Source organism: Streptomyces sp. NPDC058001, from assembly GCF_042886315.1.
Taxonomy (GTDB): Bacteria; Actinomycetota; Actinomycetes; order Streptomycetales; family Streptomycetaceae; genus Streptomyces.
Genome location: NZ_JBHVQT010000019.1, coordinates 27,830 through 81,983, shown reverse-complemented (window position 1 = coordinate 81,983; position 54,154 = coordinate 27,830). Strand labels below are relative to the sequence as shown.

At 67.1% G+C, this 54,154-nt stretch carries 53 protein-coding genes and 7 pseudogenes; 34 read left to right on the top strand and 26 right to left on the bottom strand.

Annotated elements, in window-relative coordinates; genetic code table 11:
* Window positions 1-162 precede the first annotated feature (162 nt).
* The gene (locus tag ACFVT5_RS37990) at window positions 163-1,032 is read right to left on the bottom strand and encodes a MerR family transcriptional regulator (RefSeq protein ID WP_389897863.1); all 870 of its coding nucleotides are present in this window, start codon (window positions 1,030-1,032) and stop codon (window positions 163-165) included.
* On the opposite strand from ACFVT5_RS37990, the gene ACFVT5_RS37985 reads away from it, so the two are divergent.
* Entirely contained in the window at window positions 974-1,750 is a 777-nt protein-coding gene (locus tag ACFVT5_RS37985) for a zeta toxin family protein (RefSeq protein WP_389897860.1), read from the top strand. The genes ACFVT5_RS37990 and ACFVT5_RS37985 overlap by 59 nt on opposite strands.
* Before the next feature lie 115 nt (window positions 1,751-1,865).
* On the opposite strand, the gene ACFVT5_RS37980 is transcribed toward ACFVT5_RS37985, so the two are convergent.
* A complete protein-coding gene (locus tag ACFVT5_RS37980; protein WP_389897858.1) occupies window positions 1,866-2,735 on the bottom strand; it encodes an LLM class F420-dependent oxidoreductase in 870 nt (289 codons plus the stop codon).
* A gap of 251 nt (window positions 2,736-2,986) precedes the next feature.
* Here ACFVT5_RS37980 and ACFVT5_RS37975 point away from each other — a divergent pair, with 251 nt between their 5' ends.
* The 5 genes and pseudogenes from ACFVT5_RS37975 to ACFVT5_RS37955 all read left to right on the top strand — a co-directional run bounded on the left by ACFVT5_RS37975 (window position 2,987) and on the right by ACFVT5_RS37955 (window position 7,427).
* The gene (locus ACFVT5_RS37975; RefSeq protein WP_389897856.1) at window positions 2,987-4,189 is read left to right on the top strand and encodes a lipase family protein; all 1,203 of its coding nucleotides are present in this window, start codon (window positions 2,987-2,989) and stop codon (window positions 4,187-4,189) included.
* Window positions 4,190-4,974: 785 nt separating this feature from the next.
* Window positions 4,975-5,247: pseudogene (locus tag ACFVT5_RS37970) on the top strand (hypothetical protein); the annotation flags it as partial.
* Window positions 5,248-5,465: 218 nt separating this feature from the next.
* The gene (locus tag ACFVT5_RS37965; RefSeq protein ID WP_389897853.1) at window positions 5,466-5,984 is read left to right on the top strand and encodes an SLATT domain-containing protein; all 519 of its coding nucleotides are present in this window, start codon (window positions 5,466-5,468) and stop codon (window positions 5,982-5,984) included.
* Window positions 5,985-6,088: 104 nt separating this feature from the next.
* Window positions 6,089-6,433 carry a hypothetical protein gene (locus tag ACFVT5_RS37960; RefSeq protein ID WP_389897850.1) on the top strand — a complete coding sequence of 115 codons (345 nt, stop codon included), beginning with the start codon at window positions 6,089-6,091 and terminating at the stop codon, window positions 6,431-6,433.
* A 574-nt stretch (window positions 6,434-7,007) separates the two neighbouring features.
* A complete protein-coding gene (locus ACFVT5_RS37955; protein WP_389897848.1) occupies window positions 7,008-7,427 on the top strand; it encodes a hypothetical protein in 420 nt (139 codons plus the stop codon).
* A gap of 137 nt (window positions 7,428-7,564) precedes the next feature.
* Here the strand turns inward: ACFVT5_RS37955 and ACFVT5_RS37950 are convergent, their stop codons facing one another.
* Complete coding sequence (locus ACFVT5_RS37950) at window positions 7,565-8,560, bottom strand: helix-turn-helix domain-containing protein (RefSeq protein WP_389897846.1); 996 nt, start codon at window positions 8,558-8,560, stop codon at window positions 7,565-7,567.
* A gap of 532 nt (window positions 8,561-9,092) precedes the next feature.
* Between ACFVT5_RS37950 and ACFVT5_RS37945 the strand changes: the two are divergent.
* Together ACFVT5_RS37945 and ACFVT5_RS37940 are read left to right on the top strand one after the other, a co-directional pair.
* Window positions 9,093-9,347 (top strand): annotated as a pseudogene (locus ACFVT5_RS37945) (hypothetical protein); the annotation flags it as partial.
* A 46-nt stretch (window positions 9,348-9,393) separates the two neighbouring features.
* Window positions 9,394-9,642, top strand: a complete 249-nt coding sequence (locus ACFVT5_RS37940) for a hypothetical protein (protein WP_389897843.1) — start codon at window positions 9,394-9,396, stop codon at window positions 9,640-9,642.
* Window positions 9,643-9,673: 31 nt separating this feature from the next.
* Here ACFVT5_RS37940 and ACFVT5_RS37935 read toward each other — a convergent pair whose 3' ends face one another.
* A complete protein-coding gene (locus ACFVT5_RS37935; protein ID WP_389897842.1) occupies window positions 9,674-10,798 on the bottom strand; it encodes a hypothetical protein in 1,125 nt (374 codons plus the stop codon).
* Window positions 10,799-11,358: 560 nt separating this feature from the next.
* Between ACFVT5_RS37935 and ACFVT5_RS37930 the strand changes: the two genes are divergently transcribed.
* Together ACFVT5_RS37930 and ACFVT5_RS37925 are read left to right on the top strand one after the other, a co-directional pair.
* Window positions 11,359-11,604, top strand: a complete 246-nt coding sequence (locus ACFVT5_RS37930) for a hypothetical protein (protein ID WP_389897839.1) — start codon at window positions 11,359-11,361, stop codon at window positions 11,602-11,604.
* Between the two features lie 222 nt (window positions 11,605-11,826).
* Window positions 11,827-12,063, top strand: coding sequence for a hypothetical protein (locus ACFVT5_RS37925; RefSeq protein ID WP_389897837.1), 237 nt, complete (start codon window positions 11,827-11,829; stop codon window positions 12,061-12,063).
* Between the two features lie 779 nt (window positions 12,064-12,842).
* Here ACFVT5_RS37925 and ACFVT5_RS37920 read toward each other — a convergent pair.
* A complete protein-coding gene (locus tag ACFVT5_RS37920) occupies window positions 12,843-13,220 on the bottom strand; it encodes a VOC family protein (RefSeq protein ID WP_389897834.1) in 378 nt (125 codons plus the stop codon).
* A gap of 97 nt (window positions 13,221-13,317) precedes the next feature.
* Here ACFVT5_RS37920 and ACFVT5_RS37915 point away from each other — a divergent pair, with 97 nt between their 5' ends.
* The 5 genes from ACFVT5_RS37915 to ACFVT5_RS37895 all read left to right on the top strand — a co-directional run bounded on the left by ACFVT5_RS37915 (window position 13,318) and on the right by ACFVT5_RS37895 (window position 19,912).
* Complete coding sequence (locus ACFVT5_RS37915) at window positions 13,318-14,169, top strand: IS5 family transposase (RefSeq protein ID WP_389897831.1); 852 nt, start codon at window positions 13,318-13,320, stop codon at window positions 14,167-14,169.
* Between the two features lie 247 nt (window positions 14,170-14,416).
* Complete coding sequence (locus ACFVT5_RS37910; RefSeq protein ID WP_389897829.1) at window positions 14,417-18,427, top strand: DddA-like double-stranded DNA deaminase toxin; 4,011 nt, start codon at window positions 14,417-14,419, stop codon at window positions 18,425-18,427.
* A 15-nt stretch (window positions 18,428-18,442) separates the two neighbouring features.
* Window positions 18,443-18,913, top strand: coding sequence for an Imm1 family immunity protein (locus ACFVT5_RS37905; protein ID WP_389898036.1), 471 nt, complete (start codon window positions 18,443-18,445; stop codon window positions 18,911-18,913).
* 110 nt (window positions 18,914-19,023) lie between these two features.
* Window positions 19,024-19,530: an Imm1 family immunity protein gene (locus ACFVT5_RS37900; RefSeq protein WP_389897827.1), complete on the top strand. Its 507-nt coding sequence runs from the start codon at window positions 19,024-19,026 to the stop codon at window positions 19,528-19,530.
* A 115-nt stretch (window positions 19,531-19,645) separates the two neighbouring features.
* Entirely contained in the window at window positions 19,646-19,912 is a 267-nt protein-coding gene (locus ACFVT5_RS37895) for a DddA-like double-stranded DNA deaminase toxin (protein WP_389898034.1), read from the top strand.
* Here ACFVT5_RS37895 and ACFVT5_RS37890 read toward each other — a convergent pair.
* Window positions 19,854-19,973 (bottom strand): annotated as a pseudogene (locus tag ACFVT5_RS37890) (DddA-like double-stranded DNA deaminase toxin); the annotation flags it as partial. The gene ACFVT5_RS37895 and the pseudogene ACFVT5_RS37890 overlap by 59 nt on opposite strands.
* Before the next feature lie 912 nt (window positions 19,974-20,885).
* On the opposite strand from ACFVT5_RS37890, the pseudogene ACFVT5_RS37885 reads away from it, so the two are divergent.
* The 8 genes and pseudogenes from ACFVT5_RS37885 to ACFVT5_RS37850 form a co-directional block, all read left to right on the top strand.
* A pseudogene (locus ACFVT5_RS37885) lies at window positions 20,886-21,275 on the top strand (hypothetical protein); the annotation flags it as partial.
* A gap of 122 nt (window positions 21,276-21,397) precedes the next feature.
* The gene (locus ACFVT5_RS37880) at window positions 21,398-21,547 is read left to right on the top strand and encodes a helix-turn-helix domain-containing protein (protein ID WP_389898032.1); all 150 of its coding nucleotides are present in this window, start codon (window positions 21,398-21,400) and stop codon (window positions 21,545-21,547) included.
* A gap of 295 nt (window positions 21,548-21,842) precedes the next feature.
* Entirely contained in the window at window positions 21,843-22,145 is a 303-nt protein-coding gene (locus ACFVT5_RS37875) for a transposase (RefSeq protein ID WP_389897825.1), read from the top strand.
* Between the two features lie 481 nt (window positions 22,146-22,626).
* Complete coding sequence (ltrA, locus tag ACFVT5_RS37870) at window positions 22,627-23,886, top strand: group II intron reverse transcriptase/maturase (RefSeq protein ID WP_389897822.1); 1,260 nt, start codon at window positions 22,627-22,629, stop codon at window positions 23,884-23,886.
* 19 nt (window positions 23,887-23,905) lie between these two features.
* On the top strand, window positions 23,906-24,883 hold the full coding sequence (locus tag ACFVT5_RS37865; RefSeq protein WP_389897820.1) for an IS3 family transposase: 978 nt from the start codon (window positions 23,906-23,908) through the stop codon (window positions 24,881-24,883).
* A gap of 60 nt (window positions 24,884-24,943) precedes the next feature.
* Window positions 24,944-25,399 (top strand): hypothetical protein, encoded by a 456-nt coding sequence (locus ACFVT5_RS37860; RefSeq protein WP_389897818.1) that lies wholly within the window; start codon window positions 24,944-24,946, stop codon window positions 25,397-25,399.
* 24 nt (window positions 25,400-25,423) lie between these two features.
* On the top strand, window positions 25,424-25,681 hold the full coding sequence (locus ACFVT5_RS37855; RefSeq protein ID WP_389897816.1) for a helix-turn-helix domain-containing protein: 258 nt from the start codon (window positions 25,424-25,426) through the stop codon (window positions 25,679-25,681).
* A 261-nt stretch (window positions 25,682-25,942) separates the two neighbouring features.
* Complete coding sequence (locus ACFVT5_RS37850; protein ID WP_389897813.1) at window positions 25,943-26,152, top strand: hypothetical protein; 210 nt, start codon at window positions 25,943-25,945, stop codon at window positions 26,150-26,152.
* A gap of 142 nt (window positions 26,153-26,294) precedes the next feature.
* On the opposite strand, the gene ACFVT5_RS37845 is transcribed toward ACFVT5_RS37850, so the two are convergent.
* From ACFVT5_RS37845 to ACFVT5_RS37820, 6 genes are all read right to left on the bottom strand, one after another.
* A complete protein-coding gene (locus ACFVT5_RS37845; protein WP_389897810.1) occupies window positions 26,295-26,531 on the bottom strand; it encodes a helix-turn-helix domain-containing protein in 237 nt (78 codons plus the stop codon).
* A 64-nt stretch (window positions 26,532-26,595) separates the two neighbouring features.
* The gene (locus tag ACFVT5_RS37840) at window positions 26,596-27,207 is read right to left on the bottom strand and encodes a hypothetical protein (protein ID WP_389897807.1); all 612 of its coding nucleotides are present in this window, start codon (window positions 27,205-27,207) and stop codon (window positions 26,596-26,598) included.
* An 80-nt stretch (window positions 27,208-27,287) separates the two neighbouring features.
* Window positions 27,288-28,514, bottom strand: a complete 1,227-nt coding sequence (locus tag ACFVT5_RS37835; RefSeq protein ID WP_389897804.1) for a hypothetical protein — start codon at window positions 28,512-28,514, stop codon at window positions 27,288-27,290.
* On the bottom strand, window positions 28,511-29,254 hold the full coding sequence (locus ACFVT5_RS37830; protein WP_389897801.1) for an ATP-binding cassette domain-containing protein: 744 nt from the start codon (window positions 29,252-29,254) through the stop codon (window positions 28,511-28,513). Before ACFVT5_RS37830 ends, ACFVT5_RS37835 begins: the two co-directional genes overlap by 4 nt.
* A gap of 194 nt (window positions 29,255-29,448) precedes the next feature.
* On the bottom strand, window positions 29,449-29,811 hold the full coding sequence (locus ACFVT5_RS37825; RefSeq protein WP_389897798.1) for a hypothetical protein: 363 nt from the start codon (window positions 29,809-29,811) through the stop codon (window positions 29,449-29,451).
* Window positions 29,812-29,844: 33 nt separating this feature from the next.
* Window positions 29,845-29,973: a hypothetical protein gene (locus tag ACFVT5_RS37820; protein WP_389897796.1), complete on the bottom strand. Its 129-nt coding sequence runs from the start codon at window positions 29,971-29,973 to the stop codon at window positions 29,845-29,847.
* A gap of 5 nt (window positions 29,974-29,978) precedes the next feature.
* Here ACFVT5_RS37820 and ACFVT5_RS37815 point away from each other — a divergent pair, with 5 nt between their 5' ends.
* A complete protein-coding gene (locus ACFVT5_RS37815; RefSeq protein WP_389897794.1) occupies window positions 29,979-30,563 on the top strand; it encodes a DinB family protein in 585 nt (194 codons plus the stop codon).
* 45 nt (window positions 30,564-30,608) lie between these two features.
* Window positions 30,609-31,426 (top strand): IS5 family transposase gene (locus ACFVT5_RS37810; RefSeq protein WP_389897791.1). Its coding sequence is split into 2 segments (ribosomal slippage): window positions 30,609-30,951 and window positions 30,951-31,426, totalling 819 coding nucleotides; the frame shifts between segments, so codons are not numbered across the junction.
* 1,025 nt (window positions 31,427-32,451) lie between these two features.
* Here ACFVT5_RS37810 and ACFVT5_RS37805 read toward each other — a convergent pair.
* Window positions 32,452-32,859, bottom strand: a complete 408-nt coding sequence (locus ACFVT5_RS37805) for an RHS repeat-associated core domain-containing protein (protein ID WP_389897789.1) — start codon at window positions 32,857-32,859, stop codon at window positions 32,452-32,454.
* A gap of 776 nt (window positions 32,860-33,635) precedes the next feature.
* Here ACFVT5_RS37805 and ACFVT5_RS37800 point away from each other — a divergent pair.
* Together ACFVT5_RS37800 and ACFVT5_RS37795 are read left to right on the top strand one after the other, a co-directional pair.
* Window positions 33,636-33,968, top strand: a complete 333-nt coding sequence (locus ACFVT5_RS37800) for a hypothetical protein (protein ID WP_389897787.1) — start codon at window positions 33,636-33,638, stop codon at window positions 33,966-33,968.
* Between the two features lie 874 nt (window positions 33,969-34,842).
* The gene (locus tag ACFVT5_RS37795) at window positions 34,843-35,703 is read left to right on the top strand and encodes a CHAT domain-containing protein (protein ID WP_389897785.1); all 861 of its coding nucleotides are present in this window, start codon (window positions 34,843-34,845) and stop codon (window positions 35,701-35,703) included.
* On the opposite strand, the pseudogene ACFVT5_RS37790 reads toward ACFVT5_RS37795, so the two are convergent.
* Both ACFVT5_RS37790 and ACFVT5_RS37785 read right to left on the bottom strand, forming a co-directional pair.
* Window positions 35,603-35,917: pseudogene (locus ACFVT5_RS37790) on the bottom strand (hypothetical protein); the annotation flags it as partial. The gene ACFVT5_RS37795 and the pseudogene ACFVT5_RS37790 overlap by 101 nt on opposite strands.
* Window positions 35,918-36,016: 99 nt before the next feature.
* Window positions 36,017-36,277 (bottom strand): hypothetical protein, encoded by a 261-nt coding sequence (locus tag ACFVT5_RS37785; protein ID WP_389897782.1) that lies wholly within the window; start codon window positions 36,275-36,277, stop codon window positions 36,017-36,019.
* Window positions 36,278-36,293: 16 nt separating this feature from the next.
* Between ACFVT5_RS37785 and ACFVT5_RS37780 the strand changes: the two genes are divergently transcribed.
* Entirely contained in the window at window positions 36,294-36,749 is a 456-nt protein-coding gene (locus ACFVT5_RS37780) for a hypothetical protein (RefSeq protein ID WP_389897779.1), read from the top strand.
* A gap of 99 nt (window positions 36,750-36,848) precedes the next feature.
* On the opposite strand, the gene ACFVT5_RS37775 is transcribed toward ACFVT5_RS37780, so the two are convergent.
* On the bottom strand, window positions 36,849-37,034 hold the full coding sequence (locus ACFVT5_RS37775; RefSeq protein WP_389897777.1) for a hypothetical protein: 186 nt from the start codon (window positions 37,032-37,034) through the stop codon (window positions 36,849-36,851).
* Between the two features lie 732 nt (window positions 37,035-37,766).
* Here ACFVT5_RS37775 and ACFVT5_RS37770 point away from each other — a divergent pair.
* Window positions 37,767-38,120: a hypothetical protein gene (locus ACFVT5_RS37770; protein WP_389897775.1), complete on the top strand. Its 354-nt coding sequence runs from the start codon at window positions 37,767-37,769 to the stop codon at window positions 38,118-38,120.
* A 187-nt stretch (window positions 38,121-38,307) separates the two neighbouring features.
* Here the strand turns inward: ACFVT5_RS37770 and ACFVT5_RS37765 are convergent, their stop codons facing one another.
* Entirely contained in the window at window positions 38,308-38,940 is a 633-nt protein-coding gene (locus ACFVT5_RS37765) for a TetR family transcriptional regulator (RefSeq protein ID WP_389897772.1), read from the bottom strand.
* Window positions 38,941-39,057: 117 nt separating this feature from the next.
* Between ACFVT5_RS37765 and ACFVT5_RS37760 the strand changes: the two are divergent.
* Window positions 39,058-39,767 (top strand): annotated as a pseudogene (locus ACFVT5_RS37760) (NADPH-dependent F420 reductase).
* A 299-nt stretch (window positions 39,768-40,066) separates the two neighbouring features.
* Here the strand turns inward: ACFVT5_RS37760 and ACFVT5_RS37755 are convergent.
* Together ACFVT5_RS37755 and ACFVT5_RS37750 are read right to left on the bottom strand one after the other, a co-directional pair.
* Window positions 40,067-41,014, bottom strand: a complete 948-nt coding sequence (locus ACFVT5_RS37755; RefSeq protein ID WP_389897769.1) for a hypothetical protein — start codon at window positions 41,012-41,014, stop codon at window positions 40,067-40,069.
* A gap of 901 nt (window positions 41,015-41,915) precedes the next feature.
* Window positions 41,916-42,815: a hypothetical protein gene (locus tag ACFVT5_RS37750; RefSeq protein WP_389898041.1), complete on the bottom strand. Its 900-nt coding sequence runs from the start codon at window positions 42,813-42,815 to the stop codon at window positions 41,916-41,918.
* On the opposite strand from ACFVT5_RS37750, the pseudogene ACFVT5_RS37745 reads away from it, so the two are divergent.
* Window positions 42,741-43,377 (top strand): annotated as a pseudogene (locus ACFVT5_RS37745) (dienelactone hydrolase family protein); the annotation flags it as partial. The gene ACFVT5_RS37750 and the pseudogene ACFVT5_RS37745 overlap by 75 nt on opposite strands.
* Before the next feature lie 20 nt (window positions 43,378-43,397).
* On the opposite strand, the gene ACFVT5_RS37740 reads toward ACFVT5_RS37745, so the two are convergent.
* The 3 genes from ACFVT5_RS37740 to ACFVT5_RS37730 are packed head-to-tail and all read right to left on the bottom strand — an operon-like array spanning window position 43,398 to window position 46,075.
* Window positions 43,398-44,597: an NAD(P)/FAD-dependent oxidoreductase gene (locus ACFVT5_RS37740; protein ID WP_389897767.1), complete on the bottom strand. Its 1,200-nt coding sequence runs from the start codon at window positions 44,595-44,597 to the stop codon at window positions 43,398-43,400.
* Entirely contained in the window at window positions 44,594-44,791 is a 198-nt protein-coding gene (locus tag ACFVT5_RS37735) for a ferredoxin (RefSeq protein ID WP_389897765.1), read from the bottom strand. Before ACFVT5_RS37735 ends, ACFVT5_RS37740 begins: the two co-directional genes overlap by 4 nt.
* A 42-nt stretch (window positions 44,792-44,833) precedes the next feature.
* Window positions 44,834-46,075: a cytochrome P450 gene (locus tag ACFVT5_RS37730; RefSeq protein ID WP_389897762.1), complete on the bottom strand. Its 1,242-nt coding sequence runs from the start codon at window positions 46,073-46,075 to the stop codon at window positions 44,834-44,836.
* A gap of 490 nt (window positions 46,076-46,565) precedes the next feature.
* Here ACFVT5_RS37730 and ACFVT5_RS37725 point away from each other — a divergent pair, with 490 nt between their 5' ends.
* Window positions 46,566-47,609 carry a zinc-binding dehydrogenase gene (locus ACFVT5_RS37725; RefSeq protein WP_389897761.1) on the top strand — a complete coding sequence of 348 codons (1,044 nt, stop codon included), beginning with the start codon at window positions 46,566-46,568 and terminating at the stop codon, window positions 47,607-47,609.
* A gap of 234 nt (window positions 47,610-47,843) precedes the next feature.
* A complete protein-coding gene (locus ACFVT5_RS37720) occupies window positions 47,844-48,011 on the top strand; it encodes a hypothetical protein (RefSeq protein WP_389897758.1) in 168 nt (55 codons plus the stop codon).
* Between the two features lie 31 nt (window positions 48,012-48,042).
* Here the strand turns inward: ACFVT5_RS37720 and ACFVT5_RS37715 are convergent, their stop codons facing one another.
* From ACFVT5_RS37715 to ACFVT5_RS37700, 4 genes are all read right to left on the bottom strand, one after another.
* The gene (locus tag ACFVT5_RS37715) at window positions 48,043-48,687 is read right to left on the bottom strand and encodes a LuxR C-terminal-related transcriptional regulator (protein ID WP_389897755.1); all 645 of its coding nucleotides are present in this window, start codon (window positions 48,685-48,687) and stop codon (window positions 48,043-48,045) included.
* On the bottom strand, window positions 48,675-49,832 hold the full coding sequence (locus ACFVT5_RS37710; RefSeq protein ID WP_389897753.1) for a histidine kinase: 1,158 nt from the start codon (window positions 49,830-49,832) through the stop codon (window positions 48,675-48,677). Before ACFVT5_RS37710 ends, ACFVT5_RS37715 begins: the two co-directional genes overlap by 13 nt.
* A gap of 593 nt (window positions 49,833-50,425) precedes the next feature.
* On the bottom strand, window positions 50,426-50,848 hold the full coding sequence (locus ACFVT5_RS37705) for a hypothetical protein (protein WP_389897751.1): 423 nt from the start codon (window positions 50,846-50,848) through the stop codon (window positions 50,426-50,428).
* A gap of 231 nt (window positions 50,849-51,079) precedes the next feature.
* On the bottom strand, window positions 51,080-51,475 hold the full coding sequence (locus ACFVT5_RS37700) for a hypothetical protein (protein WP_389897749.1): 396 nt from the start codon (window positions 51,473-51,475) through the stop codon (window positions 51,080-51,082).
* 580 nt (window positions 51,476-52,055) lie between these two features.
* On the opposite strand from ACFVT5_RS37700, the gene ACFVT5_RS37695 reads away from it, so the two are divergent.
* On the top strand, window positions 52,056-53,534 hold the full coding sequence (locus tag ACFVT5_RS37695) for an MFS transporter (protein WP_389897746.1): 1,479 nt from the start codon (window positions 52,056-52,058) through the stop codon (window positions 53,532-53,534).
* Window positions 53,535-54,154 lie beyond the last annotated feature (620 nt).

Below are 54,154 nucleotides of genomic sequence, written 5' to 3'. Positions count from 1 at the left end.
CACCTGCGGGGTTCTCGAGGCGCTGCGGCTGCGGCAAGAAGAACCCCGCAGGCGACCTCACCGCGCGGCCTGACTGGTCATTGATGCACCAGTGGCCCCCTTTCCGTCTGTCTCCTGGGGGCGGCGCCCGCGTCGGCGGGGGAGCGGGGAGCCAGCAGCGCTCTACGAGGCGCCGGGGTCGGCGCTAAACGGGATGGCGACGTCGGCGACGTGGTCACCCGTTTCGGCGGTCGCCCACTTCGGGTAGTACACCTCGCGGTTCGAGGCGCTGCGGGTGTGCCCGTGCTCGGTGAGCCAGGCTCCGACGGCGTCGTGGGCCGCGGCCATCGCCGGGTAGCCGTCACGGCCCTTCGTCATGGCCGTGTACGCCTCGCGGTGCGCCGGCTCGATCCGTACCCCGATCCGGCCGGATGGCTCCACCGCGGTCAGCGTCGGCACGCAGACCTCGACCAGCCCGTCGGAGTCCTCGCTCACCAGGCCGTGGTAGACGGCGAAGAGAGGTCCGGACAGGCAAGCCTGCGCCTCCTCGAGGCGGGAGAACAACAGGCCGCTGGACTCCGCGAGGAAGCCGGGCAGTTCGGTGGCGGTGACGTGCTGCCGGGCGAACAGGACCTTCTGCTCGGGCACCTCGCGCTCGGCGACCTCGTATCCGGCCGGACTCCCACCCGCCAGAACCTCCCGGGCGTAGCCCACCGCGTCGCGACGGGCCGCGTGAACGGCCTCCTGCTCGCGCCAGTACGCGTGCAGCGCCCGTACCGAATCCTCGCCGCCCGCATCGAGCACCTCGGCGATCCGTGCCAGCGGCATCCCGGTGGCACGCAGCAGCCCGATCCGACGTGCCCGCTCGACCTGCGTGGGGCCGTAGCGGCGGACACCGGTACGCGGATCGACGAGGGCGGGCGGCAGCAGTCCTCTGTTTCCGTAGAGCCGCAGGGCCTTCAAGCTGAGCCTGGTCCGGGTGGCGAGCTCCCCGATGGCGATCAAGTCGTCCGGTGCGTTGTGCATGGCTGGCATGTCCTGTCCGTCTGGCATGCGGCCACTGTGCTCCCTGCCCCTGGGGGAGGGGCAACTCCCTGCTCGTGTCACGGTGTCGCTCCGGTGGGGATGGCCGGCGCCTGTTCGGCGTCGGCGGTCTGCTGCAGGAGGTGGAGCATCCGGTCAGCCCGCCCGGGAGGAACGACCGCACGCCGCCTACCGGCAGGCGGACTACCGCGTCGGGATCGTGGCCCTGGCGGTGCCCGAGGCGGTCAGCCGGCTCGGCATCCTGGACCGGTACCTGCGCCTGGCCGGGGAAGGCCGGGCCCGCTACGTCTCCTGGGACAACCACGACGCCTGCGCGGCCGCGCTGACCGGCACCCTCGCCGCGGTGGGGAACCCGCGCCTGGGGGACCGGGTCGTGGTCGTCAGACGTTCCACCGGGGCGCCGATGGACGCCGTGTACGCCAAGGAACTCGGCGACGGCCGGTGGCGCCGCCCGGCGGGCGCCGCCAGGGCGGTGCTCACCGAGCGCGCCGGCCCGTGGGGGCCCGGTGAGACGGGCCGGTTCCGCCGTCAGCTCGCCGGCGCCGACCGGCGCCTGGCCGACCCGGCGCTCCCGGAGGACTGGTCGCTGGCGGTCCGCCGCGACGCCGAACGTGCCGCGGCGTGGGGCACCGGTGTTGTCCCTTCCGGAGTACGGTCCGCGGCCGATCTCAGAACAGTACGGAGAGCCCCGTGCGTGAGGGAGGACCTCATTTCAGTGACGTCCTGAAGCGCCACTCTTGCAGAATGGGATTGTATGGCGCGTTTTTGCCGGTCAGTCGTTGTGTCCTTGGGGGCGTCTTGCGGACATGAAAATGTGCGGCTGGTGTCCCGGTCGGCCCTGGCTATTTCTCGGGGTGAATCCAGGTCTGGGCGAGTTCCGCGACCCAGGTGGCCGCCGCGTCGGGAGCGGGCGGGGGAGATGCGACGACGACGAGTTCGGTGACGCCCGCTGTCTTGAGTGCGGGGAGGTGGTCCGGGGTGCCGTCGCTCAGCGCCACGGTGACGGTGAGCTCGTCGAAAGCGCGACCGCGGCGGGCGCACTCGTCGGCGAGAACGGCGATACGCGCCGCAACGTCGGCCGCCGGGATGGCGAAGCCGTACCAGCCGTCGGCGAGCGTGACCGCCCGGCGCAGGGCGGCGTCGCTGTTGCCGCCGACCACGACCGGGAGCCGGCCGCCGCGCAGCGGCTTCGGGTTGACCCGGATCGCGTCGAAGCGGGTGAACTCCCCTGTGTAGGAGGCCGGGTCCTCGGCCCAGAGGGTGCGCATCGCGGCGAGGTAGTCTTCGGTGCGCCGCCCGCGCCCGGCGAAGGGGACTCCCAGCGCTGCGAATTCCTCGGCCGACCAGCCGACCCCGACCCCGAGGCTGAAACGCCCGGCGGAGAGCATGTCGAGTGTGGCGGCCTGTTTGGCGACCAGGACCGGGTTGTGCTCAGGCAGCAGGAGTACGCCGGTGGCGAGTTCGATCCGGCTGGTGACCGCCGCCGCAAAGGTCAGGGCAAGCAGCGGGTCCAGCCAGTCCGCGTCCGCGGGCACGGCGATCCGGCCGTCTGCGGAGTAGGGATAGCGAGACGCGGGCGCGTCCACGAGCACCACGTGCTCGCCGCACCACAGCCTCGCGAAGCCGTGCGTCTCCGCGGCTGTGGCCACCGCACGGATCACCTCGGGGCGGGCACCGTCACCGATACCGAGCGCGTGCAGTCCCACTCGCATCCTCCACCTCCGAGCCTCACCTTAAGCACGAAGCGCGGGTGGCTCGGGGGACGTGGCGCGCCGCGCGCGGGCATGCCGTCCCGACGAACGAAACCACCCGCCCCAGGCCGGTGGTGATCCAATGGGCGAGGTAGATGCCTGCCCGGGGTTCCGGGTCGGGTACTCGGCCGCTCACGGCTGCATCCCGTACCGCGATAGCTCACACCCGTATCTCAGCGTTGCCTCGCGGCTCGGAGATCGTTTCTCCACGTATGAACAAGATCATCACTGCGGCCGTCCTGGTCGCCGCTGCCGCCGCCGGTATGGCCGCGCCGGCCCACGCGCCGGCCGCCGCCGGACGGCTGAGCGCACTGCAACGAACGTCGGTCCTACCCGCGGAGAACGGCGACGTGCTGAGCTCAGAGCCGGGTGTCTTCTACCTGGATCCGCTCAAGGCGATCAAGGTGGATGCGAGCGTGCACCGGATCATGTACCGCACCACCGACCGCTCCGGGAAGGCCATCGCCGTCACCGGCACCGTACTTAACCCCAGGACCTCCCAATACGGTCAACGCCCGATTGTCGCCTTCGCTCCAGGCACACAGGGCCTCGCGGACAAATGCGCCCCCTCCCGCCAACTGGCCGAGGGCACCGAGTACGAGGCGCTGCCCATCAAGAAGCTCCTCGACCAGGGCTTTGCCGTGGTGGTGACCGACTACCAAGGGCTCGGCACACCCGGAGTCCACACGTACATGGACCGCGAGGCGCAGGGCCGCGCTGTACTGGATTCCGTTCGGGCGGCTCAGCGTCTGGATGCCGTGGATCTCCCGGACGCGGGTCCGGCCGCGCTGTACGGCTACTCCCAGGGCGGCGGCGCGACGGCGTCCGCTGCCGAACTGGCCCCTAGCTACGCCCCCGAACTGAAGATCAAGGGCGCGGTCGTCGGCGCTCCGCCTGCGGACATGAACAAGGTCGCCGACAGCATGGACGGCTCCGCCTACGGAGCATTCTTCAACTACGCCCTGACCGGCCTGGCCACCGCGTACGGCATCGACACCGCCCCGTACCTCACCGCCCACGGCAAGCGCGTGACCAACGACCTGAGGGACAACCTGTGTACGATGCAGGCCCTCGCCAAGTACCCCTTCTTGAACTCACGCTTCCTGACGGTGGACGGGCGCCCGCTGACCGAGCGCCTCAAGCGCGCTCCGTGGGACAAGATCGTGGCCGAACAGCAGCTCGGCAAGCGCAAGCCTGCGGTGCCCGTCCTGCTCTCCCACAGCGCCCTGGACGACGTCGTTCCCCAGCAGGTCGGTAAGAACCTGGCTGCCGACTGGTGTCGACAGGGTGTGACGGTGAGGTTCGCCGGCAACCACATCCCCGGGCACATCGCCGCGACCGAGGGCACCAGCTCCGAAGGCCGCCCTTGGCTCGCGGACCGCTTCGCCGACCGGACCGCGCCGAGTACCTGCTGATCTCGACAGTCCCTTCCCGGCCCGGGTGAGTTCGTAGACGCCGGGGGCGGTGCGCACGCCCTTGACGCGGAGGCCGGCGCGGAAGCGGCCGGTGCGCAGATCCTCGACGAAAGCTGACACGGTCTCACGGACCCGATGTGACGCCCGGCCTGTCAGAGGCTGTCCTCAGAGGCGATCCGTGCGACCTGAAGGTGGGTTCGGCGCGTTGGTTCTCCGGGGGTGATACGTGAGTGTGCGCTGGTTGTCTGCTGTGAGCCGTCGTGGTGCGCGAGGTGCGGGCGGCTGTCTGTCGCGCAGCATTTGCCTGGCCTCCGCAAGGGCTGCGGTGAGGGAAAACGATGCCCGTCCGGCGGGAGCGACGTCGCCGCCGGCGCCCGCCGGACGGGACCGGCCGTGAAGTTCCGGTGAACCCTCCCGTCCCACGGGATCGCGCCTTTTGTCGCTGATGACTGCGACATGGAGGGTGTCGGTGTGGGAGTCGACGCCTCCGAACACCTTCTGGTCAGTGCCAGCGGTGTCTTCCGGGGCCTGTGCTGCCATGCTGGTGAACGCCTTCCTAGCTGGAGGTGGCGTCGGCCGGGTGGCTCAGACAGGACATTGAAGGGGCTTCTGACCAAGCTCCTATCAGGTCATGGTCCGCCTGGCCGGAGCCATGAGAACCAGTTCCGGCGATCGGGCAGAACAACGCAAAGACAGCCCAGCAGGGCGTCAGTCAGTGGCAGAGCCACGACCGCCGGAACCGCTTACGAGTATCAATGTCGGTGGCGGCTGGAAGGCTGAACGCCATGAACGGTGACGACGAGCAGCTGCTCCGAGGCCGGGTCTACGGTCGCGACCACGACGACCCCGACCCGGGACCGTGCCCGGGCCAGATCTACGTCGAACTGACCGGCGGCCCGCTCGACGGGCTGCTGCTCGACATCACCGGCTGGACACAGGACGAGATCGGCACCGGTGTCGCCCTGATGACGGAACTCGGGCGTTCCGTCTCGGCGGCCGGGTGGGCACTGTACGACCCGCGTCCCGGAGACCCGGACCGCTTCGACTGGTCGGGCGACATGACCCCGGCGCCCGGGGAGCGTCCACGTCGCCGGGCGCGGTCCGGGTGCGCTGCGGGCCCGTCGCTGCGGGAACGGCTTGTTCGTGTCTCTTCCGGGCCTGTTCACCGGGGTAGGAACCTCTGGTTGCTGTGCTGCGAGGCGACCAAACTGACGTGTGTCTTCGAGCGGGCAAAGGCGGCGGGGAGGGCGTTCGCGGGTCGGGGGAGGGCACAGCCGTGAGCCGCTTGCAGATGATCAGTGAATGGGCAGAGGGATTACGGGTCCTGCATGTCGCTCACAACATCGCAGCGGAACGGTTCGAACGCTGGGACCGCGTGACTGCCATTTCGACAGCGGCACTCTCCACCGTTGTCGGCACGGCAATCTTCGCGACGCTGGCGGGCTCCTCACAGACCGCGGTGCGCGTTATCACCGGCACGCTGAGTCTTGCCGCGGCAGCTCTCAGCACCGCCCAGCTGATCTGGAACTACCCTCAACTCGCCGCACAGCACCGCGCGGCCGCCGTGCGCTACGCCACCGTCCGGCGCCAGGTCGACATGATGCTCGCCGACCCCGGCCACCTCACCGACGACAGGGTCGACGCCGTCTCCACGACATGGGAAGACATCGAAAGAACCGCCCCCGCTCTGTCCCACTCCATCCGGCGCCGGGCCAGACGGGCGATCGCCGACCGCATGGCACGTCGCACCGCCCCGCCCATCACTCCAGCCGGTCCACCGCAGACTGGTGCATGAGAGGCCCTGCGCTTGGACATGCGTTCCGCCGGTCCCAACGCGGCCGTACGTGGGCGGAGGCGTTCCGGCCCGGGGTCGTCAACCCCACCGAGCAGGGTCCGGCCATGAAGTCCGAGCCGCCCCCGGAAGAATGGAGCCGGGCCCTGACTCGGGCTGGGCATATCGCCGCTGCGGACCAGCCGCTTGTCCTGTGTTCCGACAGGAACTGGGACTTCGTCGGCATCCGCGCCATCATCGCCGTCGTCCTCCACGCGCTCGCCGACCGCACAGGCTGCAGCCCCGACGACGTGCCGCTCCTGGAGCTGTTGGAGCACTGTGAGCGGGGCGCCCGGCATGTGCGCGAGCTGGCCGTGCCCCTGGTCGGCGAGCAGTTGGCGGTCAGCGTCGCCGTCGACCTCCCGCCCGGTTGGGCGGCCCGCGCAGTCGCAGCTGCCATGAGCGCCGCATAACCACCTGGCTATTGGTGCCGTTCGTCGTGTGCGGCCTGCGCCGCGCCCTGGACGAACGCCACCAGCATCTCAAGCAGCAAGCCGCCCCGCACGACGGGCATGCCAACTCACCAGCCCGCAGCCGGCGTTCCACCCGGACGACGTTGGTGTCGACGATGAGCACTCGCTACCTCCGCCTCGTGCACACCGTGTCGTCGTGCACGAAGCAAGATCAGACTGCCCACCAAGATCAGCACTCATGTCCACCGTGACTGTCGCGAACCCCCGCCTACGTGCTCATACAGAGAGTCGTCCAACAGCCGTGTCGGCGGGCCTGGGGTCTCGCAGGGCTGAGGTTGTCCTGGTAGCTCTCCCGCTCGGAGGAGGCCCGAACCGCTTGATGGACGAGCAGGTGCAGTTCCCGCCGCGCCACGGAAACTGGCACACACAGCTAGGACTCTGGCGCTCGGTGCTAAGGCGCCGTACGTAAATTCTCGCGAAGATTTCCTTGCGTGCATGACATGCCCGCAGGCATCCGCCTTCGGCGGGCACCTTCGTCAGAGACACTTCACACACAGGGGGAAGCTCCGTGCGAATGCGCACTCGTATCGCTCCGTTCACGATGACAGCTGTACTGCTCGCGGGGGGAACGGCCGCTGCGACGACCGGCTCGGCGAGCGCTACGGAACCGAAGACGAACGCAGCGATCCAGGCGGCCTGCCTCGACACCGCGAGGGGCTACACCAGCGCGGCCGGTAGCGGCAGCAGGAACGCATTCTGGCCGGAAGTTACCGGCACTTGGGCGTACACCACAAGCAGTTGCCTGGACATCAACGTAAAGCCCAACGACACCGGCCGGATCAAGGCATGCTTCAAGGCCACCAACAGGTGTAACGGTTGGACGCAGGCGTACAAGGGACAGTGGGCGCTGGCCGCCACAGATGTGTATAACTCAACCGCCTTCTACATCCAGTTCGAGGGCACGGCCCGGAGCACCGGCCTGATCGCCTACTGAGGCGCCGAAGCGGGGGAACCATGCGGGGCGTTCGGACCTTCTGGCCCGACGCCCCGCTTGGCATGCTCGGGCACACCCTTTGAACCAGATAACTCCCGAACGCTACTGATGAGTGGATAGCGATACGTGTCAAATGTTCAGCGATGGATGCCCGGATGTGCGCGCAAGATGTGACGGCGGTATTCGGTTGGGGTGGTGCCGTAGGTGGTGCGGAAAGCGCGGGTGAAGTCGGCGGGACGGAAGAAGCCCCAGCGGGCGGCTATCGCGTGGACAGGTCGTGTGGCCAGGCGCGGGTCGGTGAGGTCGCGTCGGGCGCAGGTGAGGCGCTGGCGGCGGATGTGCGAGGCGGCTGTAGCGCCGTGGGCGTGGTCGTGGAAGAGGCGGTGCAAGGTCCGCAGCGAGATGTGGTGAGCAGCGGCGATGGTGGCAGGGGAGAGTTCGGTGTCGCCCAGGTTCCGACGGATGAAGTCCTGGATCTCCAGGAACTGCACGTGCTGGCGGGTTTCGGTGGGTGTCTGCTCTTCGGTATCGATGTGGTGGGCCAGCCATGCGGTGACCAGTTCGGTGAGGACACTGCCCAGCCGTTGGCCGTCGGCGGACCGGGAAGGGCTGGTGTCGGTGGCCAGGTGAGTGAGGAAACAGGCGAGCAGACGTCCGACCCCTTCCCGTCCTGACATCCGGGCAGCCAGCACGCGGTCCACACGGTTCGATGACAGCTGCACCATGGCCCTGGGGAGTTGCACCACCACGGAGGCTGCTGTGCCCTGTCGGGCATCCACCACGCTTTCATAGGGCTGGGAGGTGGAGTACACGACCAGGTCGCCCGCTCCGAGCGCTGCTTCGCGCCGCTTGTGGATGATGCCCTGTCGCCCGTGCAGGATGAGCCCTACTGCGTACATGTCGGGGTCGGACCGTCGGATCAGCTGCGGTGTGCGTCGCGACCTCATGGACGCGTAGGTCATTGCGGTCACCTGCGCCGCACCCATGTCCACGGTGCGCAGCGAAGCTCGGAAGTCAACTGGACGGTCGATGCTGAACTCATTGGGTATCAGCGCGAGTGCCGTGATGTCACGCCAGGCATCTACCCGGTCGGACACCGGCAGGTCCTGACTGTCGAACACCTTCTCCAGCATCGAGCCACCCCTTCTCCTCGTTTCACCGTCCCTGATGAAGACCTGCCAGAAAAGGGCAGCGTCGGACAAGAACTGAGCCGATCAGGGTGTGCGAGGAAGAGCTCTCGTAGACGGGCCGGTAGCAGCCGGGGCACAGGCGGCAGTCCTCGAGTTCGTCCGCTGGCGGCGCGTCCGGTCCGAGCAGCGGCACGATCCGCAAGAGGTTCTCCCCGGCTTCGGCCCACAGCCCCATCGGTCGTTCCACGCTCCGCTCGAAGACGACGTCGCCGTCCGGGCCTTCGCTGGTGCGGATCCGGGCCAGCGTGCCGACGCTGGCCGGCCTCGACGAGCTGCTCGACGACCTCGCGGATCTGGACTGTGGTCACCGCGGCGACGTCGGCGCCGGGCTCCAGGCGGACCGCGTCCAGCACCGCCGTTGACCGGGCCCGGGAGATCGTGGACAGCTACGAAGTCCTTGGGCAGCTGGTTCGCGCGGCGCCGGACGTCGGTAGCGACCGCGCGGGCGTGGCCGGTCAGCTGGAGGCCGATCTACAGACTCACCCCCGCCCGCGTCCGACGGGGGTTCAGGAACCTGCACACGAAGACCGGCTCTCCGGCCAGCGCACCGAAACGCACAACACCCGGACCAGGAAGGCCACTTGGTTCGAAGAACCGCCGTCCAGCCACCCGACACGACGTGGGCCGCGTCCTCGCGACCGGAGAGGCATGCAACCGCCCCGCCCACCACAAAGTCGGCACCAAACCCCGTCGTGGGAGCGGCACTGACACCGTTGGCGCAGCCTCGTAGCCTGCTTTGACGCAGAGCGGCGTGATTCTTTTGGCGGGAGACCCTGATGACAGGCGACAGCAGGTCCAGCACGGATATCAGAGGCGGCCACATCGGACTGGTCGTCACGATCATTGCCCTGGTCGTCATTGCCAGTTTTTCCGGCCCTCGCTGGACTTTGATCGTCGCGGCGTGCTTCACCGCCTGGTTCATCCTCGCGCTGACCGTCATCCGCATCAGGGGCGGACGCGGCGGAGAAGCCCTTCGACGGGCCTACGTCGCCACTTTCGGATGGGGCGACTACATCACCCCCTGACGGGGTTAAACGGCAAGGTAAGTGCCTGTTTTCAAACCGGCCTTCTGGGAGGCTGATCCGTCTCACCACGGATGCGCCATGTGCCGCTCGGCTGATGCCAGACAAGACGGACCCGTCCTGCATCGGGCCTGCGTGCCGTCAACTCGCTGAGGTCGAACGCCGCAAGAGCCCGGAGTGCTTCGTCGGACACGTCCGAAGACAGGTACAGGGTGATATCTGCATCCGAGTCGTCGACGATGACGTACTGTGCCTCCGCCTGCCTGGAAGGGCTGGCCGCGCCACTGGCGTTGCGGGTTTCCCGGTGCCGGAGGGGCAGGCGACGGATCAGTTGGCGGGCCTGTGCGTATGCGTCCTCGGCGGTTTTGGACACCAGGGTCTGGATGAAGGGGAGCACGGTTGTGGTGACCAGGGCCGTGATTACGGTCGCCTCCCAGGCGGGCGCGGAAGCGATGTTGTCGAATGGTGGGATCGGACGGTTTTGGATCTCCGTGGCGCGCCGACGCCAGTGGTCTGCCTCGTCCTCGCGTCCTTGGTCCCTTAGAAGGCGCGCGAGCTCCTGCGCAGCCTGAATCGATGCCCACTTCTGGGCGTTGCCGGCGGCCGTCCGGAACCAGTGCTCTGCCTCATCGAGGTGCCCCTGCTCGAGGAGTCTTTGGGCGAGTCTCAGCTGTTCACTGCCCTCTCCGTCTTCAGCTGCCGCCCGTTGCCATGGCTCAGCCTCCTCGAACCGCCGCTGTTCTCGCAGGAGGCTGAGGAGCTCATCTCTGATGTGTCGATCACCTATGGCGGCGCCAAGTCGGAGCCACCGCTCGCGCTCCTCGGCGCTCTTCGACAAGCTGACCATCGACGATACGGCGGATGAATGACCGGCTTCGGCCGCCTTCACTATCCAGCGGGCAGCCTCGTCCGACCACCTCTTCGACTGCCTCTCGAAGTCCGGATCCCCGCGGAGTTCCTCCTGCTGCTTGAGATCAATGTAATACCTCCCGCCGTGCGCCATGGTGGTGCAAATACGGGACAAGCGGACCATTCCTGAGGGATCACCCATCTCGGCAGCCGCGCGTGCCCACGTCTCGGCCCGCTCAGCCTGATCACTCCGGTGGAAATGCTCGGCGAGGAGCACCATCGCGTGTGGGTCGCCATCCTCGGCGGCCACACGGAGGTGGTGCAGGTGAGGATCCTGCATACCCGACTTCTGCATCATGCCTCTCCCGGCCGCGATCTGAAGGAATCATTGTCCCTGGAGTTTCAACAGCTGCTCCCGTGAAGGGACGATGCCACAGGGCACTGTGGTTGCCGGAAGATCAGACCGCCCAGGGGTCGGCTCGTCGCCAGAGCGGTTCGTCAGCGCGTGGGGCTCAGGCTTCCCTGACGGGGCAAATCCTGAGCGAACACCTCGCCGAACTGATCGAGCAACAGCGCCCGTTCGTGGACGCGGAGCTATGGGCGGACAAGATCGCCCGCGTGACAGACGCGCACCCCGTCGGGATCAGCGCTGAAGATCTGGCCGACATGACCGGACCCGGTTCGGGAAACGACGCTGACCAGCCGTGGTCGGGACTGGACGCGGCACGGCCGGACCGTGGTCGGGGCCATGGTCTGGTTCCAGTGGTCGGGGAGACCACGCCGCGAAATCCCGGTTATCCACAGGCCCGAACGGGATCGGCCGTTCCTCCGTACGCTGCTGCCCGAATCGGTCACACGGGGGTGTGCGGGATGCGGTACGGCGTGGTGGTGGTGGAACTCGCGGTAGAGGTCATGGCGCAGCTGCCCGACGGCCGGGCCCGGCAGGGGGTGATGGCGCTCGTGGAGGTCGCGCGGTTGGATCCGCGGGCCTGGCCCGATGTCCGTGACCCGGGCTCCGTGGAGGAGATCCGGGAGGCGTTCGGACGGCGGTGCTGGATCCAGTACATGCCGCACGCCGGGGCGATCGAGGTCCGTGACATCGGTTGGGCGGGCTGATCTCCGGCCTGGCGCTGACGTCGCCGCCGTCTGCGACGCGCTCTGACACCGGAGTCGGCTGCCCGGCAGGGGACTAACTGTGTTGCCAGGCAAGCTGGTTGGAGAGCCAGTGGTTGACATGCAGGAACCAGGAGGAAGCCTTTTACGCCTAGAAGGGGCGTAGATCCTGCGACGGGAGAGTCCGAAGTGACACGGAATTCGAACAAGCGATCTAATGCCGGTATGGACGTGACCGACTTCCCCGACGACCTGGTGCAGACGCAAGCCGCCTGGAACGCCACCTACAACGCGCTCGCCGCACCCCGCCCCCGCGACACCACCGCCCTGCGCCGCCGCCTGCTGCTCCTGTCCGTACGGCTGTGGTGGCACCCCTACTGGGAGACCGCCCCCTCGGTGCCGGCGGCCCGGTCCGAGCTGCGCCAGCTGGCCCGCGCCCGGGGAGCCGTCCGGGCCGCGTGACCCGCGTGACCCGCGCGTCTCGGACGACCAGGAGCACGGGGTTGCGGCAAGGGTTGCGCCTCGCTGTTGCGCTGGAGGTTGCGACAGGGGTTGCGCCTACTGTTGCGCGACCCCACGGGCCGTCTCCGTGTTCGCGCAGGTCACCACGCGGTTTCGCCGTGGTCGGGGTGCTGACATCCCCGTTGCGACCCCCTTCGCCCATGCCCTGGCTGGAGTTGAGGGAAAGGAAGAGGCGGGATGGGCGGCGCGGACGCAGCCGGGGATCGGGGCGCGCTCGCCGGTGTCGCGCGTCGGCGCCGCCGCGCGCCGGGCCGCTGACGATACGGCGGCCGGCTCTCCGACCACCCCGGTGGCCCGGTCGTGCTACGGGCCACCCACCTGTCGCTGGTCGCCCAGCGCCACGACCGCCGGCACATCGCCTGGAAGCAGATCGCCGTTGTCCCTCTGGCTCACGCCGCGACCGTGACGGCGGCGGCCTGAGCCAGAGGACAGGCCCGCCCCGTGGGACTGCGAGCCAGGCGAAGGCGACGCGCCCGCCGAACGCCCTGCCCGCTCACCGGCGTTGGTGAGAAACTCCAGCGGAGAACCCACGACTGGCTATGGAGGTCTGAACGGGAGTCGTTTCGAGGTGTGTGGGGGAGTCACTGGTTGGCTCTCGACATGATCAATCGCGATGACTTTTGATATCACTCGCTTGCCCGTTGGCCCCATCCCTTCGCCGTCTGCTCGCAGTTCGGCGGGCCAGGCCAGAGGTGGGGGGCCTCGGCCTGGCCTCGCAACTACTGTGCAGTGTCAGTGCTGTTCGGGGGATCGAATACGCAGAACTCGTTGCCCTCCGGGTCGGCAACGACGATCCAGCGAAAGCCGTGTTCGCTGAGTTCTTCAGAGAGTCTCGTAGCGCCCAACTGTTCGAGGCGATTGACCTCGGGCATCAGGTCTGCGGTGCCAAAGTCGAGATCAAGGTGCATGCGGTTCTTGCCCTGTTTTGGTTCTGGGACGTGTTGCAGGAGAAGGGTCGGTGCAGGAGTGGGCCCGACCAGGCTCAGGTAGGGAGGTCCGTGGAAGCCTCGCTGGTAGTCCAGCGGAGCGAGCGCGGCAAGCCAGAAGTCGGCTTGCGCTTCGGCGTCGACACAGTCCAGCGTCACAACGATCTGCATGGCGGAACGGTAGGAGGCTTAGAGAGCATCTGATCTATGTAACTGATGATTAGGGATGATTCTGTGACTGTCGGTGTTGGTGGTCGTTGGGTGAGGCGTGAGTGCTCGTCGTCCGTACCGAAGTGATGTCTCCGACGCCCGCTGGGCCTTGATCGAACCGGTCTTCACAGCCTGGCGAGCCGACCGGTCCGGCCCTGGCGCAGCGGCCCGGGTCCACGACCTACGGGAGATCGTCAACGCGATCCTCTACGTGAATCGCACCGGCATTCCGTGGGAGTACCTGCCGCACGACTTCCCGCCGTACAAGACCGTCTACGACTACTACGCGAAGTGGGAAGCAGACGGCACGACCCAGCAGGTCCACGACCTGTTACGTGACAAGACCCGCCGTTCCCATGGCCGTCACGCGGAGCCGACCGCGGCCGTGATCGACGCGCAGAGCGTAAAGACCTCGGCAAACGTGGCCGAGACCAGCCAGGGAATCGACGCCGGCAAGAAGATCAAAGGACGCAAGCGGCACCTGATCACGGACACGCTCGGCCTGGTCCTGGCTGTGCTCATCACCGCGGCGAACGTGCACGACACCGTCGGCGGCAAGCTCCTACTCGACGACCTCGCCGACGCCCATCCCGGCGTGTCCAAGGTCTGGGCCGACGGCGGTTACCAAAGCAGCATTCTCAACCACGGTGCCTCGCTCGGCATCGACGTCGAGGTGGTGCAGCGGTCACGCGCGAAAGGGTTCGAGCCCCTGCCGAAACGGTGGGTGATCGAGCGCAGCTTCGGCTGGCTGATGCAGAACCGCCGCCTCGCACGGGACTACGAAGCCCTCCCGCAGAGATCCCGCACGATGATCCACTGGGCAATGGCTAACAAAATGTCCCGCGAACTGACGGGAGAATCCACACCAACCTGGCGAACTGAAACAGACATCCCGCACTCATCGGCCTGAACACACATCAGATGCTCTCTAAGTTCCCCCTGTTGGGGCGTTTCTGGGACAGGTGATGATCCAGGTCGATTGGCTGTCAATCAGCTACCTGACCTGGTGGTTTCGCCTCTGGCGAGAAGGCAATGGATGCACCGGCTGGTCATTTCTTCGAGCAAGATGGGGTCACCGAGTGAGACGACGCATACCCTCCCGATCTCCTGGTGCGGGGGCGATATGAAAGTTTTCGGCAGCACGACGGGCGCTGCAGATGTTGCTGTGCGCGGGTCTGCTGTCGGGTCTGCTGGGCACGCCGGCCGCCGCGGCCGAGGAGCCAGCCACGCTGCCCGCGGATGTGCGCGCCCACATCGTCGGCTACTGGGAGACCGGCGGAGCCGGTCTGAAAGTGGCCGCAGAGCAGGCGCTGCTCGGCGGTGACGAGGCGATCCGCACGTTCCTCGACGAAGCGGAGTCCATCCAGCTCGACGACAACCGCGTTGACACCGCGCGACTGGTGATGACCGGCGGTCCAGGCATGCGGCTGGCCGCCAAAGAAGCGATGCTGAAGTCGCCGGCCGAGCTGGAGGCATTCCTCCTGTACGGCTACGAGGAGCCGCTGGACGAGGACCGCAAGGTCGAGATCGCCCGTCTGGTCACACTCGGCGGCCCGGGTGTGCAGGCGGCAGGCAAGGCCGCCCTCCAGGGCACCTTCGACGACCGTGAACTCTTCCTGACGACAGGCCAGTACACGGAACGTCAGGACGACAACCGCGTCGAGGTCGCCCGCCTCGCAGGCATCGGCGGTCCCAACGTGCAGGCCGCGGCCAGGGTTGCGCTGAGGGGCACGCCCGAGGACATGGTCGAGTTCCTGGAGATCGGGCAGTTCACCGCCCGGGACCGCGACCAAGAACACTCCACGATCGCCCAGCTGATCGAACAGGCAAAGCAGGCCGGCAAGCTGGCCGAGGACGCCCGCAAGACGGCGGAAGAGTCGTCGAAGAAGGCAGCAGCGGCCTCCCAGATGGCCAAGGAGGCCGCGCAGAAGGCGGCCGAGGAGACCGCTGCCGCCAAGGACGACTCCAAGAAGGCCGCGGTCAAGGCCAAGCAGGCCGCGGACGCCGCGCGAGGCGCTGCCGAAGCCGCACAGGAAGCCATCGGCGCGGCCAACGCCGCCAACCGCGCCGCACGACGGGCCGCACTGGCCGCAGCGCAGACAGCCTCGGCGGCAGCCGCAGCCGCTGAAGCAGCGAACAAGGCATACAAGGCAGCCATCGCCGCCGCCGGCGACAAGGCCAACGCCGCCGCCACAGCTGCCGCGAAGGAGGCACGTGCCGCGGCCACGGCCGCCAGCACCTCGGCCGAGGCCGCCCTGAACGCCGGAGCTGCCTCCGAGGCCGCCGCACTCGCCGCCGGTTCGGCCAAGGGAGCGTCCACCAACGCAAGAGCGGCGGCGACCGCCGCCGAGGAGGCTAACGGCTACGCGGACGCGGCCGGTGTGCACTCCGATGCGGCCCGTCAGGCCGCGATCGAGGCACGTCGCAATGCCGATGCCGCCGATCGTGCCGCCGACCGCTCCGCTGCCCTGGCCCGCCGCTCAGCAACTGCCGCCTATGGAGCCCGGGACGCGGCCAACTCCGCCGCCGCCCACGCCAACAAGTCCGCCGACTACGCGGACGATGCCGCCGCACATGCCGGAGACTCGGCCACCTACGCCTCCGTGGCACAGAAGAACGCCGACGGGGCCAAGCAGGCGGCAGCAACCGCAACGACCGCGGTGGCAAAGGCCAAGGACACGTTCGACCTGGCCCGCGAGACCGAAACCGCCGACCTGCAGACCCGCACCGAGGCAGCCATCGAGCGGGCACGCTCGATGAAGTCCGCCTCTGGGGACGGGATTTCTGCCGCCGCCGCCTCGCAGGTCCAGGCCCGGTCGTTGAATGCCACCGCCACCGAGCTGGCCCAGGAGGCCAATCGGCCCGACGTCGACATCCAGGCCACCGCGGCCAAGGGCCGCGAACTCGCCATACCGGCCCTGGAACTGCTCGGCCCCTGGCACCAGGAGGCCGCCGCTCGCGCCCTGTCGGGCACCGACCAGGATGTCCTGGACTACCTGCGCACCCGTTGGAAAGAGGCCGGCGACAACGACACCCGCCAGCGCGTCGTCAACCTCAGCACACAAAGCCCCTACGCCGGCGTACGCACCGCAGCCACCACGGCCCTGGCCGACACACCCGAGCAGATCAATACCTTCTACGCCACCGGGCAGTACGAAGCCGGCCTGGACGACATGAAGGTCGACGTCGCCAAGCTGGCCACCACCGGGGGTCCCAGCGTCAATGACAAGGCCAAGGCGGCCCTCGCCGACGGCACCGGCATCGCACTCGCGACATTCCTGCAGATCGGCCAGTACGGCGAGCGCCTCACCGACGAAAACGTCATCACCGCACGCCTGGCCGAGACCGGCGAACCCGAACTCAGCTCCGCCGCGAAGATCGCACTCGCCGGGCCGCCCCAACTGGTGCACGAATTCATAACCATCGGCCAATACCAGGCGCAACGCGAGGACGACCTCGCCACCACCCACATCCACCAGGTCGACCGGCTCCTGGCCGAAGGCTCTTTGATCGCGGCCAAGGCCGGCACGGACGCCTGGCGCGCCGCAGAAGCCGCCGCCTCGGCCAAGGGCGCCGCCGACGCAGCAGCAGCCTCCACAGAGGCCCGGAACTCCGAAAAGGATGCCGCGCAGTACGCGGCGAACGCCGGCGCCTCCGCCGCCGCCGACGCCGCCGCCGCCACCACAGCCCGCAACGCGGCCAACCGGGCCGACACGGCCGCCGAGAACTCCGCCGCAAACGCCGAGTTCTCCGCCTCCTACGCCCGCGAGTCGGCCCGCAAGGCCGACACGGCAGCGAATGACGCCCGTGCTTCCGCCATCGCCGCGGGCAAGAGCCGCACCGAAGCCGAGGCCGCGGCCAGCGAAGCCTGGAAGGCAACCCGTGCCCTCGCCGAAAAGGAACTAGAAGAGGCACTCCGGCAAGCGGAACTGGCGCGCCAGGAGGAACAGCGGCCCACCAGGATCTGCGGCTACCGCCCCTGGGGAACCCCGAAATACGTCCCGATCCTCCCCTGCCACCCGATGATCGACGAGGCCCTGGACCTGCTGGAGGACCTCCACAAGGCAGGAAGCGTCGGACGCGACGCCTTCGTGGAACTGTCCGGACTCGGCGACATCGAGAAGTGCATCACGAACCCCACCGCCTTCGACTGCACGATGGCCGCCGTCGGCGTCATGCCCTGGGGCAAGCTCAAACTCCTCGCCAAGATTGACAAGGGTCTTGACGCCATCAAGGGGACGCGCGCGGCCCGCCGGACCGTCGCCTGCCTGGCCGGAACAGGGCACAGCTTCCCCGCCGGCACCAAGGTCCTCATGGCCGACGGCACCGGCCGCCCGATCGAGCAGATCGAAACCGGCGACCTCGTCACAGCCACCGACCCCACCACCGGCGAAACCGGTCCCCGACGCGTCACCCGCACCATCCACACCCCCGACGACCGGAACTTCACCGACGTCACCCTCACCGACAACTCAACCCTCACCTCGACCAGCCACCACCCCTACTGGTCCGAAAACGACCAGGCGTGGAAGAACGCAAGCGACCTCCAGACCGGCGACACCCTGCGTACCCCGCAGAACCACACCGCCGCCATCGCCCACACCCGGAACTGGCAGGGCCTCCAGGACGCCTACGACCTCACCGTCGACGACCTCCACACCTACTACGCCTTCACTGGCACTACTTACCTACTCGTCCACAACACCGAGGGGATTGATTGCCCTGGATGGGTAAAGAATCTCTTCGACAAGCTTCCCGTAGACACAGGTCTGCGTGGTAAGACCTATGGCAACATTCGGGACAGCAATGGAAATGTAATTCCGGCTGCGGATACAAAAGAGCTGCGCGAGTTGATGAGTGGCGAGCATGACAGCTTGTTTGACGAGGCGGATGCACTGCTCCAATCCTCGGGGCATCACCTGTACCCCCAGCTAAAGAATGAAGGAAAATACAGAATATCATCCCACGTAGAGGCAAAGTATGCAGCCTGGATGAAGAATAATGGCATCGCGCATGCGACGGTGGTCATCAACAAAAATTCCGGCGTATGCGCCAAAAAATTGAACTGCGAAAATGCCGTAGAGGCCATCCTCCCCGCAGGTCATACCATGAAAGTATACTACCCAGGAGACGGTAGCCCGGGTGACACTAGTGGGGAAGAGGGTTAATCCGTGAGACTAGCAATGCATTTGCGCGGCGAATCTCGAAATCTGCGAGACAATGAGGAAGTGTCGACAGTTCTCGACGAGCTCTTTCGATACGGGCAGGACGTAGAACCAGACGTGGAAGTAACCTGGCTAACGCTGGACGACAAAGGTGAAGACCCGGTTTCCATGCTTGATGTTAGTGCCAATTTGAAGACCGGGTTTGGCGGCGTCGTCTGGCAGGCGGGAGGGCGCGAAGCCGAGCGAATCGAACGAGAGACCGGCAGTGACATCGGGTACTACTTTTGGGTTTCCGACATCCAGGAACCACCCGACTTCGACCCCGATGTCCTGTCCGACTCCCACGTCCCTTCATTTTTCGACCCTAGAGGGGTGTTTCCTGTGACTGAGGTGCGAAGGGTGATCGAAGAGTACTGCCAACTGCTGGGTAGTCGACCCACGAGAATCCAATGGGTCGCAGGCAATCAGAACGGCACTCGCCTGGACTGACAGAACATCATCCCGCGGTGCCTCCTGCTCGGCTTCTCCGATCAGGTGATGAACATATGTTATCCGGGAAGCAGCACCGGTTTCCCCATTAGAGGGAAGAGAGTGAGGTAATGTTGAAGCTGGCAGTACATCTCGGCGGAATGCTGCTTCCCCGTGATTCCGAAGAAGTGGTCGGGGTGATCAATGACATCTTCACCGAATTTCCCCCTGCCCTACGTCACGGGGATTACGGGCACGCCGAATTCCACTTCGTTTCCGTGACGGATGGCCGACTCTACAGTTCAATCGACAGCAGTCTGGTACTCGTTGCAGATTTCGCCAAAGGATTCGGAGTGCTCACCTGGGCCTGCGGGCCCGAGGTAGCAGATCGACTTTCCATTTCCAGGCAAAAGGAAGTCGGGGCCAGCGCCTGGGTTTCGCTTGCTACCGACAAAATTTACCGCGAGGGAGTCTTCTTGCTGGACTCTCACGATTCCTCGGCTGTCGCAGACCCGAGTACCGTATTGCCGATCGACCAAATAAGAGAAGCCGTCGAAGAGTACTGCCTCACCGAAACGGGCTTTCGTCCAGAAGCGATCCGTTGGGCGCAAAGCACCCACACGGGGCAGCTCCTTTAACGGGTAGAGCATAGGACCTCGACGGTCCTGCAGTGGCCAGCTATGAAATACCTTGAAGGTCCGTCGGCATAGTCGGCGGACCTTCAAGTGTGCTGGAGATAAGAAATTGATTCGCATGTGGAGTAGAATATGCCATCTGTCGCCCCGACTGAGAAATGCAGCATCGCATTCCCACGTAGAGGCAAAGCATGCAGCCTGGATGAAGGATAATGGCATCGCGCATGCGACGGTGGTCATCAACAAAAATTCCGGCGTATGCGCCAAAAAATTGAACTGCGAAAATGCCGTGGAGGCCATCCTCCCCGCGGGTCCTCGGGGAGGATCAGAGCAACTGCCATCTTGCAGTTCTGAGCTTTATTACACACGTCCTCATTGTTATTGATGACAACGGTAGCTTCTTTGATTTTATTCTCATCCATCCATACGGCATACTTGGTTTCCACGTGGGATGATGCACTAGTATGTCAGCCACTCCCTATGAGGGATCAATGTTTCAATGCATTCTTGGCCTTGCATGGCCCACTGAGGCGACAGAAACAAAGGACGGCTGCGGGCGTAGTCCCCATTCTGCTGGCAGCGCAGGACCACCCCCAAGCTGAGGAGATAAGGCTCCCCCCGTTGTCCGGTCCGTAGACCATCGACGTACTCGGGCAAATCCAGACCCTCAAGGTTTGACGCGGTCTCCTCAATCCAGGGATCGAGTTCCGACGGCAGCCGGCCAACCAGAGGGACGCCATTATGGTGGACCTGTGGGCCCCTGCAGGCGTCAATAGCGGCCGCAGTCAGTGTTTGTGTCCCCTGGTCGTAGTAGGTATCAATACCAACCCTGTTGAACGGGTACCATTGCGCGTACATTCTGGTGTCCCAGGCTGTGATCGGCTCTTCCAGAGCAGCGGATACTTCCTCCCTGCTCTGACCGAACCGCAGGGGTCCCACGGAGTCCAATGGAGTCCATGCCCAGTGAGGACGCTCCGCGTCCGGGACGAACTTATCTGCCCACCAGCCCAACGATCCCACCCCTGATCCAAACGTGCGTGTGAGAGTCACTTTTGCATGGTCGGCGGCGATGGGAGTACCCGCGCGTCCATCGGACAGTTCACCGGTCCAGTGATCGGTGTCATCCACTTCTCCGCGGACTGGGGGCCCACCTTCACCCATATGTGCGGTACCAGTGTCCCCTGGGAAACCGTCGGCGACGTGGACGGTTTCCCCTGGGCGAACCTGTGCACCAGTCTCATCCGCGGGCTGCACCCAGCCTTCGAACAACTGGTCGCATGTGAGGAAGAAGCCGATTGGCACTGCGGCTGATGCCGCCTTGGGCCTAGCGGGTCGCTTCCGGACTCGGTCCGTTCGAGATGTCAGTAAGAGGATCCCCCCAACGAACAAGCGCGATCTTGGGGCTGAGCGATCGGCGACCTGCGGTGACGGCGTCCCATTTAGGGTGTCCGGTGATCTGTACGGTGAGCGGGGGCTATCCATACGCTTGGGTCTGTGAACGAGTCCATCGGGTACGCCAGGTGTTCGCTCGACGAACAAGACCTCACCGCCAGCGCGGCATCCTGCTCGGCCTCGGCGTCGCCGAGGCCCGCATCTATCTCGACCGCTCGGTCCCCGACGCCCGCAACGTCGGCGACTCACTCACCGCTCGCGGAGTCAAGCTGTCCCTTGGTGGCATGCTCTACGACCCGGCCGATCCGATAGGCAAGACGTTCTTCAACATCCTCGCCACCTTCGCCGAGTTCGAGGTCGACCTGCTGCGGATGCGGAGGCGCGAGGGAATGGCCGTGGCGAAGGCCCAAGGGAAGCTGCGCGGCAAGCAGCCCAAACTGACGGCCTCGTCAAAGAGCACCGCAGTGGTGAGCACACCATCGCCGACCTCGCCGAACTCTTCTCTGTCAGCCGGGCGACGGTCTATCGCGTCCTTGAACGCTCCGCTCACACTGACCATGTACGTCCTTCGCCAGGACGCAGGTCAAAGATCTGCACCGCTCGTCGCGTTCCATGGAGAGTCCCGTGAGAAGCCCGTACGGCTCCGCCTTCAACCTGTTCGCCACCACTTTCGGGTCATGCTCGGAATGCCTCAACAGTCATCCGCTGTGGCCGGAGCGGAAGCACCACGTGGACTGGGATGCCTCGGCAATCGAGCATGACCCCGACGCGATCCGCAGCGCCCTTGAGGTCTTGGCCGCAGCTGCGGATGGATCACCTGCATGCAATGAACCGTTCGTGCGCACTCTGGTTACCTTGAGGGGCCTCGGAGTTTCCGGACAGGCACCCAATAGGGTTGTCCTGAACAAGGAAACGAGGAAGAAGTGGCGCCACCCAGTAAGTACTCGCCGGAGTTCCGCGAGGAAGCCGTCCAGATCGCTCTGAGGTCAAGCAAGACGATCTCCGAAGTCGCCCGGGAGCTTGAGCTGAACTCGGAGACGCTACGCGGCTGGGTGAAGAAGTACCAGAAGCAGCAGGAACCAGCCCCCGATGCGGAACTAACGGTGAACGAGCGGGCGCGCCTAAGGGAACTCGAACGACGCAACCGCGAGCTGGAGATGGAAAATTCTTTCCTGAAAAAAGCCGCAGCGTACGTGTGTCCTGAACAGAGAGGACTGCCGGTGTAGGTCGGTAGTAACTCGATGATGCTGCACAGATGATGAGGGTTTTGGCCCCTCGGAGTCGCCCACGGGGAGGGAGGCTCCAAACCGCCTCCTGCTGCGTTGGCTGAAGACCGTCGTGGTGAGCGTCGGAGGAAAAGGCGCCCTTGAAAGGGCGTCAGGTAGGGATCGGGAAGGCGAGCGTAAGCGAACCACTGCTGATGCGTCGAAATGCTTGGACGACATCGAAACCGGGGCTTGTATGCTCCCTGGGATAAGTCTGGCGGGTGTCCGCTTCCTGGCCAGGCGGTGTCCGGCGTGAAGGTGGCGCGAGCCCGGTCTGCGGGATCTGTGCGGAACAGGAGAAGGCGCGCGTCCATGACGGACGTGTGCCGGCGGACCGGTTCGTAGTAGCGGGGAAGCCTCTGTAATGGAGGTGGAGCGAAGGGGCCGGGTCGTTCGTGGCTTGTTCATTCGATCAACCGGAAGTTCTCCGGGAGGAATTGGCGTGGATGAGTTGAAAGCAACGGTCAAGCCGTTCGGAATTCCGAAGCTGCTGGTGATGGAGGCTTGGGAGAAGGTCAGGGCGAACAAAGGCGCCCCGGGTGTGGACTCGGTGGCCATCGAGGAGTTCGAAGAGGATCTACGGGGAAACTTGTATAAGATCTGGAATCGGATGTCCTCGGGCTGCTATTTCCCGCCGCCGGTGCGCATGGTGGAGATTCCGAAGCCGCAGGGCGGCATCAGGGTTCTCGGAGTGCCGACCGTGGCCGACCGTGTCGCGCAGACGGTGGTGGCGATGGTGCTGGAGAAGAGGGTCGAGCCGATCTTCCATCCGGATTCCTATGGTTACCGCCCGGGGCGCGGAGCGATTGACGCCGTGGGCATGTGCCGGGAGCGGTGCTGGAAGTACGACTGGGTGGTCGATCTGGACATCAAGGCGTTCTTCGACTCGGTGCCGTGGGACTTGATGCTCAAAGCGGTTAGCTCGATATGTGATCTCTCCTGGGTCCTGCTGTATGTCCGGCGGTGGCTTGCTGCCCCGCTACAACATGCGGATGGGACGCTGGTCGAGCGTTCCAGGGGTACCCCGCAGGGCTCAGCGGTATCTCCCGTTCTGGCGAACCTGTTCATGCACTACGCGTTCGATATATGGCTGCACCGGGAGTTCCCGGACGTCCGTTTCGAACGGTATGCCGATGACGCGGTCATCCACTGCCGCAGTCTCGCCGAGGCGAGAGCGGTACTGACCGCGCTGGAAGCGCGCATGGACTCGGTCGGACTTCAACTGCACCCCGACAAGACGCAGGTTGTTTACTGTCGGGACGCGAACCGCAAGAGCTCGTTCGAGCACACGCGGTTCACGTTCCTTGGCTACGACTTTCGTGAGCGCACCGTGGACGGGCCACACGGGCTGTTTCGGAGTTTCTCTCCGGCGGTCTCGGAAAAGGCCCTGAAACGGATGGGTGAGGTGGTGCGTTCCTGGCGCCTGCACCGGTGGGTGCAGGGCGAGGCCCGGGACCTCGCGGACTGGATCAATCCAGTCGTGCGGGGATGGATGCAGTACTACGGGGCCTTCAACAGGTCGGCCCTCTATCCCCTCCTGAAACGGATCAACGCCTACGTGGTCCGGTGGTTGCGTGGGAAATACCGAAGGCTGCGGCGAAGCTGGGCAGCGACCTTCCGCGCGTGGCGGTCCGGGGTTGACAGATATCCCCGGCTCTTCGCGCACTGGGTCTGGATAACCGAGCCCGCCCGGGTCTGGTGACCAGGACGACAAGAGCCGTATGACCGGAGACGGTCACGTACGGATCTGTGGGAGCCCGGGGGCGAAATTCCCCCGGGCTACCCGACTTCGCGAAGGATCCCCGGTAGCAAGCAAGTACGAGTTCATCGACGAGATGAGGCTCGACACCGAGGAGTACGCATACAGCGTCGATTTCATGTGCGGTCGGCTCGGCGTATCCAGATCCGGCTACTACGAATGGCGCTCCCGCCCGGAATCCGCGACAGCCCAGCGGCGCGAAGAACTGAAATTGCTTGTCGACAAGGTCTTTGACATGTCCGACAGCACTTATGGGCACCGGCGCATCCAGGCCCAGCTGCACCGCTGGGGTGTCGCCGCCGGCGTGGAGCTGGTCCGCAGACTCATGCGCGAACTGGGCCTGGTGCCCTGCCAGCCACGACCGAAGAGGTTCAACCTCACTCAAGCTGCGGCCAGCCAGGTGCCGGACCTCGTCGGCCGCGACTTCACAGCAGATGCACCCGGCGAAAAACTCGTCGGCGACATTACCTATATCGCGACCGGGGAAGGCTGGCTGTACCTCGCGACGGTCATCGACTGCTGCACGAAAGAAGTGATCGGCTACGCGATGGACGACCACTATCAAACTCCGCTGATATCCAGGGCGATCCGCAACGCGGCACGGAACAGGAACCTCTCGGTCGGTGCGATATTTCACTCCGACCGCGGCAGCAACTACATGTCAGCCCAGTTCGGGAAGACGCTCGATCGGTTCGGGCTCCGAAGATCTTCCGGCCGCACCGGGATCTGTTTCGACAACGCCATGGCCGAATCATTCTTCGGCGCCCTGAAGAACGAGCGCGTATCAAGGGTTACTTACCTGACCCGCGAGGCCGCCCGGCAGGACATCACTCGCTACATCGAATTCTGGTACAATCGCAAACTCCTCCACTCGGCGGTGGGTTACCGCCCTCCGCACGAAGTCCACGCCGAGTACGAGAAGTTGCGAATCGCCGCGTGAAATAGACGGTCAGAAGCCTGTCCGGAAAACGCGAGGCCCCTCACCTCGACCTATGAGGCTATGGCCCAGATGCGCATGGGGGGATGGGCGCAGCGTCAGTATCGCAAGCGGCGCCAGAGCGGGCAGGACTCGATGCTCGTTCAGGAGACAGTGTTGTATGTCTTCCTCTCGATGACGTTGATGTGGTCTTCGATCTACGCTGCGACGTCCGGGCAGGGCGTGGACAAAGTGCTTGAGTCGGTCACAGATCATGCAAATGCTGCCGCGACGTCCCTACCTGAAGAGCAGCGACAGGCAGCTGAATCTCTGCTGGTGGCTGCGGTACAACAGGCGCCAGAGCAAGGCGAAGAACTCGAAGGACCGTTCTCGGCGTTGCAGCTCAGCTGTCGAATGCTTGAGAAGCTGTCCCTGCGCCTCCGGGGCAACAGGATCGACAATCAGGTCGGCATCCTGCTCGCCGCGGGAAACTACGCCCTCTGCGCTGGGGTGTTGGTGGCCAGATTGGACACCGAGTAGAGGACTTCGGATATTTTCGCCGCGATGGCCGAGGTCGAGCGGGAGTTCATCCACGAACGGACCCTCGTCGGCTTGGACACCGCCGTGGCGAACGGCAAGCACGGCGGCCGCCCGCCGGCCGTCGACGGCGACATGCTCACCGTCACCCTGAGGCGCCGCGACACGCAGGAGTCGGTCACCGCCATCCGCGCGCACCTCGGCATCGGCCGGTCCACCCTCTACCGGACCCTCGCCGCATACGAGAAGCCAGCGCCACCACGTCCGAAGCACGTCGGCCAATGAGCAATGAGCCCATGAGCGACCAAGCCGCCAGCATCTGCCCCGCCTGTGAGGACAAGTCGTGGGCGTGGACCGGGCGGCAGCCTGGCTACGACCACATCCACCGGGTGACACCTCTCCCGGACGACGCCAGGGACATCGACACCCACCTCATGATGCGCGGCTTCGCCGTAGGGTTCGCGCGGGCAGGCGGCGGGCTGCCGCAGACCTGGGTCTTCTTCGAGCACCTGGAAGCCCGCGCTCGTCTTCGGCCGGGCCGGACGGATGTCCATCCACGACATCTCTGGTTACGGCGTCTACCAGGCAGCCCACGAGACCCGCTTCGGCTTCGAAACGGAAGAACAGGTCACCACGCTCTACGTCAGTGGCCGTGCACTGGAACGTGAAGCCGGGGAGGACAAGCGCTTCGCCCAGTGGGTGCGCGGCGTCCAGCTCGACTCCGCGTACTACGAGCCTCCAGCGTCATGCCGCTGACCGCACGCCGTCCCGATCGCGGGGTGCTCGCGCGACTTGCAGTCGACTGGGCAGGGCGCGGCCCTTGCACAACAAGGCCGCCTTATTGCACGGGCGTTTGCGCCACATACCGTCGAGTAGCCACGCCACGGAGCCCTGAAAGTCACACCCGGGCCCCGCCGGGCCGGTTGCCTTCCAGACCGGCCGGCCCATGCTCGGCATAACGGGCCTTCCAGCGGTCCAGCGCCGGCAGCGACACCCCGAGCAGCCCGGCAATGTCCTTGCGCCGACGCCCCTCGCCCGACCACCGAACGATCCAGCCGCGTGGCCATGTCCGCGGGCACATCCCGACTTTGGCCAACTCCCGTAACCCGGCGGCCTGTTCCGCAGAGAGCTCCATACCAACAGAGCGATCCGAGCGGGATCAAGTAATGCTGACGGAATCACGAGACACCAGGGGGAGGTCAGGGCGTGGGATCCCGGGTCGGGAGAATGGCCGGAGCAAGGGTAGTTGCTGCCGACGCGGTAAGGCCGACGGCAAACAGGATGCCGGCCTGTGTCAGGGCCGACAGGGAAGAGGGCTCGTGCAAAGGCCACGCCCAGACACTTGGCGTGCCGTATCTGATACCGAAGGCAGCGCACAGAATCGGAAACAGCGACACAACCGCAGAGGCGACCCGGGCACCCGCGAGAACTTGGAGGAGAAGAGCGATGCCAAGGTAGCCAAGGAAGTTGCGTGCCATGCCGATGCCCAGTGCCTGGTCCGTGGCTACGGCTTCGACCAGGCCGACGAGAAGGGCCGCTACCGCACACAGGGTCGTGAAAGCGGCGTCCCAGATCCTTACGGCGCGCACGGCCGTGCTGTCGAGTCCTGTGTCTGCTCGGGACTGGCCCTGCAGGAGGATGCAGACGGGCACGAGAGGGAGCAGGAACGGAAGAGGCAGCGGGAAGGAGATACCGCCGACCACCACGGGGACGGGGACCGTGATCGAGTCGGCGGCAGCTCCGAGCGCCATGCACAGGACCAGGCCCGCGCAGACCGCTGGAACCAGCCGGATACGCAGCCACCAACCCATCGGTGTGTCTCTCTTCTTACTCAGTCCGGGCGCGGTTCTGTACACCTGGATTCTGGACGCGGCTATCTGCGGGGCTCTCGTCAGGTGTAGTGGGACGGGTCGAGGTCCGGCTCCTTGTCGCATCGGGTGAGCGTCTGCGCGTTGCGCTGGAACCAGGCGAGCTGAGCCTCCTGCGGAAGGCGGCGTACCTGCTCGGCGATGCGCACCTCGTCGGGGGCGAAGCTGGCTGACACGACGCCGGGGTCGGCTCCTGCCGTGAGTGAAAGCCAGATGCTGATCGGCCCCAAGGCGAAGCCGCCGGGCCACGACCCCTTCTCTGCGCACCTGGGGATGTCGTTGGGGACCGCGCTGGAGGCGACAAGTGACAGCACCTGGTTTCGGGTCGGTGCAGCTGACTTGACGGACACGTCCCGGCCGGTTCGGACACCTGCCGCCGACAGACGATCCACCGCCTGGGTTGCCCAGGCGGTGATGTCGACGGCTGCGGCGCGCTGCTCGGGCCACAGACATACACGGGGTGCTGTGCCGGTGCAACTGCGCAGCGCGGCAGGGCGTGGTTCGGCCGCGCGGTAGCCGAGCGGGTGGACGGCCAAGGCGCTTACGGTGACGGCGGCGGCCAGCACGGCGGGAGCCAGGTGGCGGTACGGCCGGCGCTGTGCAGCCCAGAGCCAGGAGGCGGCGATCATGCCTGCTGCGACCAGCGCGGGCGCCAGGATGCTGCGGGGGGCAGCCACTTGGTCGAGTGCACAGCACTCGGTGAGGTTTCTCCCGTTGAGCTGGCGGACCCAGAAGGCTGACATCGCCGCCGGGTACGCCATCCACACCCAACTGCCGAGCATCGCCACCGGGACTGCCAGCATGCGGGGAAGGCTGAGGCCGAGGGCGTAGCCGCCGACCGCGTGCGCCGTTGCGACCAGGATCGTCAGACCGAGGATTCCGACGGAGGGCCGCCCCGGGTAGCCCGCGGCCTGGGGCGCGATGAGGGCGAAGGCCAGGGCGACGGCCACTATGCCCAGTGCGAGGGTCGGGGCGAGCGCGGACAGCGCAACCCTCGACTGGGAACGGACCGGCGTCCCTCGCAGCACCTCCGACTGGCGTACCCGCAGCCCCTCCCAGGCCCCGCACGCAGCGAGCGCCGGCGCGATCCAGACGAGCTGGAAGGTGGTCTGGGCGGTGACCGACTCCCAGTATCCGTCGGTGACCAGTTCACTGACGTTGCCGCTGTATGCCAGCAGCCAGAGCAGCAGAAGTACGCCGATTCGCGGGGCGATCGAGACCCGCAGAACAATCCGCCAGGGCATGCTCACGCCTCCACCGTCACCAGGCCGGCATAGGCGGCCTCGGCGCGCCGCTCCGGCGCTGTCTGCCGCGGGGCCAGGTCCAGGAAGGAGGCGATCGGCCCCTGATAGCGGACTTGCCCTTGGTCGAGCAGGACGACAGCGTCGTAGATGTCGGCGAGATCCTCCGTCTGGTGGGTGGAGACCACGAAGCTCGCGGCCGGCCTCAGCTCTGCGATGAGATCGCGGAAGACACCCCGCTGCACGGGGTCGAGACCGGCTGTCGGCTCGTCCATCAGGACAACTTCCGCCGAGTGCACCAGGGTTTGGGCGATGCCGAGCCGACGCAGCTGGCCACCCGACAGCTGCGCACTGTTTCGGTCAGCCACCTTTGCAAGCCCGACCCGCCTGATGGCTTCCTGCGAGCGGTCCCAAGCCTCGCGGCGTGACAGTCCCTTCAACCAGCCTGCGTACGCAGCCTGTTCCCGTACACGCAGGCCAGGAACGGGCTTTACCTGCTGGGGCAGCCATCCCACCTTCCTGCGGTAAGACCTCAGGTGCCTCGGCTTGCGCGTATCGAGATCGCCAAGAGTAATACGCCCTGTAGCCGGCCGGAGTGCGGAAGCGATGAGACCCATCAGGGTGGACTTTCCGGCCCCGTTCGGCCCCAGCAGTACAGAACATCCAGAATCCAGACGCAGGCTGAAATCATTCAGGACGCTGATTCCGCGGCGGTACCTGAAGGAGCACTCCGTGATACTGATGGGCATTATATCGATCAACTTCCTTGGCATTTCAGCAAGAAGACTTCAGCGGTGCGCGTCAAGGATAGACGGTGGCGGAACCAGAGGCGGCGACAAGAGGGGGCGTGCGGGCCAGCAGAGAGAAGGATGCAGTACCGCCTGCGAGAGACGCCTTGGAACGGCGGCCCACGCTCATCCGGGGGCCGCCGTCCGATACCAGGTCAGTAGCGGGTGATGACATCCGATACGTCAAGACTGTGGGTACTCAGGTAGGTGAAGTAGTAACGGCCACTGGTCTTGACTTCACCCCACGAGACGGTGTTGCAGGTGTTGTTCTTCGTTCCGTAGCTCACGTCGGGAAGCAAGTCCTGCACTCTCGCGAGATCCAGCGCGACAACGCTGCCGCCATGGAAATTACAGCCCGAGAACTGAACAGTCGTGCTCGCCGAGTCGTTGTGGGAATCCTGCCACCGGCGCGACTCCTCACCCCCGCTCCAGCCGGATATGTAGCTGCTCCAGCTCCCTTCAGCCGATGCTGGAGTCGCCATGGCGATGGTGGCACCCAGTGTCAGGGCCCCGACCAAAGCTGCCAGGTTTTTGCGCTTAAAGAAGTTGTCTCACGTGGCGAGTTTCGCGAGCTTCTTGTAGCAGGTCAGGGCGGCGGCCATGGCCAGGTCTCGGCTCTGCCAGTCGTTGCGGACCATGTACGGGATCTTGAGACCACGAGCGGCCCATGGCAGGCTCATGCCGCATGATCGATGATTTCGCGAAAGACAACCTGCACGGGAGACTGCGGCGGGACCGCAAGGCGCTGCTCTGGAAACTCGACGGCTTGTCCGAATACGACGCCCGCCGACCTTTGACGGCGACCGGGACCAACCTCCTCGGCCTGGTCAAACACGTGGCCAACATCGAGGCCAGGTACTTCGGCGAGGTCTTCGACCGCCCTTCCCCGGAACCGCTGCCCCGGTGGCAGGACCACAACGGCAGCGATCTGTGGGCGACCGACGACGAGACCCGCGATCAGATCATCGGGTTCTACCGGCACACGTGGGAACACTCGGACGCGACGATCAACGAGCTTCCCCTCGACGCCCCCGGCCACGTGCCGTGGTGGCCGGAGCCCTATCCCAACACGAACCTGTTCGCCGTCATGGTCCACGTCCTCGGCGAGTCCAACCGGCATGCCGGGCACGCCGATATCCTGCGCGAGAGCCTCGACGGCCGGACCGGGATGCGCCCCGAACACGAGAAGCAGATCGACGAGGAAGCCCGTGCAGCCTACTGCGCGAAGATCGAGCAGGCCGCCAGGTCGGCCGCACCAATCAAGGCTTAGAGGTTGTCTCACGTGACGTGATGTTCGTGCGGCACGATGCCGGTCGTGGGTGCTGATCTATCGAAGCGTCTGGTTCCTGATGAGCTCCGGGAGCTGGCCACCCCGTTGCTGCCGTCATTCGCTGCTCGTCCGCAAGGTGGTGGGACCGCTCCGTGTGACGAGCGGGCCGTGTTCACGGCAGTGGTGTACGCGCTGACCAGCGGCTGTGCCTGGCGGCATCTGCCGCCGACATTCGGCACGTCGCCCGCCACCACGCATCGCCGCTTCACGGTATGGACCAAGGCCGGCCCGTGGCGTCGGCTGCACCGAGCGGTGCTGGACGAACTCGGGGCCCGGGGCGAGGTGGACTGGACCTCGGCGATCGTCGACGCGGCCTCCGTTCGCGCCAAAAGGGGGGATCGCTGATCGGGCCGAACCCGGTCGATCGCGGCAAGAAGGGCAGCAAGCTGCACGTACTGTCCGATGCCCAGGGCATCCCGCTCGCCGTCGCCGTGTCCGGCGCGAACATGCACGACAGCCTCGCCCTCAAGCCGCTCATCCGCGGCATACCCGCCGTCCGGTCCCGCCGGGGACCACGGCGACGCCGACCCGTCAAACTCCGCGCGGACAAGGCGTACTTCTCCGCCGAACACCTGGCCTGGCTGCGCGAGCGCGGGCCCGTCGCGCGCATCGCGCGGCCCGGCATCGAGTCCGGCGAACGCCTCGGTCGGCACCGCTGGAAGATCGAACGGTCGATCGCCTGGCTCTTCGGCTACCGCCGCCTCACCGTCCGATACGAACGAAAGGGCTCACACTTCCTCGCCTTCCTCGGCCTGGCCGCCGCCCTGACCTGCTACAAGAAGCTCGCGAAACTCGCCACGTGAGACACCCTCTGAATGGACCAGTCACACCGTACGGACCGAGGGCCGTCAGCCTTTACGACTCCACGAGTTCAACCTCGGTAATTCCTCATGGCGACTCGAAAGAGACGGACTGCACCCATAATCAGCAGGCGAGTTCAGGGTCACCGCCGCCGGGCGCGAGTGAAGTTATCGAGCCATCAGACTGGCCGTCGGTGCGGCAATCAAAGGTCAAGATTCCGTGCATGAGAAGCAGCGGGAAAATGTCATTTCCACGCCCCGCGAACTGGTGCAGTAGTTGATATCCATGGCACAGGACGACCTCGTTCCCCGCGTACGACTCCAGATTTATGACGGCGACTTCAAGAATCCCGACCTCGCGAGTAAGCAGAGGGAAAATGCCGCAATGTCGACTTAAGGCCAATCCGGCCCTGGAATAAAGTGACGGTATTAGAGTTACGCCACTGGCGCTCCTGATCGTTTCTTGGTCGGCATCACTCAATCTCGCCAATTGGGCATGAGCATGCTCAAGCACTCTGACGAGAGTGACTAGTTCGAGGGCGCTGATCGGGATTGCGTCCTCTCGCGTCGGCGAGACAGATGGATCTTCGGATTGATTTCGGCGGTGCCGTCGCATGAGTACATTCTCTGAAACGTAGGTCGTCCCGATCTCTCCTGACCCTGCCGGTCCACTGTGAGCCCACATGCCGGGCATCGGCGGAGCCGGAGTAGCGCCATCGACTGCAGGCAGTCGACTGGATCACCGGGTTCTACCTTTAATGATTGTGACTTGAGGGGAAATGGGCCCGGGAATTTATTAACTGGGGCCCATTTTCGGTTATGCTCGTGACCGCTTTCTGGCCCTACGCGTGATGTCGAGAATGTAGGTCAGACTTCCGAACGCGAACACTATGGAGAATATGATGTGTCCAGCCGTTGCCAGCCATATGGCCATGCCGCACAGGGCTATCGCCATGATGGCTTCTCCTGCCACCTGATACGCCGCGAGTTTGACTTTCACTTACTCTCCTTCGGTTTCGCTGTCCACCTCAGCATTTAACGGCATACGCGTTCCATACGCCCAACCAGGTAGCAGTCCTAGTGGCTCCGGCGAACACCTTCGTGCATTTTCCCCGCAACGTCGCGTACCACGAGACCCTGGCTATGTACCAGGCGACAAATCTGAGGAGAGCGATGACGTGTTTGAACGGCACTGCCTTGAGAGGGCCGTAGTCCTTGATGAGTGACAACAGACCCGATGCACTTGAGGAGCTCCCCGCCATCCACAGCGTCTCCCTTTTGTTGAACTTTATGGAGGCGTAGTAGAACGGTGACCACAGATCGGTGCAGCCGACGGGTTCTGCTCCGCAGTAGTCGTAGGCGTTGGCGTTTCCGCCCGCAACGGGGTCGGTGGAGAGGAAGCGTCCGGTGCTGGTGTCGTAGAGACGTATGCCCATAAGGAGGGCGCCGGTCGGAGCCTTCGCCGACGTTGACGGACGGGTCGATAGTGACCGGGAACTGGGTCGCCGTGTCGGCCAGGAACGCGGCGTCCGGGGTCAGGGCGATCGTGATGGCGTCGCCGTCCTGGGCGACCGTCACCTTCACCTTCGCGGTATGGGTGTGCTCGCCCGAGTTCTTGTCCGTGCGTGAGTCCCACATCACGGGTGAGGGCAGGACCCCCGCGGTCTTGCCCTTGCCATCGGTGAAGGTGACCGATCCGTCGGCATGCGCCTTCGCCGTCAGCCCCTTGGCTGTCAGGCTGTAGGTCACCTGGCCGTTGGCGTCGACGGCGGAACGCTCCTTGAGTTCAAGGAACTGCTCACAGCCAGTGCGCGTGGACTCAATCAGCAGATCGGTCTCCGGCAGAGCGTCCTTGTACCGGGCGACCGTGTCCTCGGTCCCCTCGATACTCGGCTCGGCCAGCGCGCCGTACCAACCCAGCTCGATCCGGCGGCCCGCACGGTCCTTCACCGTCACCAGTGGAACGGCAGCCGCTGCGCTCTTCGTGCCGGCGGCCTTCAGGCCCTTGGGAGCGGCATGTTTGCCCGCCAGAGTCAGCCCGTTGGGATGTCCCTTGGCCCTGATCGAACCGTCATCGGCCTGCTCCAGCGAAGGATCGACACTGTGCCACTCGCCGTCGTCACCCCTGAACCGGATCGGGCCGGCGTACGCCTGCGCGGTGACCGTGCCATCAGGGTTGAGGTAGGTCGTCGACGTCTCCGTGCTTACGTCCGTGGCCTCGATCCGGCGCTTCTGGATTTTCGCCTTCAGCCGGGCGGCTGCTATCGAATCCGCCGTGGCGGGGCCCAAGTCCTTGGGCCTGCTACTTGAAGCCTGGGTGTCACGTGACAGCGCGACCGCACCGCCCGTTGCATCGATGACCAAGGCAGCCTCGATGACCATCAGCAGCGTGAGCGTCGCAGCAGGCGACGCGTGGATGATTGCGCCAGAAACGGCTGCTCACTGCCTGCGGGTCTGTGCCGCGTGGATCTTCGAAAAAGAAATGACACGTGTTTCCTCGCTGTTCTGTTGCGACTCCGCAACAGCCAGTGATCTTCCCGCGTAGACCCCAACATTACATGGGCTTCGCCGTCACGGGGATATAACGATCCCACCGTCATGACGCAGCCAATTTCAGCAGTATGCCCGAATTTAGGTTATTCGCGAGCCTTGGAGGATTTCAACGTGCCCGCTTTGTAACTCTTGTCGGACTTTCGACGCTAGTGAAATGTTTGCTTATCCTTTAATGAAGCTCTTGGTTGGCGTTGCGTTGCGGAGATTCTGCCATGAAATATATTGGCTGAATATCTACTTGCTGCTCGCCCGCCATGAAGGTCGAGTAAGATACTCGGTTCGTCCGTTATGGAACGACATCAGCAGCATCTGGCCCGACAGCGCCGGGCGCCACGGCTGACCTCCACCGGGACGGTTGTCCCCAGCCACCGTCACCCGCAGCAAGCCGTTGAACTGCCACATCCCCAGCCCTGTGAATCGTGATGCGCCTTTCCTGGTTCTTTCGCAGACACGTCGGCACGGGCACTACGTCGCGTCACCGATGCGAGACCATAGACAAACCCGACGGGTTTCGACGTGTTCAAGCGCCGCTCTTACGATCTGCTATAGAGAGCGTTTCATCTGTACCTGGCTGAGCAATTCGCACTTCCGTCGCGGTCAAACAAATGCCGTCTTTTCATGAGGTACCGAATCAGCAAGACCCAGGCAAATCCCAGAAAGAAGGATGAGGTTTCCAGGAACGCTGGGCTACGAATACCATCTTCAATCCACAAGGCTATATAGAACCCAATGGGAATCAACCCGAGAAGGAAGAACGTGATCGAGCTGCGTACCAGAACAGGCATTCTATTCATCGGAGGTTACTCCCGTTATCTATCGCATCGTGCGGGATTATCCAGGTCTTCATCGCCCGGCCGAACGGTGCATTGCGAGCTACGCGTCGGCCGGGGCCGGGTTCGGGCGGCGATGTCTCCCGCAAGGCCGGTTTGGGCGCTCCTGGTTCCGTCTGGGGGCCTCGATCTTCCCGCCTCGTCTCCGGGAAGGGAAGATCGTCCCCATCGCCGGGGCCTCAAAGCGGGTCTCCGCGGCAGAGCAGACCTGCCGTCCGCAGTCGAGGAGGCCGAGCTGCTGCGGGAGACCTGGGGCAGCAACTTCACCGTTCTCGACACCAGTTTCGCCGCCAGGAGAGAGTACTTGCGAGACTCGCCGACCGATGGGATCTGATCCACTTCGCAGGCCATGGCACATTCGACAGACAGGATTCCTGGAACTCAGCGCTCCACCTCACGGCGGACCCGCAGATCGACAGCCAACGCGTGACGGCCTCCGATCTGCTGGAGGTACGGCTGCCGCAGTCAACCGTGGTCGTACTCTCCGCATGTTCCTCCGCACCGACAGGGGGCGGTCCGCTCAGCGACGCCGCAGGGCTGGTGGGCGCGCTCCTGCGGATCGGCGCACGGGGCATCGCCGCGTCACGCCGGCCCGTGTACGACCGGACGGTGCTCGCCTTCATGAAGCTGTTCCACTCAGCTGTCCGTCAGGGAACGCCGGCACAGACCGCGGCGCGCGAGCCCAGAACGGGCTGCGGTCTGAACGAGGTGTGGAGGACTGGGCCGCCTTCAGCTACATCGGCGCGCCATGACAGGGGGAAGCATGCAGTGACCGATCGCAGAGAAGTCGAACTGGTCATCTACACATCCGACGACGACGGCTTGATGCGGTCGTCGACAGGCTCAAAGCCCTGGACGCCGAACGACTTGACCGGGGCCGTGTTGCGGACCCCGTGAGTATGGTCCTCGTCGCAGGCGCGGTCCTCACCTTGGTGAACAGCCTTCTCGAACTGAAGCAGCACAGCGCGCCAGCGGCCGGGGGAAGCCATTCGGCGGGGTCCTGGTCGGCTTTTGACCGGTTGGACCGGGCGGTGACAGCGACCAGGCTGGACGCTTGGCCGAGGTCGTTGGCGTAGGCATCGCGACGGGCCGCGGTCCAGGCGGAGGCGCCGACTGGCGGGGAGCGTCATTCCAACTGTGCTGTATTCGAAACCGCCGGTGGTGTCGGCAACGTGTCAGGGGCAAGCGCTATGGTGCGTGGCCGTGGACGCTACTGATCTTGACTACCGGGCCCGGACACGGTCCGGCTGCATCCCGCGTGTCGGCCGTGGGGGGAGAGGTTCGTGATCGCCGTCTCCAACTCGGCCGGATCTCCGCCGGGCAGGGTGAAGCGCGCGCGCTGCGCGTTGCCCAGGGCTCCGCGTATCGCGGCGTTCTGCTCCGCGTTCCGGGACGCTGTGAGTGCCTCGGTCAGCACCTGGACGGCCTCATCCAGGTCGTCCGCCCGGCCGGTGTGCTGCCCTCTGAGCACAAACGCTAGGCCAAGGTTGAGCGCCGCGGTCGGCACCGGCATACTCGCCCGCCGCGTGGACGCCCGGATCCTGCTGGGCACCGGCTCCGCGTTCACGGTCCTCGGGTGCGGCATCGGCACGCAACTCCACCACAGCGTCGCGCAGATCACCGAGATGGGCCTGGGCGCGGGCATGGTCCTCGCCGTCATACCCATCATGGTCATCGAGGTGGTCACCCCCGAGGAACAGGCCCTGGCCAACGGTGCGCAGACCCTCGCGCAGGGCGTCGCCCAGATCGCCGTCTCCCAACTGGCGTTCGTCGTCATGGCCCAGAACGGGAAGATCCTGCACGGCACCCAGTTCTACCTGGACGCCGGCTTCACGAACGGGCTCTGGCTGGTCGTCGGATGTCGCGCCGTCGGCGCGGTGCTCGTCTTCCTGATCCCGAAGAGCAAGCGCCTCGACGAGGTCGCGGTGGGTCAGGCGGTCTGACCCACCGCGGGGGTGAGGGGGCGTCCGACGGGCCGCCCCCTCACCCCCGTGACCAACGGCCTGCCCCGTAGGTGACGAGTGCCGCGCTCCAGGGAACGGTCAATAGAGCGGGTACGTCACACTTCGCTGAGTGTCTGGGGGTGTGCCGTCGGTGTAGACGAGGTGCACCCGGGTGTAGCGCTGCTGCTCGGGGTGCTTGTTCCAGCGCTCGGGGCGATCCAGCTTCACGTTGACGGGGTAGGAGCGGAACTTGCCCAGGGCGCAGGAGGGCTGACAGTCGTTCACCTCGTTTACCCCCCGCCCGACTGCGGACGCCGGGCCCCATTGGGTCCATCGCAGCGAGGTCAGACGGTTGTTCGCGTTTCCGCAGGCCAGGATGGTCTGCGGACGTACTTGTGGCTGTGAGGAGCAGTCGACTACCAGGACGTGGGTGGGCGGCTGCCACACTGCGGAGGCAGAGGCTGACCCAACAGTTCCGACAGTTACGAGCAGTGCGGTGGCGCCGAACCACGACTGTCGTCCTGAGGTTTTTGCGCATGGTTGCTCCCCGGTCGCCGGATCTTCGGACCCGGTGGGCTCTCACGTGTACGTTGAGCCCGCCTCGCACCGACAACAGCGTTCCGGAAGACAGATACCGACGGCATAGCCCGCTTTGCCGCGATACTCCTGGGTTGATGCTACGGCCCCGTCCGGCGATGCACCGTCGCAGGGGCCGCTGCCATGCACAGCGCGACAGCATTGACGGGACCCGCGACCGGCACCCCACGGCAGGCCAGTCGGCAGCGTCGGGCCCTGCGGCCCATGCAGGACCTTCCGACCGGGCCGCGTTTCGATGACGGCGAGTCGGCGGTCGCTGTGGTCCGCAGATGGTGTACAGGACTACACCACGCATTCGGGAGCTCAATCCCTCGTCGCGGCAAGCGTGGCACGCGATCGTGGATGACAGATCGCACCTGAAGTTCCACACCCACTGGAACCCACCCGACACCCGCGCAGGACCAGCAAGGAGATAAGATCATGTCCCAGAAGATTGCGCGCCGAGTTTCCCTCGCAGTTACCACCGCGGCCATCGCAGCGGCCGGACTCTTCGCCGCCGGGGGCTTCGCCTCAGCAGCGACGGTCGAACACAGCACGGCCTCCGCACCCGTCTCCCGCTCCGTTCAGTCTGCGGACCGTCACCACCAGGACCGCACCTTCCAGAACGTGAACTGGGACAGCTGCAACACCGACCGAGGCCCCTGGGCCCGCGACCTTCACGAGCACCGCACATGGACTCGGGAGCACAACCACCTCAACCACCAGGCACGCGAGGACGACGCCCGCAACCGTTGGGTCCAGGACCAGATCTCCTGGATGTCTGGGGGATGCTGACAGGCATCCGTCGAAGGGCCTGAGCCTTCGCTGAAAGTCGGAGTTCGGGCACGAGATGGTCTCTGAGGGGGCGGTCAAGAGGGCGCCCCGCCCGGCAAGGACAGGAGCATGTTCCAGGCCACCGCCGAGCTATGTGGGCCACGTTGGTGAGCCCCGGCGGGTCGAGCGCGTTGCCGCCCCTTCGCGGTCAGTGCGGTGTGAGCGCGGCGAAGGCTTCGTCGAGCAGGGCGACGAGGTCGAGCCGACCGTCGGAGGCGGTCCAGTGGTCGACGGCGACGTTGAGGCAGTCCAGCGCCGCGGCGGCCCGTACCCACTGGGCGAGCGTCGGGGCCTCGGCGGAGCCGGTACCCCCCCAGCCTTCGGCCGGGGGGACCCCCATCCCGCTTCGCCCGGCGAGGGCGTGTGCCAGGAGGGGGCGCCAGCCGTGCTGCTTCTCCAACTGCCGTGCGCACAGGGCGGGGGTATCACGGACGAGGCGGGTCAGCGCCAGGGCGTCGGTCGGGTCCTGGCGGTACGTCTCGATGGCGGTGTCCAGCGCGCGTCTCAGGGCCGTCCAGTCGTCCTCGCCGGCCGGGCGGGCACGCAGGGCGGCGGTGACGCGGTCGCCCTTGGCGTCGAAGGCGCTGAGGACGACATCCTCCTTGGTGCCGAAGTAGCGCAGGAAGGTGCTGCGGGACACCCCGGCGGCTGCGGCCAGGTCGTCGAGAGTGACCCTGTCGAAGCCCTCGTGGCGGAACAGCTCGAAGGCCACCTGGGCCAGTTCGGCCCGTACGGCGGCTCGCGCGATGCCCCTCGTGTTCGTACGTGCTGCTCCACTCACCCCGCGATCCTACCGCCCGATCGACCCTGACTTGCAAGAGTGGATCTCAATAGCTAGTCTGACACTCAGTTTCAGATCGGATATTGGGATTCAGCTTCGCTCGCCAAGGCTAGGGGCATGACACCGGGGGCCACCCGGACCCTCGGACTCATCGGCAGCGGCATGATCGGCGGTGCACTGGCCCGCCTGGCCGTCGCCGCCGGCCTGGACGTCGTCCTGAGCAACTCCCGCGGCCCCGAGACCCTCGCCGACCTTGTCGCCGAACTCGGTCCCCGCGCCCGCGCGGCCGCTCCTGAAGAGGCCGCGCGGGCGGGCGACCTGGTGGTGGCCACCATCCCGCTGAACGCCTACGGCCGGCTCCCCGCCGCGGCCCTGGCGGGCAGGACCGTCATCGACACGATGAACTATGCGAGCTGGTGCGGCGGCACCTGGCCGACTCCCGGGTGGTGAAGGCGTTCAACAACATCGACTTCCGCCGCCTGTCGACCAGCGCCCGCCCCGCCGGCGCCCCCGACCGCAGCGCCCTTCCCCTCGCCGGTGACGACCCGACCGCCAAGGCGGACGTCACCCGGCTGCTGGACGTGCTCGGCTACGACGCGGTCGACATCGGCACCCTCACCGATAGCTGGCGCGGCGAGCCGGGCACCCCGGTGTACGTCCTGCCGTACATGGCGCGGCGGCCCGAGGGAATGGGCGAGGAGGAGGCGCGGCGCTGGTTCTTCGAGGCCCCCGGCGTTCCGGTCCCCGCCGCCCGGGTCAGGGAACTGACCGACACGGCCGTCCGGGGTCCCGCGGGCGGCTCTCGCACGGCCATCTCCAACGGCTGAGCCGACGAAGAAGGACCCATGACCGTCGTCGTGCACGGATCGTCCCTCGACATCCCCACCCCCGAAGGCGCGCGGGTTCCAAGAATCCTGGAACCCAGGGGGCGGGAACCCGCACGGGAGTCCGTGACTCCTAAGGGCCTTGCGTACGGGTTGGGGGGGTGAATCATGCGTCACCGGGGGCACTGAACATGGTGCGGGCGCGTTCCAGGGAACGCAGTGCCGCATCTATGTCGCTCGCCTCCTCCCGTCGGCGGTGACGGGCCTCGTGCCGTCCTCGCCCTCGGCGAAGTCGGACGTGCTCATGGCGCCGTCCACGTCCCGTGGGTACCGCGGGGCAGCGGCTTGGCGCGCTGGCACGGCGGTTTGCCGTCCCAGGCGACCTCACCCACCACGAAGCCGTCGTCGCCACCCAGCGCCTCGTGCACTCGCTCCAGCAGTGCCTCGGTGGTGTCGCACACCGTCTCGTCCCGGTGGTCGTACAGGGAGACGTCCGGCTCGCCCTCCACGTAGTAGACGAGGATGAGTGTGCCGTCGTCCTCGGTGGCGACCGTCGTCTCGCACGTCGCCCCGGTCGGCCGCGTGAAGTGCAGCCGGAAACTGCCACCCTGGTCCTCACCGCCCTCGAAGGCGAACCCCTCCCCGGTTATGGCGTCCCGGAGCGCCTCCACCAGGTCCAGGCGCCGCTGGTAGGCCAACTCCAACTCGTCCAGCCGACGTTCGGCATCGGGCAGCCGGCCTTCCAGGACGGCGACCGCTTCGATCGCCCCGGTCGCCGAGCGCGCGGTCAGTGCCTCGGTGGCGGCGCGCAGGACGTCCTTGGTCTCGTCGGCGAGGCCCGGGTCGCCGAGATCGGCGGCGGTGGCCACCACGTCCTCGGCCGCCGGGCGTACGACGTCAAGCCGTTCGGCAGCCTCGGCGAGAGCCGACTCCAGGACCGCCTGCTCGGCCTCGGCGATCAGCTCCCGCACCTCTTCGAGACCGCGCGCGTCGGCGCGGGACTGCTCCGCCCCCGCCTGGTCTAGGCGGGCACCGCGCTCGGCCGACCTACGGGCCGCCAACTCGGCTTCCCTGCGGGCGACTTCGGCACGGGCGCGCTCCCGGCGGGCGTCCGCCTCCCGGGCCAGCCGGGCCCGCTCGGCGCCCCGCCGGAGCTCCCGAGCACGGCGCTCCTCGGCCCGCTGTCTGCGCTCGGCCGCCTCCCGCTGCGCGTACCGCGCGCCAACGCGGACGTTGCCACGCCACCGCATGAAGGGACTCTCCGGGGGGTCGACTTGAAGGGTCTCTGTGTCGGGGGCGTCAACGATGGCAGTGGGGGGAAGGGGGTCTCGCCTCTCGTCGGCTACCGCAGCTGGTTCTGATGGAGGTTTCGGCAACTCATCCCGCTCTGGCCCAGAAGCAGAGCCCAACGGCCGAAGGGGGACGTCGAGGAGGGAAGCAATGTAGCGGCGCCACAACGGATGCCCCCGCCAAGCCCGTGGCACGGGCGCTCGCTCGCCACGCTTGACACTGCCAGCTTCGGTCAGGGAGTTCCAATAGCGACCAGCGACACCTCCCTTCATGCGCTGTCTTCCTCCCCGTGTGACCCATCAGTTGGGAGTTGCTCCGTTCCGCGGATCTGGTTTCCGATTGAAGTATCCCCCGTGACAACCGCCCGCAGAGCGCGAGCAGTCGCCAACTGACGTGGGAGCGCGGGTGCTGCAGCTCCAACGGCGACGGCGGCCGCAGCTCCTGTGACCTGGCTGTGGAAGACCCAACCGGCGAGACCGCCCAGGAAGATCCGGGTCGCCGCCACCAAGGAGTCGGCTACTGGATCCATGTACTCCGTTAGGGCAGGCGTCCGGCGCCTACGACGAGCGCGCCGTACGCGACGCCGGGCCTCTTGCCAGTCCACCAGGCATCCGAAGATCACAACGATCTCGACAAGACCGCCGCCCACGGCACCATATGCAACGGCAAGTTGCCATCCCACGTCCCCCGCTCCGTCCTGTCGAACCGGCGCACCTAGTGTTCCAGGAGCCATTACCCCGCGTGCAGCGAACACGCAACTCACATCCGGGAGGTCCGCCGGCGGAAGAAAAACGGTGCTTTCCGGAGTTCGAGGAGCTCGAACCCGAGGACGAAACTTGAGCCCCTGCACCGTTGCTCGCCTCATCGCGGGAGCTTCGCAGTGCGTTCGGGGTGGGCTGCGGTGATGTACCACATCGCGGTGTGAGAGGAGATGCCGAACAGGCGCATCAGGTGAAGCGGGTCGTCGACCTCGAACGCCTCGTCGCGGATCCGGTCCTGCCGCAGCGTCGGCATCGTGAGTCCGGTGGGCCGGAAGATGGCGGTGAACGTGGTGCCGATGGGCGAGCGAGTGGTGTCTACAGCAGTCCATCGGTTGATCAGCAGATGCGGGTTGGTGGTCACCGGCCAGCGGCGGTGACGTTCACGGAGCCACGCGGAGGCGCAACGGTAGGTGAGTTCGTCCAGGTAGATGATGTGGCGTTTGCCGGGGCGCCGGACGATGAGGCGCTCACGGGACAGGTCGAGGTCGGCGAGTAGTAGGTGGCGCATGTCTGTGCCGCTGAGCGCGTGGACGCAGACCAGCAACATCACGAAGCGCTGGAAGTCGTTCCGCGCGTGACTGAGGACGCCAGCCAGTCGATCCGAGGGCACGGAAGGCGGGGTCTTGTTGATTCCCGCGAAGACGAGGCCGCGGGTGGGATCACGGAAGATCACGCCTTCCTGCCGAAGGGCCCGAAAGACGTTCCGCAAGACGATGTGGATCGATCGGGCCGGCGTCCCCTTGCGAGTGGCGATGGCCCGCTTGACGTCGTCCTGAGTGATCTCGCGCAGGCTCTCGATGCCGTCCGCGAGCCACCCCTTGACGATCGGGTCCACGACATGCCAGTAGCGGGCGATGCTCCGGTAGGTGCGGCCAGCGTGCCCCCACTTGCCCTCTCCACGCACGACGGAACCGCCGCCGCCTACCTGTCCCACCCCGACGACGGCGTCCCGCGCCCCGGCGTCCTGCTCTACACGGACGCCTTGGGACTGTGCCCGCACCTGAAGTCGATGGCGGACCGTCTAGCTAGGCGTCGGCCGGTTACACGATCCTGGTCCCCAACGTCTCCCACCGTTACGGCCGCGCCCCCGTCGTCGTCGCTGCCCGAGTTCATCAACCCCGCCGAGTGCCCAGAGATCATCCGGAGCCTGGGTCCGGCGGCGCGGACCCTCGCCCCCACGGGGGCGATGTGGGACGCAGTCGCCTACCTGGACTGGCCGGCCGCTTCCGCGCTCACCACCGACGGTCCCGTGGGCGTCACCGGCTACTGCATGGGTGCCGGCCTCGCGCTGCGCACCGCCGGCGCCCACCCGGAGCGCGTCGCCGTCCTGGCCGGCTTCCACGGGGCGTACCTCGCGACCGACGCCCCGGACAGCCCCCACCTGCTGGCCGACCGCATCGCCGCCGAGTTCTACATCGGCCACGCCGACCAGGACGCCACCAACCGCCCGAGCAGATCGCCCGTCTCGACAGGCCCTCACCGCCGCGGGCGTCCGTCACCGCACCGAGGTCTACGCCGGCGCCCAGCACGGCTTCACCCAGGCCTACACTGTCATGCACAACGCCGACGATTGCCGACCGGGTCAGGCCACCTTGGTGGTGTCGGCGGCCGGTGTCCCTGCCGGTACTGCCTCGTCCCAGGCCGCACCGCCCGCGATGGCCTGCCGCCAGGCGCGGATGGCCTTGGGCGGCATGCCGACCGAGAGGGCGCCGGTCAGCGTCTCGCCGGTGCGGTAGGCGGCCACGAACCGACGCTCGGCGAGGCCGCCGTCCACGACCCTCACCTCGTCGTGGCCGCGCAGGTAGCCGTATGCCTGGATCTTCATGTCGTACTGGTCGGACCAGAAGTACGGCACCGGCGCGAACGGTTTGCGCGCCTCGGGAGCGGCGAGCAGGTTGCGGGCGGCGGCTATGCCCTGTTCGGCGGCGTTCGTGCGGTGCTCGATCCGCATCGACGTCCCGAACAGCGGGTTGTACCAGCGGGCGACGTCGCCGGCCGCGTACACGCCCTCGGCGGCTTCGCAGTACTGGTCGCAGACCACTCCGTCACCGACGGTCAGCCCGCTGTCCGCCAGCCACTCGATGTTGGGCAGCGAGCCGATGGCGATGAGGACCTCGTCGGCGACGACCACCTCGCCGCCCGCGAGCCGCACCCCGTCCTGGGTCACCTCGGTCACGGTGACGCCGGTGCGCAGCTCCACCCCGCGATCGAGGTGGGCCTGGGAGAGCACCCGGCCGACCTCGGTGCCGACCGCGTGGGCCAGTGGGACAGGGGCGGGTTCGAGTAGCGTGACGTGGGCACCCAGGCGCCAGGCAACGGCGGCGGCCTCGGCGCCGAGGAACCCGGCGCCCACCACGACCAGACGGCTGCCCGGACCGAGCCGGTCGCGCAGGGCGAGGGCGTCGTCCAGGGTGCGCAGGACGTGCGCGCCCTCGCCGGGCAGCCGCCGGGGTCGTACCCCGGCGGCCACGATCAGTCCGTCGTACGGCAGGCGCGACCCGTCGGCCAGACGCACCGTACGGTCCGTCAAGTCCAACCCCGTAGCCGCCGCTCCGAGCCGCAGGTCGAGGTCCAGGGCGTCGAGGTCGGCGTACGGGCGCAGCGGTAGCTGTTTGGTGCTCCACTCGCCCGAGAGGATCTGCTTGGACAGCGGGGGACGGTCGTACGGGGCGTGCGGCTCGTCGCCGACCAGGGTGAGGGTGCCGTCGTAGGCATCCCGGCGCAGGGTCTCGGCCGCCGCGAGCCCGGCGGCGGACGCGCCGACGACCACGATGCGCTTCACTGCTCCACCAGCCGGATCGCCGCAGCCGGGCAGATGGCCACGGCCTCGCGCACTCCGTCCAGGATGTCGTCGGCGGGGTGCTCCTCCAGCAGGATCGCGACGCCGTCGTCGTCCCGCTGGGCGAAGACGTCAGGGGCTGCCATCACGCACTGCCCCGAGGCCACGCACTTCGGTACGTCCAGTTCCACAAGCATGGTTGTCACCTTCGTCCTTCTCGGTTCTCGTGGGGGATGAGGTCACCAGGCCACCGGCAGGCTGTGCACGCCGTAGGTGGTCCCGGTGTGGTCGAATTCCAGGTCCGCGATGTCGGCGGCCAGCCGCAGCGTGGGGACGCGGCGATAGAGGGTGCTGTAGACGACCCGGAGCTCCAGACGGGCCAGGTTCTGGCCCAGGCACTGGTGGGGGCCGTAGCCGAACGCCTGGTGGATACGGGCCGGGCGGGTGATGTCCAGCCGCTCGGCCTCTGGGAACACCTCCGGGTCCCAGTTCGCCGTGTGCAGGTCGAAGATGATGCCTTCGCCCTTGCGGATGACGACGTCGCCGATCTCGATGTCGTCCTTGGCGACCCTGCGCACACCGGTCTGGACGATGGTCAGGTAGCGCAGTACCTCGTCCACCGCGTTCGCGATCAGCTTCGGGTCGTCGGTCTCCCGCACCAGGGCGAGCTGGTCGGGGTGCTGAAGCAGGGCGAGGGTGCCGAGGCTGATCATCGTCGCGGTGGTCTCGTGACCGGCGATCAGCATCGCCACGCCCATGTGGACGGCCTCGGTGTGCGTCATCTCGCCGGCCTTGACCCGGCCGGCCATCTCCGACAGCACGTCCTCGCCCGGGTCGGTCGTCTTCCGCGTGAGCAGGTTGTCCAGATACGCGGTCAGCTCACCGCTGACCCTCCGGGCGTCCTCCGGCGCCACCGAACTGTCCAGCACCAGGCTGCTGCTGCGCTGGAAGAAGTCGTGGTCCTTGTACGGCACCCCGAGCAGCTCGGCGATCACCAGGGACGGCACCGGCAGTGCGAACGCCGTGAGCAGGTCGGCGGGGTTCGGGCCCGCCAGCATGTCGTCGATCAGGTCGTCGACGATCTTCTGGATCGGCGCCCGCATCGTCTCGATCCGCTTGACCATGAAGGGACCGTTGACGGTCCGCCGCAGCCGGGTGTGGACCGGCGCGTCCGTGTTCGTGACCAGGCGCGGGGTCACCTGTGCGATCTCCGCGCGGTGCGCGTTCACGTAGGGGAAGCCGGGGTCGAGGTCGTCGTCACTGACGCGGGGGTCGGGCAGCAGGGCCCGCTGGTCGGCATCCCGGGTGACCAGCCAGGGCGTGGTGCCGTTCCAGATCCGTACCTTCGCGAGCGGCTTCTCGGCCTGCAGCCGCTGTGCGGCCGGGGCGGGAGCCAGCGGGCACTGGGCCGCGCGCGGCAGCGGATACTCCGGCAGCGGCTCGGTCGCGCCGGTGACGGGGCAGGACAGGACATCGGTCATGGCATCTCCTCAGTACGTGGGGGGCTCCGGCCGAAACGGAGTGCTGGGATCCGGATTTGAAGCGGTCGAAGGGCTCGGCCTGCCGTCAACGATCCCCGCACCGGTCGGCCGTCACGAGGGAGCACGCTCCCGAACCCGTGGTGTAGTCCCCTCCACCACGGGTTGAGCGGGCTTCTCGTCCGCCCGCGTTCCCCTGGTCAATCGACCCAGGAATCAGCGCTGTTGGCCGGAACAGGACCCCATGAACCCGCTGATCCCACCGCGACGCCGGGCCCCGGCCGACAGGGCGCCCGCCCGACCGACGAGCGGTGGGCACTCCACGGAGGGCAGGGGCATGGTGTAGCCCGCTACACCACTGATTCGGGGGCTCGGTACCTCGCGGCGCCAGGGGAAGGTCGCGACCGTGGAAGCACGTCGCGGCAGCGGGGCCGGAGCAGTTCGGCACCGGCCTCGTCCCTATGCCGCCCACCACCGGAAAGTGAGCGTTCCCATGCCCTTGATGAAGTCCGTCCGTACCGGCGCCGTGAACGAAGTCGATGTCGTGGAGACCGAGCGCCCCGCACCCGGTCCTCGTGACGCGCTGGTGCGGATCCGGGCCTGCGGAATCTGCGGCACCGACGTGACCTTCCTGCACATGGGCGGCATGCCCGCCCAGGCGCATCTGGGCGGGGAGATGCTCCCGGTGCCGCTGGGCCACGAGCCGGCCGGTGAGGTCGTCGAGGTCGGTGCCGAGGTCAGCGGCCTCAAGGTCGGTGACCGGGTGGTGGTCAACCCGCAGGACGCCCCGACCGGCATCATCGGCTGCGGTGGCGAGTACGGCGGGATGAGTGAGTACCTGCTCATAGAGAACGCCGAGGTCGGCCAGAGCGTGGCCGTCTTCCCCGACACCGTGCCCTTCGACGTCGCCTCGCTGAACGAGCCCATGGCCGTCGCCCGGCACTGCGTCAACCGCACCGAGGCCGGGCCGACCGACAAGGTCGTCGTCTTCGGCGCCGGCCCGATCGGGCTCGGCGCGGCTATCTGGCTCAAGCTGCGCGCCGTGCGGCACGTGGTCGTCGCCGACGTCATCCCCTCCCGGTTGGAGAAGGCACTGGCCGTCGGGGCGGACGCCGTCATCAACTCTGCCGAGGAGGACGTGACTTCGCGCCTGACCGAACTGCACGGGCAGAGTGCCAACGCGCTCGGCCAGCCCCGGCCGGGCACCGACATCTACATCGACGCGGCCGGTGCCGCGGCCGTCTTCAACACCGTCGTCGCCTCCGCCAAGTGGGGCGCGAAGCTGGTCATGGTGGCAATGCAGAAGAAGGGCTCCGAGATCGACCTGGGCGGCATGCTGCGCAGCGAGCTCACCCTGGTCGCCTCCCAGGGCTACCCGACCGAGATCTTCGAGGTCACCCCCGAACTCGTGGAGCACCAGGAGCGGTTCGCCAGACTGATCAGCCACCGCGTCCCGCTCTCAGACGTCGAACGGGCCTTCGAGCTCGCACTGACGCCGGGCGCGGCCGAGAAGGTCGTCGTCACCCTCGACGAGTAGCGGAGCGGCGCAGCAGCCGTAGGGCTTCCGGGACGGCAGTGGGCGCCACCGCCGTCCCTTCCCAGGGAACCGACCTGTGCCCAGAAGTACGAGCAAGGGCCCTTTGGCCCGGTGCGGATCACCACTACGCACCGTCGATCGAAGGGCACCCGGCGACGTGGCCTTCCCGCGCGAATAGGAGCACCAGCTCAACGCCATGCTCCGGCACGCGCGAGGGCCGCCGGAGTCGGCTACGTGGAAACGTACGCCCCCTCCGAGGGCCACGACGCCTGCTCGGCCGAGGCCACCCGCTGGATCGAGCCTCTCGTCCCGCGCGGCCCGGCGGCCCCGGTCCACCCCAACGAACGGGGCGAAGGCGGAATGGCGGATGCCGTACTGCGTACCCTCGACGCGTCGCTGTGAGCGGTGGTCGGGCAGCCGGGGGTCCCGACGCCTACCGGCTGTTCAGATAGGCGAGCACGGCAAGCACCCGGCGATGTCCGCTATCGCTGGGCGGCAGGCCGAGCTTCAGGAACACGTTGCCGATGTGTTTGCTGACCGACCGTTCCGTGACGACGAGCGTCTTGGCGATGGTCGTGTTGTCATGGCCCTCGGCCATCAGCTCCAGCACCTCGCGTTCGCGCGGGGTGAGTGAGTCCAGGGGCGAGTCGCGGCGGCGGGTGAGGAGTTCGCCGACGACCTCGGGGTCGAGGGCGGTACCGCCGGAGGCGACCCGGTCGAGGGCGTCGAGGAACTCGTCGACCCGCCCGACCCGGTCCTTGAGCAGGTAGCCGACGCCGCTCGCGCCGCCGCCCAGCAGCTCGGCGGCGTACGACTCCTCGACGTACTGCGAGAGGACGAGGACCGGCAGGCCGGGGATCTCCTTGCGGGCCTCCAGCGCCGCGCGCAGGCCCTCGTCGCGGAAGTGCGGGGGCATCCGCACGTCCAGTACGGCCGCGTCCGGGCGGTGGTCGAGGAGCGAGGGCAGAATCTCCGGGCCGGTGCCGACGACGGCTGCCACCTCGTGCCCGGCAGACGTCAGCAGCAGCACGAGCCCCTCTCTGAGCAGGGCGTTGTCCTCGGCGATCACCACACGCACGGCAGCTCCACTTCGATCACGGTCGGTCCCCCCACAGGGCTGGACACGGTCACCGTCCCGTCCAGCGCGGCGACCCGGCGGCAGATGCCCAGCAGCCCGGAACCGTGGCCGGAGTCGTCCGCACCCCCCTTGCCCTCGTCGCGCACAACCGCCCGCATTCCGGTGCGGCGCCGTTCCAGAGTGACGGACGCCTGCCTGCTCCCGCTGTGCTTGGCGGCGTTGGTGAGTGCCTCGGCCACCGCGAAGTAGGCGGCGGCCTCGACCGACGCGGGAGCGCGCACCCCGTCGGCCTCCAGGCCGTCCACGCGCACGCTCACCTCCAGCCCGCTGCTCGCGCCCAGCGCCCGTACGGCCCCCACGAGCCCGCGGTCGGTGAGGATCGGCGGGTGGATGCCGCGTACCACGTGCCGCAGCTCGGTCAGCGCCTGCTCGGCCTGGTCCTGCGCGTCGGCCAGCAGCCTGCGCACGGCATCCGGGTCGTGGTCGAGCGCCCGCCCCGCGAGCCCGATCCGCATGGACAGCGCCACCAGCCGTGCCTGTGCCCCGTCGTGCAGGTCCCGCTCGATGCGGCGCAGCTCGGCGCCGTGCGCGGCGATCGCGTCCGCCCGGGTGGCGGCCAGCTCCTTGACGCGGGCGGCCAGCAGCGCCTGGGGGGAGGGCCTAAGCAGGGCCTGGGACCAGTCGGCCTCCACGTCGGCGAGGCGGGTGATCAGCGGCAGGACGACCGCCCCGCGGCGCAGCACACCGCACCACACGCTGTCGACGACCAGGCCCAACGGCCACAGCGGCAGCGCCAGGAACACCATGGTGCCGTAGACGTAGGAGGCGGCCATCCAGCGAAGGTCTGTGAGAGTGCCCGGGTCGCGGACGGCTGTACGCAGGCGCTCGCGCAGAGTGCCGGTGATCGGCTGGTACGCCTCGGGGATCCGCCGACCGGTCCAGGCGGCCGTGAGACCGCGTTTCGCGCCGGCGATCCGACGGATCAACTGCACCGTCTCGGGCAGCATCCACGCCCCGACCACCGCGAGCGTGCCGATGACCGTGATCAGCAGCACGGTGACGAACAGGTACAGGCCGAAGGTCAGCGCCGCGGCCATGACCAGATGAAGCGTGGCCCGCGCTGCCTGCCGGATCGTCCTGCCCATGGTGACAAGGCTACGGGCTGGGTGAAGGGACGTGATCGTGTGGGAGAGGACGGGCCGACGGCGCACCGGGATTCATGTTGTGGTGGTCTCCTTTGCCGAAGACTCTTCGCGGGGAAACGGGCACAGCGGCAGTACCGTGACGACACGATCCGGTACGCCGTGAGGTCCGCCGCGGTGGGGAGCAGCCGTGGTCCTCCCTGGAGGTGAGGGTGACGGTGAGTCCGCCGGGCCGGAACGGGGCGGCCAGGCCAGCCGGGGGTGGGGAACAGGCGAAGACCGCGGCGGCGACGGCCGCGCTGGCGGTGCGGGGGTGGCTGCGGAAACGCCCCTGCAAGCTGCCGATCACCGTGGGGGTCCTGTCCATGGGCGGAGGGCGGTGCCGCGACGAACGCCCAGCCCCTTCACGGGTTCCGTGTCCGGGGCACTGCCACAGCGGGTGGAAGCGGCGCTGGACGATGCCCATCGCCGTTCGCGTCCACCATCGCACCGAGGTGGCCCCGCTGACGGGGCTTGTGCCCGGGTCGTACGAGGCCACCGCCCCTGGGTCGTCCAGGCTGACAGAAACGCCATCCGTACCGGGGTTCGCCCCGGTGTCAATGCGGCGTGCAGACGTCCCTCAGCGCGTCGGCCGCGGCGTCGATCTCGCTGGAGTCCGGGTCGGTGTCGCCGTTCAGGATGGCCTTGTTGTAGTCCGCGATCGCGGCCTTGAGGTCGGCGATGGCCTTTCGGACCTTGTCGTCGTCCGTCCCGTCATCGATCTTGTCGAGGTTCTTCTCGATGGTGCCGATGGACTCCTCGGTCCGCGTGGGGTCGTTCGCCGCGTCCAGGCCGGCCTCATGGATCGTCTTGAGGCTGTCGGCGGTCGTGCCTGCGTTGTGGAGGCAGTCCAGCGATCTGTTAACTTCCGAGCCGTTTACTTCGTCGCAGCCGGTGGTGAGTCCGGCGGTCAGTACGACGGCGGCAACGGCGGTGGCGACGGCGGTGTTACGACGGCCGGGGCGGCGGTTCGCGGGCATGGAGGGGGCCTTTCCTGGGGCCGGTTCGGGAGAGAGGGGGACAGCCGAGTCGCATGCCGTACTTCCTCGGACCGTCGGCTGGGCGGGGCACTGCGGGTTCGCGACTCGGGCACGCAGTGACCAGGAGGGAAATCCGGAGCCGACCGGATGGGCGGTGCTCGGAACGCACACGCGACACGAGCGCGGCGGGTCCGGGCCGGCCCGTGTCCCGGCAAGCCGCTGCCCGGAGGGTCAGGCCCAGTGCTGCTCCACTGCGGCGGCCCGCTTCCGGCGGTTCGCGACGAGGCCGCCCGCCGCACCCAGTGAGACCAGGCCCATCCCGACGGCGGCCATGATCCCCTTCGCTCCGTCCATCGTGAAGTAACAGACCACGGCCACACCGCCGTTGAACAGGAACAGGAACCACAACACCGACGGCGTCGACAGGAAAGCGTTGATCCTCGGCTTCTTCGCGATGCGCGAGCCCGCCACGAGCGAGACGGCGATACCGGCGTAGGTGGCCACGTCCTTCGCCGTGCCGTCGAGGACGGCGCCGGACGCGGAACTCGCGGCGAGCCCACCCACGAAGAACGACCAGAGCAGCAGGTTGGCGACGAATGACTTCAGGGGGGCGAGCGGCGACTTCATAGAGCTGTCCTTCGGGTGGCGAGGCGGGGCGCACTGCGATGTGCGATCTGTTGCGATCTCTGAGGACCACGATTCCGTCGCCCGCCCATCGCCACGAGGGACCGGCCTCCCAAACCCATGGTGTAGCCGGCTACACCATCAGGCCCCAGCCAGGCGACGCCACCTTGGCCGCTGCCTGTGCCACCGCGTCAACTCTGGGCTCTGGCTCGACCCCGCCCAGAACACCGACGCGTTCCGTGCCGGCGCCTCCTTCACGGCCTCGCACCTGTACCTGATCCGCCGACCGGTCACCGCCGACAGAGGCGAATGCGGTGGACCGACGTCCGGTGCGCCGTGAAGGCCGTCTGTACGAACCCGCTGGGCACGGGCGTGCTGTCTGCAGCGACGAGCCGGGCCGCGTACTCGCAGGGGGCGCCCGCCGGTGGGAGCCGTCGGGGCGAGGTGGGCGCGCCCAGCGGCAGACCGCCCGCCCCTCGTTCGGGCGGCTGGTTACCAGATTTTAACTTGCTTAAGTCAATCAATCTGCCTACCGTTGAGTGAGTCAAGCACATTGCACGCTCGTTCCGACGGAGGCCCCTCCATGTCCGACGCCCTTCCCCGATCCGCCGTCGCGGGGGGATCAGCCCCGCCGCGGCCGAACGCCGTGGTGGCGGTGCTGGCCCTCGCCGGAATCGTCGTCTCGCTGATGCAGACCCTGGTCATCCCGATCGTCCCCGAGCTGCCGAAGTACCTCGACGCCTCCGCGTCGAACGCGGCCTGGGCGGTCACCGCCACACTGCTCGCCGCCGCCGTGGCCACACCGGTCGCCGGTCGCCTCGGTGACATGTTCGGCAAGCGCCGTGTGCTGCTGATCAGCTTGATGCTGCTGGTGGCCGGTTCGCTCGTCTGCGCCCTGAGTGAGGCGCTGGTCCCGATGATCGTCGGCCGTGCCCTCCAGGGCCTGGCGGCCGCCGTCGTCCCGATCGGCATCAGCATCATGCGCGACGAACTGCCTCCCGAGCGGCTCGCCGGCTCCACCGCCCTGATGAGCGCATCGCTCGGCGTCGGCGGCGCCCTGGGCCTGCCCTCCGCCGCCTTCATCGCCGACCACTTCGACTGGCACGTCCTGTTCTGGACCTCGGCCGCGCTCGGCGTCGGCGCCCTCGCGCTCGTCCTGACGAACGTGCCGGAGTCGAAGACGCGCACAGGCGGTCGCTTCGACCTCCTCGGTTCGCTCGGCCTGTCGGTCGCGCTGGTCTCCCTGCTGCTCGCCATCTCCAAGGGCGCCGACTGGGGCTGGACGAGCGGTCCGACCCTCGGCCTGCTCGCCACCGCCGCCCTCGTCCTGCTGGTGTGGGGCGTGTACGAGCTGCGCACCACACAGCCTCTGGTCGATCTGCGCACCACCGCACGCCGTCAGGTGCTGTTCACGAACCTCGCGTCGGTGGCGTTCGGCTTCTCGATGTTCGCGATGTCACTGGTGCTGCCGCAGCTGCTCCAACTGCCCGAGCAAACCGGCTACGGCCTCGGCAGGTCCATGCTGACCGTCGGCCTGGTCATGGCTCCGCAAGGTCTGGTGATGATGGCGATGGCCCCGCTGTCCGCCGCCATCTCCAAGACCCGGGGCCCCAAGATCACCCTGATGCTGGGCGCCGTCATCGTCGCCGCAGGCTACGCCCTGAACATCGTCCTGATGTCCGAGATCTGGCACCTCGTCCTGGTCTCCTGTGTCATCGGCGCCGGTGTCGGCTTCGCCTACGGTGCCATGCCCGCCCTCATCATGGGCGCCGTGCCCCCGTCCGAGACGGCCGCCGCCAACAGCCTCAACACCCTGATGCGTTCGATCGGTACGTCGATCGCCAGCGCCGTCGCCGGCGTCGTTCTCGCCCAGATGACCACCAGCTTCGGCTCGGCCGCCCTGCCGTCCGAGAACGGCTTCAAGGTCGTCATGGCGATCGGCGCCGGAGCGGCCGTCCTGGCCTTCCTCCTCGCCGCCTTCCTGCCCGGCCGACGCGCCACCCCGGCCGGCCACTCGCCGGTCGAACAAGCCCGGCCCGCGGAGACGGCGGTCAAGGCGTAAGCCCCACAGCGCGGCACGTCGGACACCGTCGCGACCAGTTGGCTGGGCCCGGAACTCGCTCCGGGCCCAGCCGCCTGTCGGGCGCCGGACACGAGGCGACGACGTATCCGGCGACCACCCGCCGTCCACGGTGAGCGTCGTCCCGGTGACGAAACGGGAGGCTTCCGAGGCGAGGAACACCGCGGGAGGCACCCAGTTCCTCCGGGTCTCCCACCCGGCCCACCGGGGTGCCGCTGACGATCCGCTCGTCCCAGCGGCCAGCCAGCAGCCCGGAGCTGAGGTCCGTAGGGAAGTAGCCCGGCGCGAGGGCGTTGCCGCGCACCTGGCGGTCTGCTCATTCGACGGCGAGAGCCCTGGTCAGTGCCGCTGGCCATCGGTCTGCACGCCGTGAACCGGGCGGGAGTGCGGCCGGGCGACAAAGTCCTGGCGGTCGGGGCGGCTCGATCGGCGTCGCCGTCGCCCCCGCGGCCCGCCTGGCGGGAGCGACCGGACTCTACGTCAGCGAACCGCTGGCCGCAGGCTGGCACCGGCGCCAGGGGGACAGCGAGTGGCGGGGGGGGGGGGGCGGGGGGCCCCCCCCCCCCCCCCGGAGTGGGGGGCGGCCCCGCCCCCGGCCGGGG

What these genes read in the sequence shown, in the direction of transcription:
- ACFVT5_RS37955 (WP_389897848.1), top strand. Translation starts at nt 7,008, where the DNA reads ATGCGCACTCGTATCGCTCCGTTCACGATGACAGCTGTACTGCTCGCG.
- ACFVT5_RS37940 (WP_389897843.1), top strand. Translation starts at nt 9,394, where the DNA reads ATGACAGGCGACAGCAGGTCCAGCACGGATATCAGAGGCGGCCACATC.
- ACFVT5_RS37920 (WP_389897834.1), bottom strand. Translation starts at nt 13,220, where the DNA reads ATGCAGATCGTTGTGACGCTGGACTGTGTCGACGCCGAAGCGCAAGCC.
- ACFVT5_RS37695 (WP_389897746.1), top strand. Translation starts at nt 52,056, where the DNA reads ATGTCCGACGCCCTTCCCCGATCCGCCGTCGCGGGGGGATCAGCCCCG.
- ACFVT5_RS37975 (WP_389897856.1), top strand. Translation starts at nt 2,987, where the DNA reads ATGAACAAGATCATCACTGCGGCCGTCCTGGTCGCCGCTGCCGCCGCC.
- ACFVT5_RS37830 (WP_389897801.1), bottom strand. Translation starts at nt 29,254, where the DNA reads ATGCCCATCAGTATCACGGAGTGCTCCTTCAGGTACCGCCGCGGAATC.
- ACFVT5_RS37930 (WP_389897839.1), top strand. Translation starts at nt 11,359, where the DNA reads ATGCGGTACGGCGTGGTGGTGGTGGAACTCGCGGTAGAGGTCATGGCG.
- ACFVT5_RS37820 (WP_389897796.1), bottom strand. Translation starts at nt 29,973, where the DNA reads ATGAGCCTGCCATGGGCCGCTCGTGGTCTCAAGATCCCGTACATGGTC.
- ACFVT5_RS37990 (WP_389897863.1), bottom strand. Translation starts at nt 1,032, where the DNA reads ATGCCAGACGGACAGGACATGCCAGCCATGCACAACGCACCGGACGAC.
- ACFVT5_RS37725 (WP_389897761.1), top strand. Translation starts at nt 46,566, where the DNA reads ATGCCCTTGATGAAGTCCGTCCGTACCGGCGCCGTGAACGAAGTCGAT.
- ACFVT5_RS37850 (WP_389897813.1), top strand. Translation starts at nt 25,943, where the DNA reads ATGTCCATCCACGACATCTCTGGTTACGGCGTCTACCAGGCAGCCCAC.
- ACFVT5_RS37770 (WP_389897775.1), top strand. Translation starts at nt 37,767, where the DNA reads ATGTCCCAGAAGATTGCGCGCCGAGTTTCCCTCGCAGTTACCACCGCG.
- ACFVT5_RS37980 (WP_389897858.1), bottom strand. Translation starts at nt 2,735, where the DNA reads ATGCGAGTGGGACTGCACGCGCTCGGTATCGGTGACGGTGCCCGCCCC.
- ACFVT5_RS37855 (WP_389897816.1), top strand. Translation starts at nt 25,424, where the DNA reads ATGGCCGAGGTCGAGCGGGAGTTCATCCACGAACGGACCCTCGTCGGC.
- ACFVT5_RS37900 (WP_389897827.1), top strand. Translation starts at nt 19,024, where the DNA reads ATGTTGAAGCTGGCAGTACATCTCGGCGGAATGCTGCTTCCCCGTGAT.
- ACFVT5_RS37960 (WP_389897850.1), top strand. Translation starts at nt 6,089, where the DNA reads ATGAAGTCCGAGCCGCCCCCGGAAGAATGGAGCCGGGCCCTGACTCGG.
- ACFVT5_RS37705 (WP_389897751.1), bottom strand. Translation starts at nt 50,848, where the DNA reads ATGCCCGCGAACCGCCGCCCCGGCCGTCGTAACACCGCCGTCGCCACC.
- ACFVT5_RS37840 (WP_389897807.1), bottom strand. Translation starts at nt 27,207, where the DNA reads ATGGGTTGGTGGCTGCGTATCCGGCTGGTTCCAGCGGTCTGCGCGGGC.
- ACFVT5_RS37710 (WP_389897753.1), bottom strand. Translation starts at nt 49,832, where the DNA reads ATGGGCAGGACGATCCGGCAGGCAGCGCGGGCCACGCTTCATCTGGTC.
- ACFVT5_RS37755 (WP_389897769.1), bottom strand. Translation starts at nt 41,014, where the DNA reads ATGCGGTGGCGTGGCAACGTCCGCGTTGGCGCGCGGTACGCGCAGCGG.
- ACFVT5_RS37860 (WP_389897818.1), top strand. Translation starts at nt 24,944, where the DNA reads ATGGCCCAGATGCGCATGGGGGGATGGGCGCAGCGTCAGTATCGCAAG.
- ACFVT5_RS37845 (WP_389897810.1), bottom strand. Translation starts at nt 26,531, where the DNA reads ATGGAGCTCTCTGCGGAACAGGCCGCCGGGTTACGGGAGTTGGCCAAA.
- ACFVT5_RS37925 (WP_389897837.1), top strand. Translation starts at nt 11,827, where the DNA reads ATGGACGTGACCGACTTCCCCGACGACCTGGTGCAGACGCAAGCCGCC.
- ACFVT5_RS37700 (WP_389897749.1), bottom strand. Translation starts at nt 51,475, where the DNA reads ATGAAGTCGCCGCTCGCCCCCCTGAAGTCATTCGTCGCCAACCTGCTG.
- ACFVT5_RS37805 (WP_389897789.1), bottom strand. Translation starts at nt 32,859, where the DNA reads ATGGGCATACGTCTCTACGACACCAGCACCGGACGCTTCCTCTCCACC.
- ACFVT5_RS37865 (WP_389897820.1), top strand. Translation starts at nt 23,906, where the DNA reads ATGACCGGAGACGGTCACGTACGGATCTGTGGGAGCCCGGGGGCGAAA.
- ACFVT5_RS37910 (WP_389897829.1), top strand. Translation starts at nt 14,417, where the DNA reads ATGTTGCTGTGCGCGGGTCTGCTGTCGGGTCTGCTGGGCACGCCGGCC.
- ACFVT5_RS37950 (WP_389897846.1), bottom strand. Translation starts at nt 8,560, where the DNA reads ATGCTGGAGAAGGTGTTCGACAGTCAGGACCTGCCGGTGTCCGACCGG.
- ACFVT5_RS37895 (WP_389898034.1), top strand. Translation starts at nt 19,646, where the DNA reads ATGTGGAGTAGAATATGCCATCTGTCGCCCCGACTGAGAAATGCAGCA.
- ACFVT5_RS37905 (WP_389898036.1), top strand. Translation starts at nt 18,443, where the DNA reads ATGCATTTGCGCGGCGAATCTCGAAATCTGCGAGACAATGAGGAAGTG.
- ACFVT5_RS37815 (WP_389897794.1), top strand. Translation starts at nt 29,979, where the DNA reads ATGATCGATGATTTCGCGAAAGACAACCTGCACGGGAGACTGCGGCGG.
- ACFVT5_RS37730 (WP_389897762.1), bottom strand. Translation starts at nt 46,075, where the DNA reads ATGACCGATGTCCTGTCCTGCCCCGTCACCGGCGCGACCGAGCCGCTG.
- ACFVT5_RS37735 (WP_389897765.1), bottom strand. Translation starts at nt 44,791, where the DNA reads ATGCTTGTGGAACTGGACGTACCGAAGTGCGTGGCCTCGGGGCAGTGC.
- ACFVT5_RS37985 (WP_389897860.1), top strand. Translation starts at nt 974, where the DNA reads ATGGCGATCAAGTCGTCCGGTGCGTTGTGCATGGCTGGCATGTCCTGT.